General features: G+C 66.0%; 49 protein-coding genes and 2 tRNA genes (2 of these 51 only partly in view). 23 read left to right on the top strand and 28 right to left on the bottom strand.

Translation table 11 applies throughout. The features are described from left to right. The 3 genes in view from QU44_RS17330 to QU44_RS17325 are tightly spaced (at most 3 nt apart) and all read left to right on the top strand, a layout consistent with a single transcriptional unit that may run on beyond the window. Positions 1-682, top strand: partial view of an FkbM family methyltransferase gene (locus QU44_RS17330; protein ID WP_052134242.1) — the 3' portion only. Its footprint begins 113 nt before the window's first position; 682 of the gene's 795 nt are visible here — the last part of the coding sequence; the start codon falls outside the window, past its left edge; it ends in the stop codon at positions 680-682. Then, positions 679-1,785, top strand: a complete 1,107-nt coding sequence (locus QU44_RS01860) for a glycosyltransferase (RefSeq protein WP_052134241.1) — start codon at positions 679-681, stop codon at positions 1,783-1,785. Before QU44_RS17330 ends, QU44_RS01860 begins: the two co-directional genes overlap by 4 nt. Positions 1,786-1,788: 3 nt before the next feature. Continuing rightward, a complete protein-coding gene (locus tag QU44_RS17325; RefSeq protein ID WP_052134240.1) occupies positions 1,789-2,925 on the top strand; it encodes a glycosyltransferase family 4 protein in 1,137 nt (378 codons plus the stop codon). Here the strand turns inward: QU44_RS17325 and QU44_RS17320 are convergent. Then, on the bottom strand, positions 2,862-4,022 hold the full coding sequence (locus QU44_RS17320; protein ID WP_197054221.1) for a glycosyltransferase: 1,161 nt from the start codon (positions 4,020-4,022) through the stop codon (positions 2,862-2,864). The genes QU44_RS17325 and QU44_RS17320 overlap by 64 nt on opposite strands. On the opposite strand from QU44_RS17320, the gene QU44_RS17315 reads away from it, so the two are divergent. After that, positions 4,021-4,983 carry a glycosyltransferase family 2 protein gene (locus tag QU44_RS17315; protein WP_197054220.1) on the top strand — a complete coding sequence of 321 codons (963 nt, stop codon included), beginning with the start codon at positions 4,021-4,023 and terminating at the stop codon, positions 4,981-4,983. The genes QU44_RS17320 and QU44_RS17315 overlap by 2 nt on opposite strands. Here the strand turns inward: QU44_RS17315 and QU44_RS01840 are convergent. The 8 genes from QU44_RS01840 to folK form a co-directional block, all read right to left on the bottom strand. Beyond that, entirely contained in the window at positions 4,980-6,890 is a 1,911-nt protein-coding gene (locus tag QU44_RS01840) for an acyltransferase family protein (protein WP_033919717.1), read from the bottom strand. The two genes, QU44_RS17315 and QU44_RS01840, sit on opposite strands and share 4 nt — an antisense overlap. Next, entirely contained in the window at positions 6,887-8,680 is a 1,794-nt protein-coding gene (locus QU44_RS01835; RefSeq protein ID WP_052134237.1) for an ABC transporter ATP-binding protein, read from the bottom strand. The genes QU44_RS01840 and QU44_RS01835 overlap by 4 nt, the downstream gene beginning before the upstream one ends. After that, entirely contained in the window at positions 8,677-9,924 is a 1,248-nt protein-coding gene (locus tag QU44_RS18450; RefSeq protein ID WP_033919716.1) for a tetratricopeptide repeat protein, read from the bottom strand. The genes QU44_RS01835 and QU44_RS18450 overlap by 4 nt, the downstream gene beginning before the upstream one ends. Beyond that, positions 9,921-12,143, bottom strand: a complete 2,223-nt coding sequence (locus QU44_RS01825; RefSeq protein ID WP_052134236.1) for a GumC family protein — start codon at positions 12,141-12,143, stop codon at positions 9,921-9,923. The genes QU44_RS18450 and QU44_RS01825 overlap by 4 nt, the downstream gene beginning before the upstream one ends. Positions 12,144-12,215: 72 nt before the next feature. Then, positions 12,216-13,586 (bottom strand): O-antigen ligase family protein, encoded by a 1,371-nt coding sequence (locus QU44_RS01820; protein WP_033919715.1) that lies wholly within the window; start codon positions 13,584-13,586, stop codon positions 12,216-12,218. Positions 13,587-14,194: 608 nt separating this feature from the next. Next, positions 14,195-14,872 (bottom strand): polysaccharide biosynthesis/export family protein, encoded by a 678-nt coding sequence (locus tag QU44_RS01810; RefSeq protein WP_197054219.1) that lies wholly within the window; start codon positions 14,870-14,872, stop codon positions 14,195-14,197. A gap of 152 nt (positions 14,873-15,024) precedes the next feature. Further along, positions 15,025-15,100: transfer RNA gene (locus QU44_RS01805), tRNA-Lys, on the bottom strand. Between the two features lie 16 nt (positions 15,101-15,116). Further along, positions 15,117-15,626 (bottom strand): 2-amino-4-hydroxy-6-hydroxymethyldihydropteridine diphosphokinase, encoded by a 510-nt coding sequence (gene folK, locus QU44_RS01800; protein WP_443018062.1) that lies wholly within the window; start codon positions 15,624-15,626, stop codon positions 15,117-15,119. Between the two features lie 23 nt (positions 15,627-15,649). Here folK and QU44_RS01795 point away from each other — a divergent pair, with 23 nt between their 5' ends. From QU44_RS01795 to QU44_RS01775, 5 genes are all read left to right on the top strand, one after another. Then, positions 15,650-16,327: a uracil-DNA glycosylase gene (locus tag QU44_RS01795; RefSeq protein ID WP_033919712.1), complete on the top strand. Its 678-nt coding sequence runs from the start codon at positions 15,650-15,652 to the stop codon at positions 16,325-16,327. A gap of 208 nt (positions 16,328-16,535) precedes the next feature. Beyond that, a complete protein-coding gene (locus QU44_RS01790; RefSeq protein WP_443018063.1) occupies positions 16,536-17,801 on the top strand; it encodes an MFS transporter in 1,266 nt (421 codons plus the stop codon). A 31-nt stretch (positions 17,802-17,832) separates the two neighbouring features. Further along, on the top strand, positions 17,833-18,306 hold the full coding sequence (locus QU44_RS01785; protein WP_052134233.1) for a MarR family winged helix-turn-helix transcriptional regulator: 474 nt from the start codon (positions 17,833-17,835) through the stop codon (positions 18,304-18,306). Positions 18,307-18,500: 194 nt separating this feature from the next. Beyond that, on the top strand, positions 18,501-19,940 hold the full coding sequence (locus QU44_RS01780; RefSeq protein WP_052134232.1) for an aldehyde dehydrogenase: 1,440 nt from the start codon (positions 18,501-18,503) through the stop codon (positions 19,938-19,940). A gap of 68 nt (positions 19,941-20,008) precedes the next feature. Next, entirely contained in the window at positions 20,009-20,845 is an 837-nt protein-coding gene (locus QU44_RS01775; RefSeq protein ID WP_033919711.1) for a p-hydroxycinnamoyl CoA hydratase/lyase, read from the top strand. 12 nt (positions 20,846-20,857) lie between these two features. Here the strand turns inward: QU44_RS01775 and QU44_RS01770 are convergent, their stop codons facing one another. The 3 genes from QU44_RS01770 to QU44_RS01760 form a co-directional block, all read right to left on the bottom strand. Further along, positions 20,858-22,699, bottom strand: coding sequence for a putative bifunctional diguanylate cyclase/phosphodiesterase (locus QU44_RS01770; protein ID WP_052134231.1), 1,842 nt, complete (start codon positions 22,697-22,699; stop codon positions 20,858-20,860). Positions 22,700-22,995: 296 nt separating this feature from the next. Continuing rightward, a tRNA-Pro gene (locus QU44_RS01765) sits at positions 22,996-23,072 on the bottom strand. Between the two features lie 88 nt (positions 23,073-23,160). After that, positions 23,161-24,555: a methyl-accepting chemotaxis protein gene (locus QU44_RS01760; RefSeq protein WP_033919710.1), complete on the bottom strand. Its 1,395-nt coding sequence runs from the start codon at positions 24,553-24,555 to the stop codon at positions 23,161-23,163. A gap of 440 nt (positions 24,556-24,995) precedes the next feature. Between QU44_RS01760 and yajC the strand changes: the two genes are divergently transcribed. The 4 genes from yajC to QU44_RS01740 all read left to right on the top strand — a co-directional run bounded on the left by yajC (position 24,996) and on the right by QU44_RS01740 (position 28,328). Continuing rightward, positions 24,996-25,325 (top strand): preprotein translocase subunit YajC, encoded by a 330-nt coding sequence (gene yajC / locus QU44_RS01755; protein ID WP_033919709.1) that lies wholly within the window; start codon positions 24,996-24,998, stop codon positions 25,323-25,325. Then, a complete protein-coding gene (gene secD / locus QU44_RS01750) occupies positions 25,325-26,917 on the top strand; it encodes a protein translocase subunit SecD (protein ID WP_033919708.1) in 1,593 nt (530 codons plus the stop codon). The genes yajC and secD overlap by 1 nt, the downstream gene beginning before the upstream one ends. 70 nt (positions 26,918-26,987) lie before the next feature. Further along, on the top strand, positions 26,988-27,950 hold the full coding sequence (secF, locus tag QU44_RS01745) for a protein translocase subunit SecF (RefSeq protein WP_033919707.1): 963 nt from the start codon (positions 26,988-26,990) through the stop codon (positions 27,948-27,950). Positions 27,951-27,953: 3 nt separating this feature from the next. Further along, on the top strand, positions 27,954-28,328 hold the full coding sequence (locus QU44_RS01740; RefSeq protein WP_033919706.1) for an Mth938-like domain-containing protein: 375 nt from the start codon (positions 27,954-27,956) through the stop codon (positions 28,326-28,328). 12 nt (positions 28,329-28,340) lie between these two features. On the opposite strand, the gene QU44_RS01735 is transcribed toward QU44_RS01740, so the two are convergent. After that, positions 28,341-29,240 carry a DMT family transporter gene (locus QU44_RS01735; RefSeq protein WP_033919705.1) on the bottom strand — a complete coding sequence of 300 codons (900 nt, stop codon included), beginning with the start codon at positions 29,238-29,240 and terminating at the stop codon, positions 28,341-28,343. 127 nt (positions 29,241-29,367) lie between these two features. On the opposite strand from QU44_RS01735, the gene proS reads away from it, so the two are divergent. Continuing rightward, on the top strand, positions 29,368-30,900 hold the full coding sequence (proS, locus tag QU44_RS01730) for a proline--tRNA ligase (protein ID WP_033919704.1): 1,533 nt from the start codon (positions 29,368-29,370) through the stop codon (positions 30,898-30,900). A gap of 42 nt (positions 30,901-30,942) precedes the next feature. Here the strand turns inward: proS and QU44_RS01725 are convergent, their stop codons facing one another. Then, positions 30,943-32,010 carry an NAD(P)-dependent alcohol dehydrogenase gene (locus QU44_RS01725; protein ID WP_033919703.1) on the bottom strand — a complete coding sequence of 356 codons (1,068 nt, stop codon included), beginning with the start codon at positions 32,008-32,010 and terminating at the stop codon, positions 30,943-30,945. A 195-nt stretch (positions 32,011-32,205) separates the two neighbouring features. On the opposite strand from QU44_RS01725, the gene QU44_RS01720 reads away from it, so the two are divergent. Together QU44_RS01720 and QU44_RS01715 are read left to right on the top strand one after the other, a co-directional pair. Continuing rightward, positions 32,206-34,554 (top strand): ribonuclease R family protein, encoded by a 2,349-nt coding sequence (locus QU44_RS01720; protein ID WP_033919776.1) that lies wholly within the window; start codon positions 32,206-32,208, stop codon positions 34,552-34,554. After that, positions 34,551-34,904: a hypothetical protein gene (locus QU44_RS01715; RefSeq protein WP_052134230.1), complete on the top strand. Its 354-nt coding sequence runs from the start codon at positions 34,551-34,553 to the stop codon at positions 34,902-34,904. Before QU44_RS01720 ends, QU44_RS01715 begins: the two co-directional genes overlap by 4 nt. 133 nt (positions 34,905-35,037) lie before the next feature. Here QU44_RS01715 and QU44_RS01710 read toward each other — a convergent pair whose 3' ends face one another. Together QU44_RS01710 and QU44_RS01705 are read right to left on the bottom strand one after the other, a co-directional pair. After that, a complete protein-coding gene (locus tag QU44_RS01710) occupies positions 35,038-36,195 on the bottom strand; it encodes a saccharopine dehydrogenase family protein (protein WP_033919702.1) in 1,158 nt (385 codons plus the stop codon). 225 nt (positions 36,196-36,420) lie between these two features. Further along, the gene (locus QU44_RS01705; RefSeq protein WP_052134229.1) at positions 36,421-38,217 is read right to left on the bottom strand and encodes an ABC transporter transmembrane domain-containing protein; all 1,797 of its coding nucleotides are present in this window, start codon (positions 38,215-38,217) and stop codon (positions 36,421-36,423) included. A 240-nt stretch (positions 38,218-38,457) separates the two neighbouring features. Between QU44_RS01705 and QU44_RS01700 the strand changes: the two genes are divergently transcribed. Next, the gene (locus QU44_RS01700) at positions 38,458-39,690 is read left to right on the top strand and encodes a polyhydroxyalkanoate depolymerase (protein ID WP_033919700.1); all 1,233 of its coding nucleotides are present in this window, start codon (positions 38,458-38,460) and stop codon (positions 39,688-39,690) included. 161 nt (positions 39,691-39,851) lie between these two features. Here QU44_RS01700 and QU44_RS01695 read toward each other — a convergent pair whose 3' ends face one another. The 5 genes from QU44_RS01695 to QU44_RS01675 all read right to left on the bottom strand — a co-directional run bounded on the left by QU44_RS01695 (position 39,852) and on the right by QU44_RS01675 (position 44,481). Next, positions 39,852-40,334, bottom strand: coding sequence for a pyridoxamine 5'-phosphate oxidase family protein (locus QU44_RS01695; RefSeq protein ID WP_033919699.1), 483 nt, complete (start codon positions 40,332-40,334; stop codon positions 39,852-39,854). Between the two features lie 58 nt (positions 40,335-40,392). Next, positions 40,393-41,712 (bottom strand): MFS transporter, encoded by a 1,320-nt coding sequence (locus QU44_RS01690; protein ID WP_033919774.1) that lies wholly within the window; start codon positions 41,710-41,712, stop codon positions 40,393-40,395. Between the two features lie 138 nt (positions 41,713-41,850). After that, complete coding sequence (locus QU44_RS01685; protein WP_033919698.1) at positions 41,851-42,642, bottom strand: hypothetical protein; 792 nt, start codon at positions 42,640-42,642, stop codon at positions 41,851-41,853. A 158-nt stretch (positions 42,643-42,800) separates the two neighbouring features. Then, a complete protein-coding gene (locus QU44_RS01680; protein ID WP_033919697.1) occupies positions 42,801-43,976 on the bottom strand; it encodes an acetyl-CoA C-acyltransferase in 1,176 nt (391 codons plus the stop codon). A gap of 52 nt (positions 43,977-44,028) precedes the next feature. Then, entirely contained in the window at positions 44,029-44,481 is a 453-nt protein-coding gene (locus QU44_RS01675; protein ID WP_033919696.1) for a MaoC family dehydratase, read from the bottom strand. Positions 44,482-44,588: 107 nt separating this feature from the next. Between QU44_RS01675 and putA the strand changes: the two genes are divergently transcribed. Further along, positions 44,589-47,636: a bifunctional proline dehydrogenase/L-glutamate gamma-semialdehyde dehydrogenase PutA gene (putA, locus tag QU44_RS01670; RefSeq protein WP_081987803.1), complete on the top strand. Its 3,048-nt coding sequence runs from the start codon at positions 44,589-44,591 to the stop codon at positions 47,634-47,636. Positions 47,637-47,648: 12 nt separating this feature from the next. Here putA and QU44_RS01665 read toward each other — a convergent pair whose 3' ends face one another. Continuing rightward, the gene (locus QU44_RS01665; RefSeq protein ID WP_033919695.1) at positions 47,649-48,839 is read right to left on the bottom strand and encodes a mechanosensitive ion channel family protein; all 1,191 of its coding nucleotides are present in this window, start codon (positions 48,837-48,839) and stop codon (positions 47,649-47,651) included. A gap of 10 nt (positions 48,840-48,849) precedes the next feature. Beyond that, on the bottom strand, positions 48,850-49,872 hold the full coding sequence (locus QU44_RS01660; protein WP_033919694.1) for a DNA topoisomerase IB: 1,023 nt from the start codon (positions 49,870-49,872) through the stop codon (positions 48,850-48,852). 133 nt (positions 49,873-50,005) lie between these two features. Here QU44_RS01660 and QU44_RS01655 point away from each other — a divergent pair, with 133 nt between their 5' ends. Then, positions 50,006-50,566: a type 1 glutamine amidotransferase domain-containing protein gene (locus QU44_RS01655; protein ID WP_033919772.1), complete on the top strand. Its 561-nt coding sequence runs from the start codon at positions 50,006-50,008 to the stop codon at positions 50,564-50,566. A gap of 1 nt (position 50,567) precedes the next feature. Here the strand turns inward: QU44_RS01655 and QU44_RS01650 are convergent, their stop codons facing one another. After that, a complete protein-coding gene (locus tag QU44_RS01650) occupies positions 50,568-51,716 on the bottom strand; it encodes an acyltransferase family protein (RefSeq protein ID WP_331377409.1) in 1,149 nt (382 codons plus the stop codon). Next, on the bottom strand, positions 51,706-51,861 hold the full coding sequence (locus QU44_RS18445) for a hypothetical protein (protein ID WP_197054218.1): 156 nt from the start codon (positions 51,859-51,861) through the stop codon (positions 51,706-51,708). Before QU44_RS18445 ends, QU44_RS01650 begins: the two co-directional genes overlap by 11 nt. 89 nt (positions 51,862-51,950) lie before the next feature. On the opposite strand from QU44_RS18445, the gene QU44_RS01645 reads away from it, so the two are divergent. Continuing rightward, on the top strand, positions 51,951-53,192 hold the full coding sequence (locus tag QU44_RS01645; protein WP_033919693.1) for a TIGR04063 family PEP-CTERM/XrtA system glycosyltransferase: 1,242 nt from the start codon (positions 51,951-51,953) through the stop codon (positions 53,190-53,192). Then, positions 53,189-53,956, top strand: coding sequence for a hypothetical protein (locus QU44_RS01640; protein ID WP_052134228.1), 768 nt, complete (start codon positions 53,189-53,191; stop codon positions 53,954-53,956). Before QU44_RS01645 ends, QU44_RS01640 begins: the two co-directional genes overlap by 4 nt. 3 nt (positions 53,957-53,959) lie before the next feature. Here the strand turns inward: QU44_RS01640 and QU44_RS01635 are convergent, their stop codons facing one another. Together QU44_RS01635 and QU44_RS01630 are read right to left on the bottom strand one after the other, a co-directional pair. Then, on the bottom strand, positions 53,960-54,268 hold the full coding sequence (locus QU44_RS01635) for a hypothetical protein (protein WP_033919691.1): 309 nt from the start codon (positions 54,266-54,268) through the stop codon (positions 53,960-53,962). After that, positions 54,268-54,447 (bottom strand): hypothetical protein, encoded by a 180-nt coding sequence (locus QU44_RS01630; protein ID WP_033919690.1) that lies wholly within the window; start codon positions 54,445-54,447, stop codon positions 54,268-54,270. Before QU44_RS01630 ends, QU44_RS01635 begins: the two co-directional genes overlap by 1 nt. A gap of 91 nt (positions 54,448-54,538) precedes the next feature. Here QU44_RS01630 and QU44_RS01625 point away from each other — a divergent pair, with 91 nt between their 5' ends. Beyond that, complete coding sequence (locus tag QU44_RS01625) at positions 54,539-55,156, top strand: S24 family peptidase (protein ID WP_033919689.1); 618 nt, start codon at positions 54,539-54,541, stop codon at positions 55,154-55,156. 126 nt (positions 55,157-55,282) lie between these two features. On the opposite strand, the gene QU44_RS01620 is transcribed toward QU44_RS01625, so the two are convergent. Continuing rightward, positions 55,283-55,465, bottom strand: a complete 183-nt coding sequence (locus tag QU44_RS01620) for a hypothetical protein (protein ID WP_033919688.1) — start codon at positions 55,463-55,465, stop codon at positions 55,283-55,285. 137 nt (positions 55,466-55,602) lie between these two features. On the opposite strand from QU44_RS01620, the gene QU44_RS01615 reads away from it, so the two are divergent. Continuing rightward, positions 55,603-57,127 carry the 5' portion of an autotransporter assembly complex protein TamA gene (locus QU44_RS01615; RefSeq protein WP_033919687.1) on the top strand. It continues 455 nt past the right edge of the window, so 1,525 of the gene's 1,980 nt are visible here — the first part of the coding sequence; it begins with the start codon at positions 55,603-55,605; its stop codon lies beyond the right edge, outside the window.

Raw genomic sequence — 57,127 nt, 5'->3', positions numbered from 1 at the left:
GCGGTTGCTCCGCGCGCTGGTGCCCGCCGGCGCGCGCGCGATCGACGTTGGCGGCAATTACGGCGCTTATGCCTATGCGCTGCACCGGCTTGGCGCGCGGGTGGAGGTGTTCGAGCCCAACCCGATGTGCCTGGCGGCGTTGCGCGCCTGGGCCGCCGGGCGCGATACGGTGCGGGTGCATGATTGCGCGCTGTCGGCGGTCGACGGGGTTGCGGACCTCGCCATCCCGGTCGATGGCGATGGCGTCGAACATGATGCGGCTGCGTCGATCGAGCCGATAACCGAGGGGGCCAGCCGGGCGGTCAGCGTCGCGCTGCGGCGGCTAGATTCGTTCGGCATCACCGATGCGGCGCTGTTGAAGATCGATGTCGAAGGGCATGAAGCGGCGGTGCTGGAAGGCGCGCTGGCGACGATTGCCGCATCGGCCCCCGCGATGCTGATCGAGATCGAACAGCGCCACCGCGCGCAACCGATTGCCGAAACCTTCGAACGAATCGATTCGCTTGGCTATGAGGGTTACTTCCTGAAGGACCGCGTGTTGACGCCGATCGCCGATTTCCGGCCGGCGGTGCATCAATCGCTGGCCGCCCTCGGCAATCCCGATGCCGACTATTGCAACAATTTCCTGTTCCTGGCGCGCGCGCGCGTGGCCGGCGGAGACTATCGGTCGTTGCTGGGATGAGGCGGTTGCATCTGGCGGTGATCACCCCGCGCTACGCCATTTCGGGGGTGCCGCTGGCACAATGGCGCTTTGCCGCCGCGCTGGCGGCGCGCGGTCACCGCGTCGATCTGATCATCGGGCGCTGCGATCCCGACCTGCGCGTACCCGAAGCCCCCGGCGTTACGGTTCGTGTGCTGGACAGCCGGCAGGCGCGCGGCATGTTCTGGCCGATCCTGCGCTATCTGCGGCACGCGCTGCCCGATGCGGTGTTTTCGGCGGAGGATCACCTCAACACCTTCGTGCTGCTGGCCGCGATCGCATGCAGGTCGCGCGCGCGAATCAGCGGGTCTTCGCGGGTTACGCCGTTCGATACCTATTCCAATCGCGTGCCGACGAAAAAATGGGTGTTGAAGCAACTGGCGCGCGCGGTGGCGTGGCGAGCCGATGCGCTGACCTGTGTGTCGCAGGATATGGTGGCGCAATATGCCCACGTTTTCGGCGCACGCCGGCATGTCTGCGTGTACAATATCGTCGATCAACCGGCAGCGCGGGCGCGCGCGCTCGATCCCGTCGATGATCCGTGGTTCGTGGATCGCAGCATACCCGTCATCGTTGCGGCGGGAACACTGGCCCCGTGGAAAGGCTTCGCCGATCTGATCGCTGCCGCCGCGATCCTGCGTGATCGGGGGCGCATGGTGCGGCTGGTGATCCTGGGTGAAGGCCAGTCACGCGCCGCGCTGGAGGCGCAGGTGGCGGCGGCGGGGCTGGGGGATCGGGTGCGCCTGCCGGGAAGGGTGGAGAATCCGCTGAAATATTTTGCCCGCGCCAGAGTCTTTGCCCTGTCATCGCATGTCGAAGGGCTGCCCAACGTGCTGGTCGAGGCGATGCTGTGCGGCTGCACCCCGGTGTCGACCGATTGCCCGACCGGGCCGCGCGAAGTGCTGGACGATGGCCGCTATGGCTATCTGGTGCCGGTCGGTGATCCCGAAGCGTTGGCCGATGGCATCGCCACCGCGCTCGACCACCCGATCGCGCCTGAACTGCTGGCACAGGCGGTGCGCCCGTTCGAGGAATCGACGGTGATCGAGCGGCATTTCACGCTGCTGGGATTGGATGCGGGCTGAACGATGCGCGTCGGGCTGAACGCAACCTGTTTCGACGATCGGCCATCGGGGGCGAATCAGCGCTTCCGGCACCTGTATGGCGCGCTGATCCGCCGCAACCCGGCCATTTCGTTCGTGCTGTACGAGCCGGCGGACCAGCGGATCGGGACGTGGTTCGCCGACTCGCCCAATGTCATCGTTCGCCCGACGCCGCTGCCCAGCAGCGGGCGCTGGGCGCGGTTTCGCGCGGGGCTGGGTTATTGGCGATCGGCGCTGGCCGCCGATCGGCTCGACCTGTTCGAGACGTTCACGCTGCCACTGATCGGCGCGCCGTGCCGCACCATCCTGACGATCCATGATTTGCGACCGCTGCAAGCCGATCGGCCGTTGATCGAGCGGCTGATCGCGCGCCCGGTGCTCGCCGATGCCTTTGCCCGCGCCGATCATATCATCACCGTGTCGCAGGCGATGCGCGCCGAGCTGATGGCGTTTCGCGCCGATACGCCGGTATCGGTGGTCTATAACGGGGTGACCAAGCCGGTGGCGACGCCAGCCTCCGCCACGCTGCCGCCCGGCCTGCCGCCGCAGTTCATGCTGGCGGTCGGGCATCTCGAAGCGCGCAAGAATCTGGAGCTGGCGATCGACGCGGTGGCGGTGCTGCGCGATGCGGGAGCGCCAAGGCCGCTGGTGATCGCGGGGAACGACGCGGGCAGCCTTACGGCATTGCGCGCGCGGATCGCCCGGCTGGGGCTGGAGCCGCTGGTGCGGATCATCCAGCACGCCGATGATGCGACCATCGCCGCGCTATACGCTGCCTGTCATCTGGTGGTGGTGCCGTCGCGCTATGAAGGCTTTGGCATCGCGGTGATCGAAGCGATGGCGGCGGGTCGCCCGGTGGTCACCAGCGATACGCCGGTGTTTCGGGAGGTGAGCGAAGGGCAGGGGGCGTATATGCCGTTGGCGGGCAAAGCGGCGGCGGCGGCGGTGATCGAACGCGCCTGGTCGGACCCGATCGAACGGCAGCGGCTGATGGCCTATGGCGCAAAACGGGTCGGCGATTTCGCGTTCGATCATCTCGCCGATCAGATCGCGGCGCTCTACGCCGAGATAATGGCGGCAAGCCCGGCCCGCGCCACCGCCGGCGCGTGGAACCGATCATAGAGCAGCCGGATCGCAGGATCGAAACCGGGCGGGGGATCGCCGCAGGCTTCGCTGATCGCCGCCGCGAAGCTTGCCGGGTCGTCGCATTGTCGATTGGCGACGACCACCGATGGGGCATAGCCCGAAAACGCCTCTGCCGTGGCGATGATTCGTTTGCCGAACATCAGCGCTTCGGCAACCTTGGTCTTCATCCCCGAACCATCGCGGATCGGCGCGACGACAGCGAGGGCATGCGCGTACCACGGTGCCAGATCCTCGACCGCGCCCACCAGGGTGATGCCGGGGGCAGGCGGGCATTGTTCCATGCCGTGGCCGACGATCATCGTCTCGATCGCGAGCCTTGGCGCAACGCGATCGGCATACCATCGCACCGCATCGCGATTGGCGTAAAAGCCGCCGCCGACGAACAGCAGATAGGGGGTGGGCGCGGGCGATCGTGGCGGCGGCAGGGCATCGCGCCGATACCCGTCCTCGATCGCTAGCGGCAGGACGGCATCGGCGCCGCGTCCATAAAGCCGCTGCAACAACGCGCTGTCGCGATCGCTGAGGGTGATGATCATGTCACTCGCCCGCACCGCCGCGCGTTCGGCGTTCAGGTTGGCGGCGAGCACCGCCAGCGATCGCGGCGTCGGGCTGGCGCGCAAGGCCCCCAGGAAGAATCGAGCTTCGACATTGTGGCAAAAGGTGATGACGCGAACCGCCGGGTGGCGGCGCTTGATCGCGCGGGCCGCGCTGCCAAGGTTCGATCCATCGAGGAATATCCGCTCGATCCGGTGGCCGGCGATCCTGTCCGACAGCGCCGAAAGGCTCGCGGCGTCGATGCCGTCGATCTGGCCCCGCAGGATCGCGGCGACAGGATTGGGTCCGCGCGACGGGAGCACGAGCCGATGAAATCCATCGCCCAACAGATCGTGGAGCAGCGACTGGTGCAGCCGCGACAGCTTGGCCCGGCCGCCGGTGGCAAGCGCCGGGTCGGTTGGTGTCACGTATAAAAGCGGGCCGGCTGCGTCGGTCACGCCAATGCTATCGGCGACAATGCGCCGCGCGGCAACGGCGGCGCTGGTCTTGGCACCAGGGTTGCGACAAGATGCGCGCATGGCCGCCCCGCTTCCCAGCTTTTCGGTTGTCATCCCGCTATACAACAAGCGGGATTTCATCGAGCGCACGATCGCGTCGGTGTTGGGGCAAACATGGTCGCCGCTCGAACTGATCGTGGTCGACGACGGATCGACCGATGGCAGCGGCGAGCGTGTCGCGGCTAATCCCGATCCGCGGATCCGGCTGATCCGCCAGGCGAATGCCGGCGAAGGTGCCGCGCGCAACTCTGGGGCGGCTGCTGCCAATGGTGAGTGGATCGCGCTGATCGATGCCGATGATGTGTGGCGGCGCGAGCATCTGGCGACGCTGGCCGAGGTGATCGGGGCTTGTCCGCAAGCCGATCTGGTCGGCGCGGCATCGCTGGCGTCGGACCTGGCCGCGCTCGACCGTGTGGCGGCCAGCCCCAGTCGTGCCGGTCATGCCGAACTGCTCGATTTCTTTCGGCAGCATGACGGCAGCGTGTTCAACGCCTCTAGCGTCGCGATCCGGCGATCGGCCTTTGCGGCGACGACCGGCTTCGGGCGCTGGCCGGTGGGGGCGGATACCGAGTTCTGGGTACGGTTCGCGCTCGACCATGCGATTGCGGTCAGCTCGCGGCAGACGTCGATCTATCTGCGCGGCAATGGCGGGGCGATGGAGCGCGCCGCCAGTGATGCTGCAGGTACCCGCGACGTGCCGCAATCGCACGCGCCGGTGTTCGCGGTGCTCGAACAAGCGCTGGCGGCCCCGCAGTATCGCAAGCTGCACGACGCGATACGCGGCTATGCCGATCGCACCCGGCTGAACTATGCGCGCGGTCAACTATATGCAGGCCGCAGCCGCGAAGCGCGCTCGATCCTGAAGGGGGCATATCGATCGATTGGCTTGCCGGGGCTTGTCTATCATCTCCTGTCCTATCTTCCGGGCAGGGTGTTGCGCGGGGGGGCGCGCGGCTATTCGGCGGTGAAGCGCCGCCTTTAGCGCGCGGCCGCCCAGGCGCGCTGGCCAAGCGCGAAGCGGCGGCCGACCAGCTCTCCGCCGGCATAGGCCAGATGGTTGCGGTCGCGGTACAGCGGCACGCCGTTCCACGCGGTGGCGCAAATGCCGTTGGCGCACATCGCCCGATCCAGCCGGAGCACCGGCGTGGCGGCGCTGCGGGCAAAACGATCGAGCAGGTTGGCGGTCGCAGCCGATTGTTCATGCGCGGTCGCCGGGGTGATGGCGCAATCGGCGCGCGCGACGGCATAGGGCAGCCCGGCCAGCTTGCGTTCCCAGCACTGGCCAACATCGAAGCGCGCCTGCGGCGGTCCCGACACGATCACCACGCGCCGGCCACGCGCGCGGATCGCCGCGCTGGTGCGCAGTTGCGCGCGCACCACCAGATCGGGGGCGCTGGTGGTGATGCGGTTGCCCTCCTCGGCCAGCATTACCTGGATGCCAGGATGGGTGTAGCGAAGATAGCGTCCGGCCAATATCACCACGCCGACGCTGGGGGTGCGATCGAGATAGGCAAGAACGCTGTCGTTGAAGGCGATGCATTCGCTGGCGGTCCGCTGGCTTGCCGGGCCTTCGACCAATGCGATTCCCAGCAGCGGCGGGCATCCCCCAAGGCTTGCCTGCGCGATCGGGCGGGTGGTGGATGCGGTGATCCCCGGCACCAGATGCTGCGAAAAGGAATCGCCCCATAGCAGGATTTCGGGTCGATCCGATTGGGTGCAGCGCCCATCGAACGGGTCGGCGCTGCCATCGCAATCGGGCAAGGGCAGACCGACCACGCCGCGCATGTCGAAGGTCTGGCCGCGATTGCCGACGACCAGCGCGCCCATCGCTCCCAGCAGTGCCAGCGCGATCGCGCCCGCCGCCGCCAGCATCCAGACCGTTTTCGCGGCGATCGGCAGCGTCTGCCCGGGCTGTTCGATGTAGCGATAGGACGCAAAACCGAGCAGCGCGGTAGCCAGCAGCAGGGCCGCGATCAGCCAGCCGGGCAGCGGCGTCCCCAACCACAGGACATTGGCAAAGGCAAAGAGCGGCCAATGCACCAGATACAGCGAATAGGACCGGTCGCCGATCGCGGCCAGCGGGCGCAGCGCTGGCGTTGGCCAGGGCCGGGCAATGATGATGCCTAGCGCAGCCAGGCCCGCGAGCAATGTGACCACGGGAATGAAGCTCGGGGTTTCCGGGGCGAACGGTATCGCCAGCAGCAGCAACAGCGCCGCCGGTCGCCACCGCGTGGCCCGATCGCGAATGGCGGTGCCAGCGAAACACGCCAGCGCGCCCAGCCCCAACTCCCATGCGCGCAGCGGCAGCAGATAAAAGGCGGCGGCCGGCACGCGCGGATAGGCCACCAGATAGCCGATCAGGCTGGCAAGCGTCGCCACCAACAGCACGGCAAACCAGCGGCGCGGCGGCAGCAGCACCAGCAAGGCGGGCAGGAAGAGATAAAATTGCTCCTCGATCCCCAGCGACCACAGGTGCAACAGCGGCTCGAACACCGCTGAATCATGGAAATAATTAATCTGCCGCCACAGCACGATGTTGGTCGAAAAGGCGAGCGCCCCCGCCAGTTGCTGCGCGAAACGATCATAGCCGCTGCGCGTCAGCAGCAGCATCGCCGCGACGATCGTCACCGCCAGCATCGCATACGCCGCCGGCAGCAGGCGGCGCGCGCGGCGAAGGTAGAAATCGGCGAACCGAAAGCTTCCGGCCAGGCGCTGGCGCAGGAGGATGCCGGTGATCAGATAGCCCGACAGGACGAAGAACATGTCGACGCCCAGATACCCCGACGGCAGAATCCCAAGGCCCGAATGGAACAGGATGACGATGATCACCGCCAGGCCGCGCAGCGCCTGAAGGTCGGTTCGCCGCGCGGTGTCGGTGGCGATGCTCACTCGGCTGCGGCGGCGGCGGTCACGATCTGGGCATATGGCCCTTGCGCCACGATCCGTCCGCCTTCGATCCGTACCACCGTGTCACAGCCCCGCAGCGTCGATACGCGGTGCGCGATCGACACGATGGTCAGGTCGCGTGACAAGCGATCGATCGCCGCCATCACCGCCTGTTCGGTTTCGTCGTCGAGCGCGCTGGTGGCTTCATCGAGGATCAGGATCGTGGCGCGCTTGTACAGGGCGCGGGCGATGCCGATCCGCTGGCGCTGACCACCCGACAGGCGAATGCCGCGCTCGCCCACGCTCGATTGATAGCCATCGGGCAGGCTGGCGATGAAATCATGGAGATCGGCCCCCTGCGCGGCGGCGCGCACCCGCGCCATGTCGATCATATCGGCGTCGCGCCCGAAGGCGATATTGGCGGCGATGCTGCTGTCGGCCAGATAGATCGCCTGGGGCACATGCGCGATCTGGGCCTGCCATGATGGCTTTGCTCCGGCATCGAGCACGCGCCCGTCGATCCGCAGACAGCCCAGGGTGGGATCGAGCAAGCCCATGATCAGGTCGGCCAGCGTACTCTTGCCGCCCCCCGATTTGCCGAGCAGCCCGATGCGTGCGCCGCGCGCGATCGTCAGCGACAGCCGATCGAGTGCGGGGCGGTCGCCCGAGGGATAGCGATAGCTGACCTGATCGATCTCGATCGCGCTGGCCAGCGGCGGCACCGGGACCGTCGCTTGCGGCACCGGCGCCGGAATGTCGAGCAGGCGGGCGACGTCCAGCAACGCGCGGCGATTGCCGTGAATTTGCGACCAGCTGAAATACACCTGCTGGACCAGCGGCAACAACCGCTGCGCCCCCAGTGCCAGTGCACCGAGCATCGGCAGGGCAGCAATGATGCCGCCCGGCTGGGTACTCACATACAGCGTCAGCACCGCGATCAGCACCACCCCGCCAGCTTCGACCACATAGCGCGGCGCGGCACCGATGAACTGGTTGGCGGCCTGTGCCTGGCGGAAAGCGTGGTCGATCTTGGCGAATTTGGCGACGAAAATGCCCTGGGTCTGATCGAGCAGGACGTCGCGGATGCCGCCCATCCCCTCTTGCAGCGTCTGCACCCGCAGCTGCATCGCATCGCCGATGATGTCGGCATTACGGTATAGCCGCTTGCGCGTGGTGATGCTGACGATGGCGTACAGCACGACGAAGCACAGGCAGGCGACCAGCGACGTCGCGGGATCGATCGCGATCAGCGCCGCCAGGATGAACAGCGCGACCACCGCCGCCGTCGTTCCCAGCATCGCCGGCATCAGCACGTTGCCCAGCACATATTGCACCTTCTCGATTCCCGAGATCGTCTGGCTGGTGTTGCGCATGACGTGATAGCTGTACGGCTGATGCAGCGTCCGGCTGTAAATCCGCGTCGCCAGATCGTGCGCGACCGCGAATACGAAATGCTGGCTGGTCCATATCAACGCCAGCCGCACCGCGCCCGAGGTGATGGCGATGGCCACCAGCGCAAGGGCGGCCAGCGCGATCGTGCTGATGCCGAGCGTATCGGCAACGGCATCGATCACCGCGACCGCGCCGCCATAGCGCCCCTGTGACCCGCCGGTGACGATCGCCAGAAAGGGCAGCACCGCGCCGATCGTCGCCAGCTCGGCGACCGCCCCGGCGATCATCAGTGCGATCGTAAGGGCGAACTGCCGCCGGCGCTTTGCCGCCAGGTGGCGATAGATTTTGCGCGCCGACCGCCACGGCCCCGGATCGTCGGCGGGTGCGTCGGGGGCGGTCATGTCGGCGCGGGACTTTGGCGCAGATCGACGCCGGTTACCGCGACGCGGATCTCGCCGAACCGCTCGCCCGGCTCGCCGGCAAATTGTACCCGAACTGCAGTGCAGCGCGGCGGCACGGTGAAGGTTGCGGCATAGCGACGGATCGGCGCGCTGGCGGTGGGCAATGCCAGTTCGGCCAGCAGCGATTCGTCCTGCGCGCATCGCACCCGTGCGGTCAGGCTTCCGACCGGGTCACCCCCGGTCATCCGCGCCCGCAGCGACAAGGTGGCCGCGCCGGGGGTCGCCAGGGCATATTGTTCGATCAGCACCGCTGGCGCCGCGCCATGAAACGCCAGCGTCATCGCGCTGCCTTCGGGCAAATCGCGCGCGCGGGCCATGCTTGCTTCGCCCGCTGCGCTGTCGACCCGCGTCCAGTTGAACGGGGATGGCCCCGGTAACCCGGCGAAGTTTGGATCATAGACCCCCAACGCGCGCAGCCGATGTTCGGCGGGAAGGAAGCCGCGCCAGGCGCGATAGGCCGCGTTATATTGGCCCTGCGCGATTGCCGCGCGCAACACCGCGCGTTGTTCGGCGGCAGCGCGGGCGGGATCGGTGGGGGGCGGCAAGCGGGTGAGCAGGGCGAGCAGTGCCAACGGATCGGTCCCGGCCCCGGCGCGCACGGCAAAAAACGCACCCCGCCAATCGGGATCGGTGGCCAGCGCCGCGCGCACCGCTTCCGCGCCCTTCGGCTCCTCGAGCAGCGCTGCCACCAGCGCCAGGATCGGTTCGCGCGTACCCGGGCGAAGCCGCATCGCCGGGCCGATTTCGCCAAGCGCAGCGGGGTAATCGCCGACCCGGATATAGTGATCTAGCAGCCAGTAACGGGCAATGTCGGCGCGTGGCTCGCGATTCCGAGCCATCGTCATCAGCGCCTGCGCGCGCGCCGTGTCGCCATCGGCGCTGGCGGCCAGGCCAGCCAGCGTGATCGGCACCGCACCGCCGGGAATGCCTCGCATCGACCGGGCGACCAGCGCCCGCGCCGCCGGATCGACATCGCCGCCCGCGCCGATGATCCGCGCCTGGGCAAGATTGGCCAGCGCGCCGCCGGCAGCGGGCGCGAATGCCACCGCTCGATCAGGCCGCTTCGTCTGCCACAAGCCGATCGCCGCTTGGCGCACCGATAGCCATGCCAGGGCAATGCCGCCCGCCAGCAGCAACAGCCGAATCCACAAGGCGGCAGCGGCGACGGGCGTGGCTGCGGTCATGAAGCGATGTCCAGCATCGGCGTCTTCCGAGGCTGGCTGCCATAGGGCTCGCCATAGCCATACCCATAGCCATAGCCGCTGGTCTTGGGGTTATATTTGGTCAGGACGACCCCCACCAGCCGTGCATCGGCGTTGGTCAGCCGCTGCATGGCGTTCAGCACGATCGCCCGGCGGATCGATCCGGCCTCTATCACCAGCAAGGTCGCGTCGCAGATCGAGCTGAGGACCGGCGCGTCGGCCAGCCCCAGCACCGGCGGGGCGTCGATGATCACCAGATCATATATCGAGGCTGCTTCGCCGATGATCTGGTGGATGCGCCGCGTCGCCAGCAATTCGGCGGGGTTGGGCGGCACCAGGCCGCTGGGCAGCAGCGAGAGATTGGGCGTATTGGTGGCCACCACATGTTCGGGCAGTGCTTCGTTCGAGCTGAGCAGCCGCGTCAGTCCGATCGTCGTCACGGTTTTCGCAAAGAACGAAGGTTTGCGCAGGTCGGCGTCGATCAGCAGCACGTTCAGGCCGGTGCGCGCGAAATTCTGCGCCAGCGCCAGCGACGTGCTCGATTTGCCCTCGCTGGCACGCGAGCTTGTTATCAGCAGTGATTTGGGATGATAGCTGCCGCTGGTGAACTGCAACGCGGTGAGCACCGAATAATAGGCCTCTGCCACTTCGGATCGCGGATTGGTGAGTTCGTCGATGATCGACACCCCCTTTTCCATGCGGGGGACCAGCCCCAATAGCGGCAGATGCAGCTTGTTGCCGACATCTTCGGCGGACTTGATCGTGTCGTCGACGAAGTCGAGTGCGAAGGCGATGGCCATGCCGATGGCGAGACCGGCGGCGATGCCGATCAACAGGTTGCGTATCGGGCTGGGCTTGAACGGGCTTCGCGGTGGCAGCGCGGCATCGACCACCACCGCCTGGCTTTCGCCAAGCCCGCCGACCACACCAATCTCCTTATAGCGTTGCAACAGCGCGTCATACAATGTGCGGTTGGTGTCGACCTCGCGCTGAAGGATGGTGTAGCCGATGCCGCGCGTCCGCAGGTCGAGGACGCTGGATCGCAGCGATTCGACCTGTGCCTGCAATTCGGCTTCGCGCCCTTGCGCGGCCAGATAGGCCGAGCGCAGCGACGACGATACCTGACTGCCTTCGCGCTGTAGCGCCGCGCCGATCTCGGTAATCCGGGTCCGCAGCGCGACCATCTCAGGATAGTCGGGCTGGAAGGTCTCCAGCCGTTCGCGATACTCCGCCTCCAGCTTGGCGCGCTCGGCGCGAAGCCCCGATACCGTCGGGTTCTGCATGATGTCGCCCGCCGCATTGGTGGCGATTGCCTGGCGATAGCGCTGTTCGGCGGCGATGCGTTCGCCGATCGCGCTGGAGAGCGCTGCGTTCAGGGTGACCAGCGACTGGGTGGTCAGCGAATCGCCCGAACTGCTGGTAGGACCATCGGGATCGCGCCCCGCCCCTTGCGCGCCGCCACCGCCAAGCTGGACGATGCCCTTGTTGCGGGCATAATCCACCAGCTGGCGCTCGCTCGATTCGAGCCGCTCGCGCGTGACGTTCAGCCGGGTCTGAAGAAAATTGCGGGCAAAGGCGGTCGTGCCATAGCGGCGTTCGGTGGTCGAATCGATGAAGCCATTGGCGAAGGCATTGACGATCCGCGTTGCCCGCTCGGGATCGAGATCGGTGTAGCTGAGCGCCACCAGGTTGCTGCCGCGCAGGGGCTGCACCTCCAGATTGGCGGCAAGCTTGTAGGTGGCGGCCAGTCGTTTCGCTTCGGGCGAGCCGCCGCCCTGGACGAAATCGGGGTCGCTGCCCAGGTTGAGCATCGTCGCCACCCGTTCGGCGAGCGATCGGCTTTTCAGCAGGCCGAACTGGGTTTGGAGGAACTGATCCTCGCCGCGCATCTTGGGCTGGATGCCGCGATTATTGCCCATCACCTCGATCGGGGTGGTGTTGATTTCGAGCGTCGCGGTCGATCGATAGACTCGCGTCGACAGCAAGGTGGCCGTTACCGCCAGTCCGATGCCGACCACTATCGATGCCAGGATCAGCCATTTCCATTTCACCATCACCCGCAGCATGTCGCCAATATCGAATTGCGACGATCCCGCCCGATTGATAGCCGAAGGTGCCGGTGCCTGGCGCAGCGGGTCGATTTCGCTGCTGCGTGTGCGGCGCAGATCGCGTCCGCCGATTGCGCCGTTTACCTCGTTCATGCCCCACTCCCCGATGCCCCACTACCGGTTATCGCGTTGAAAACGATCAGGCCGGGCATGGCGATTACGACGTTACTCGGCATTCGCGCCGGTTAACAGCCGCGAACTGCGGCGCTGCTGGCCCGATCGGCTGTCGGCCTGCGATCCGCTTGGGCTAGTTGCCAGCGCAGCGGCAAGCGCTGCGACCACTGCGATTGCGGCGGTGCGAAGCGGATAATCGACCATGCTGTGGACGAGGATGACTCCCAACGCCACCATTGCCGCGCGGGCAATGTCACCGCCGCCCGGTGCCCAGGCGCGCCAGGCGGCACGGCCCCACCAGGCCAAAGCCGCCGCGATGACAGCCAGGCCGGGCAGGCCATATTCGAGCAGCCATTCGGCGAAGTCGCTATGGGCGTGGTTGACATATTCGGGCGTGACCGCGGCGGGGTATTCATAGCGTGGATAGACGGTCGTAAAGCTGCCCGCGCCTGAACCAAGCGGCAGATAGGCAGTGGCCGCCCGCAGCGTAGTGGGGATGGTCGAATCGCGCTGCTGGCTGCTGGACGGTTCGGGCGATGAAAGCCCCAGGCTCAGCGCGGCGACCGTCACCGCCACGATTGCCCCGATGCCAAGCCAGGTCGCGCGACCGAACCGTTTGTTTCGCCCGGCAAGTATTATCGCGACCGAGAGCGCGATGACCGGTCCTGCCATCACCGCCACCGCGACCGAACCGATGATCGTCAGCCCGCCGAGGATGAGCGGGGCGGCGATGGCCAGGCCCGCAAGGTACAATGGTTGCCATCGCCGGTCAGCGACGGGCGCGGCCAAGGCCCGCCGCGCGAGCACCGCCCAGCAAGGCACCGAGCACAGCAGCAAAGTGCCCAGATGGTTGCGATTGGCAAAGAACCCCACCGCGCTGCCGCGGTTGGTGATGGCATATGGGTATAGCGGCGAATCAATGCCCTGGATTCGCTGAAGCCCGCCGACGACCGACGACAGTGCAGCCATGGCGACCAGCAGGCGGAGCAACCAGATGCGGTCGCTATCGTCCGCGTCGATGACCGCGACGAACATCGCGAATGGGGGCACCAGGCTGACCAGCGCGCCGATGGCTGAGTCGGGGGTCAACGACAGTGGCAGCCAGCCGGGCTCGACGCCGGCCAGGACAAATCCGTCGAGGATGGCCGATCGCTGCGGCAAGGCCTGCCAGATCGATGGTGGCAGCGGAACAATGTGCAGCAGCATCATTGCTGCGGTCAGCGCAAACAGCAGCAACGGCCAGCGGTTGCGCGCGAAAGTCCCTCGCGGCGGCGGTTTGCGCGTGGCCAGCACCGACAGCGCCAGTGCGATGGCGGCGATTTGTACGGCGGCATTGGCGACCAGCCCGGCCGCGCTTGCGCCGCCGAACAGAAGTGCTGCGCAGAAGAAGGTCGCGATCAGGCGAAGTCGGTTTTGCGTCATTGCGAGGAAAACCGAAGTGTGATGACGGTGAATCACCACGATACCCAGGCAGGTGTGGCGGTGGCGCTTCAGACTAGAGACAGAAGGTGGTGCTCAGCATTTTTAAATCGCCGCCGAGCACTTCAGCGTCAATGCTGGTGTCAGGGGCTGACCGGTGGGCGGTCCACAGAATCGTCATCACCTCTACTCGCCGCCGCTGCGGCACCGAGGCTGACGGCTGTAATGGCTCCCAGCAATATGAACATATTGCCGATCGGCAGGCCGGGGGCAGGGACACCGCCTGCTACGGTCTCGTTTCCGACCGGGGGTTCCTCCCGCTGCGCTGAGCCGCTTGTCTGTTGGTTGGAGATGCCAAGCGCGGTTCGGTTGCTGGCAAGGCGAGCAGCCGAGGGTGCGTTTGCGGCTGCGCCAACGGTTTGTGCCGAGACGACAGTCGTTTGCGCGACCAGCGCCAATGCGGCAACCCAAGCTGTTGTTCGACCTATCATTATCATCTCCCCAAGCCGCTGCGCGCACAAGTTGAGTTAAGTACATAGCATCATTTCGTATCGACAGCCATCGGTAAAAGCAGCGCCGATGGCTGCTACCGGTGCTTCCCCTACTAAGCGTCAGAACGGCCTGAATAACGTGACGAATGGCAGCGTCTGGAGGACAGTGTTCAGCGTCTTGCTGGTCGAAGAGCCATCGACGACGACGATGTCGTCGGCATAGATGATCGGATCGGGTGATTCGCCGCGGCGAATGCTCTTCAGGTCGAAGGCGGCGGCCATGCGCTGGCCATCGATATGCCGAAACACGACCACACGGCGGGCATTGGCCTCGGGCGCGGTGCCGCGCGCCATCGCGATCGTCTTCAACAGGGAGGTTGGTGCCCCGATCGGATACAGGCCGGGTTGCAGTACCGATCCTTCGACGGTCACGATCCGCTGTGCCGCGCTTTTGAGGGTGACCGCGATCTTGGGGGCCGTCAGATATTTTGCGCCCAGCACGCGCTCCAGATCATCCTCGAACTCGCCGGTGGTGCGCCCCGCGGCTGATACGGGGCCGACCAGCGGCAGATTAATCCGTCCGACAGCGTCGATCGTCTGGTCGCCCGACAAGGTGTCGACCTTGAACACGTAGATGGACACCACGTCGCCAACGCCGAGCCGATATTCGAGATTGCCGATCGGCAGGTCGGGGGCGTCGGGAGCGACGAATCCCGCTGGGTCATAAGCAATGTTGCCGCCACGGCGACCGCCGCATCCCGCCAGGATAACGCATGCCGCCACGAGCAGTATACCCAACCTTCGCCGACCGTTCTCGCGTTTGGATGTCGCCATTTGCACAGGTCTATCGTGCACGCGATACCGCCGCAATAGCGCGGGTAGCGCGCCGGTTGGGGTGGCTTGCGGGTGGTGTGATTGCTTGACTGGCAAACGCCATCGGCACCAAGCTTTGGTGGGCCCGTCGGGATTCGAACCCGAGACCTACAGATTAAAAGTCCGTTGCTCTACCAACTGAGCTACGGGCCCGACCAAGGAGGGGCAACTAGGGACGAGCGCGCTTGCGGTCAACCGGGCGCGGGCGGTGATTTTGGACCAGGGTCTGCGCGATCGTCCGGCCGGTGACCGGATCACGCCAGCGCGGCGCGATTTGCCGGGCAGGGGCCAGCACGAAGGCTCGCTGCCGAAACGCGACATGCGGCACCGTCAGCGATCGTTGCCGCCACACGCCGCCCGACCACAGAATAATGTCCAGATCGAGCACGCGCGCGCCCCAGCGGCGGCCCGGGCGCCGACCGAAGGCGGCCTCGATCGCCTTCAGCGCGGCTAGCATCGCCGGCGGGGTAAGCCCGCTTTCGACCAGCACCGCACCATTGGCGAAACGGCGGCGCGACGGCCCCATCGGCGGGGTTGCGATGATTCGCGCCGAAGCAACCACGCCGGGCAACGCCTTGATCGCCGCCGCCAGCGTCGCGCGGGGGTTGCCGTGGTGGCTCGCCCGGTTTGACCCCAGGGCGATCAGATAATTCGCGGTCGGGTAATTTGCTTCTGACACCGCCATGCGCCTATCGCGCGCAGATGTTCGCGCCAAGCCCACTTCCCGAATCCGAACCGCCGCATGATTGCCCGCGCTGTCCCCGCCTGGTCGCCTTTCGCGAGGCGCTGCGGGTGGAATATCCCGATTGGTGGAATGCCCCGGTCAACGCCTTTGGCGATCCCCAGGCATGGCTTGGCATTATCGGCCTGGCTCCGGGCAAGCACGGGGCAAACCGCACCGGGCGCCCCTTTACCGGCGACCATGCCGGCATGTTGCTGTTCGATACGCTGGCCAAGTTCGGTATGGCATCGGGCGTCTATGAAGCGCGGCCCGACGACAGCCTGAAGCTGGAGGGGGTGTGCATCATCAACGCAGTCAAATGCCTGCCGCCCGAAAACAAGCCGACGCCCGAGGAAATCCGCACCTGTCGCCCGTTCCTGGAGGGGCAGATCGCCGATCTGGGGACGCCGCGCGTGTTTATCGCGCTTGGCCAGATCGCACACCAATCGGCGGTCAAGGTGCTGGGGGGCAAGTTGCCCAAGGCCAAGTTCGGGCATTTGGCCGAACATCGCATGCCCGGTGGCCAGATCCTGATCGATAGCTATCATTGTTCGCGCTACAACCAGAATACCGGGCGGCTGACGCCGACGATGTTTGAAGCGGTGTTTGCACGCGCGCTGGTGGTTCGGGACGAGCTGGCGCGGGGCGGGCTGGGCTAGCCGATAGGGGGCGATACGCCGGGCGTTTCCGGCTTGACGATCCCGCCGCGCCTATGTCAGCCAGTAAGTTATGTCGGATAGCATATAGGCGATCGACGTTGCGGGAGGGTGACGGATGCAAGCTGGGGAGGATGCGGCGATCGCGCCTGGGGCACCGGACCGCCGAGTAGCGGCCACCGATCCGCGGCTGATCGTCGACACCGCTGCGATGTCGCGGTTCCAATGGGGAATCGTCGCGACGATGGTCGGGCTGAATGCGCTCGACGGGTTCGACGTGCTGTCGATCAGCTTTGCGTCGCCCGGCATCGCCGCGGCCTTGGGGGTCGATCGCGCCGCGCTGGGCATCGTGCTGTCGATGGAGCTGATCGGCATGGCGATCGGATCGCTGGTGCTGGGCGGGGTCGCCGACCGGATCGGGCGGCGCGCGACGATCCTGGGCTGCCTGATGGTGATGGCGACGGGCATGTTGGGGGCGTCGACCGCGCAAGGGGTGACGGGGCTGTCGCTGTGGCGGGTGCTGACCGGGCTGGGGATTGGCGGGATGCTGGCCGCGACCAACGCCGCCGTCGCCGAAGCCGCCAACGCCCGCCGCCGCGCGTTGTGCGTCGTGCTGATGGCAAGCGGCTATCCGGTGGGCAGCGTGATCGGCGGGTCGATCTCTGCCGTCCTGCTGGCGCGCTATGACTGGCAGGCGGTGTTCCTGTTCGGCGGCGTCGCCACCTTGTGCTTCATTCCGTTGGTATTGCGGTTCGCGCCTGAATCGATCGCGTTCCTGATGCATCGTCGACCGCCCGATGCGCTCGCCCGGATCAACCGGTCGCTCGAGCGGATGGGGCATCCCACGATCGACGTCTTGCCGGCTCCCGAGCCCCGGCCTGTCAAAGTGCCGCTGGTCGAGCTTTTCTCACCCGTGTTCGCCCATGTCACCGGGCTGCTGACGCTGGCCTATCTCATGCACATCATGACCTTTTATTTCATCGTGAAATGGATTCCCAAGATCGTGGTCGACATGGGTTTTGCCGCGCCGCTGGCCGCCGGGGTGCTGGTTTGGGCGAGCGTTGGCGGGGCGACCGGGGCGTTGTTGTTGGGACTGCTCACCGCGCGGGTTCGGTTGCTGGGGCTGACCATCGCGGCGATGCTGTTGTCGACGGTGCTGGTCATAGTCTTTGGTCAGGAACGGACCGATCTTGCCGCGTTGTCGGCCATCGCAGCGCTGGCCGGCTTTGCCACCAACGCGGCGGTCGTCGGCCTCTACGCATTGATTGCACAGAGTTTTCCAACCGCCATGCGTGCGACCGCAACGGGGTTCGTCATCGGTATCGGGCGCGGCGGATCGGCATTGGCTCCCGCGCTTGCCGGGTTGCTGTTCGCCGCCGGCTATGGTCTGTCGAGTGTAGCGATGCTGATGGCGGGAGGTTCGGCGATAGCGGCCGCAGCCCTGTTCGCGTTGGGACGCCGGACGACCGCCGCTTGAGGCACCGGCCGGTCGGTTCTATGGACCTGCCATGCCGGGAGAAAAAGACGTGCAGGCTGAACTGGATACCGACATTATCGCGCTGGGGGCGCTTGATGGCCTGGTAGGGTATCACATGCGACGGGCGTCGGCGGCCATCGGCAACGATTTCGCCCGCGCGATTGCCGGCACCGGCATGCGCCAGGTGTTGTTCGGCATCCTTTCGGTCATCGCTGCCAACCCCGGGATCAACCAGGGCACGGTCGGCCGCGCGCTGGGCATCCAGCGCGCCAATATGGTCAGCCTGGTCAATGAACTGGTCGATGCTGGCCTAGTGCAGCGCCAGACCGCTGTCGATGATCGCCGGGCATTGGCGCTGACGTTGACGCCCGAAGGCGAGGAAAAGACCCGGACCAGCCTGGAGCTTATTCGCGCGCATGAGGACCGGTTGTTGTCGGGGCTGTCGGCTGGCGAGCGGGAGCAGTTGATCGACTTGCTGGCACGGATCGAGGCGGCGGGGGACTGATCCTCCTTGTCCTCGCCTCGCGAGCTTGAGCGCGATGACGTTACGCTGATCGATTGACCCCTACTTCGTCATTCCCGTGAAGGCGGGAATGACGCAGGAAATGCTTCAGCGCTCTTCGGGAGCCAGCCGCCAAAAGAGCAATTGCATCGCCCGCCACAATATGTTATGTCACATAACAATATGGAGGAGGATGTATGGCCATGCTCGCAGAAACTGCACCCGGTCGCACTTTTGATCGGCTGAATCCGGTGACCGGCGAGGTCGCGACGACCGCGCCTGCCGCCACCGTCGCCGATGCCCAGGCGGTGGCCGACGCCGCCGCTGCGGCATTCCCTATCTGGTCGGTGATTGGCCCCAATGCGCGGCGCGCGCTGTTGACCAAGGCGGCCGACGCGCTGGCGGCGAAGGCCGATGCGTTCGTTGCCGCGATGATGGGCGAAATCGGCGCGACCGAAGGCTGGGCGCGCTTCAATCTGGCGCTGGCGGTGGGCATGGTGCGCGAAGCCGCGGCGCTGACCACGCAGATCGGCGGCGAGGTGATCCCGTCGGACAAGCCCGGCTGCATCGCGATGGCGCTGCGCGAACCGGTGGGGGTGATGCTGGGGATTGCGCCGTGGAACGCGCCGATCATCCTGGGCGTCCGCGCGATCGCGGTGCCGCTGGCATGCGGCAATACCGTGGTGCTCAAGGCCAGCGAGCAATGCCCGCGCACGCACAGCCTGATCGCCGAGGCCTTTGCCGATGCCGGTCTGCCCGAAGGCGCGGTGGGTATCGTCACTAACGCACCGGAGGATGCGGGCGCAGTCGTTGGCGCGCTGATCGATCATCCCGCGATCCGGCGGATCAACTTCACCGGATCGACGCATGTCGGCCGGATCATCGCCAAACGCGCCGCCGAGCATCTGAAGCCGGTGCTGCTGGAGTTGGGCGGCAAGGCACCGCTGATCGTGCTGGAGGACGCAGACCTCGACGAAGCGGTGAAGGCGGCGGCGTTCGGCGCGTTCATGAATTCGGGCCAGATCTGCATGTCGACCGAGCGGATCATCGTGGTCGATGCGGTGGCGCAGGCCTTTGTCGGCAAATTCGCCGCCAAGGTGGCGGGCATGGCGGTGGGCGATCCGCGCGAGGGCAAGGCACCGCTTGGCGCGGTGGTCGATCGCAAGACCGTCGATCATGTGCGCGCGCTGATTGCCGATGCCCTGGCGGCGGGCGCGGTGCAGGTGAATGGCGGCGAAAGCGCGGGTGAGGGCGGGGGCGTGCTGATGCCCGCGCACGTCATCGACCGGGTGACCCCCGAGATGAAGCTGTTCCGCGACGAAAGCTTTGGCCCGGTGGTGGGGATCACCCGCGCGCATGACGAGGCGCACGCGATCATGCTGGCCAACGATACCGATTATGGCCTGTCGGCGGCGGTGTTCACGCGCGACACCGCGCGCGGCCTGCGCGTTGCGCGCCAGATCAAATCGGGCATTTGCCACATCAACGGCGCGACGGTGCATGACGAGGCGCAAATGCCCTTCGGCGGGGTCAAATCCTCGGGCTATGGCCGCTTCGGCGGCAAGGCCGGGATCGACGCCTTCACCGAGCTTCGCTGGGTCACGATCGAGACCGAAGCGGGGCATTACCCGATCTGATCGCTTCCCCCAGTTTCCAATCCTCCCAGCGCCCGTGCTTCGGCCGGCGAGCAGAAAGCGACCTTGGCATGACTCAATTCAGCAGCAACGACACGGTATCCTATGCCATCGAAGGCGGCATCGCCTGGGTGAAGTTCAATCGTCCCGACAAGCGCAACTGCATGTCGCCGACGCTGAACCGCGACATGCTGGAGGTGCTTGACCTGCTCGAATTCCGCGACGATGTGGGGGTGCTGGTGCTGGCGGGTGAAGGAACCGCCTGGTCGGCGGGCATGGACCTGAAGGAGTATTTCCGCGAGACCGAGGCCAAGGGGCTGGGCGCGACGCGCGCGGCACAGCGCGAGAGCTATGGCTGGTGGCGGCGGCTGCGCTGGTACCAAAAGCCGACGATCGCGATGGTGAACGGCTGGTGCTTTGGCGGCGGCTATGGCCCGCTATTCGCCTGCGACCTGGCGTTCGCCGCCGACGAGGCGCAGTTCGGCCTGTCGGAGATCAACTGGGGCATCCTGCCCGGCGGCGGCGCGACCAAGGTGGCGGTGGAACTGCTGCCGTTCCGCAAGGCGATGTATCACGCGATGATGGGGGAGAATGTCGACGGCAAGACTGCCGCCGAATGGGGCTTGGTGAACGAATCGCTGCCGCTGGCCGAGCTGAAGGCGCGGGTCGCCGAGGTGGCGAACATATTGTTGAAGAAGAATCCGGTTGCGCTGAAGGCGACCAAGGACGCGGTGCGCCGGGTATCGGTGATGAGCTATGACGACGCCGAGGATTATCTGATTCGCGCGCAGGAAGCCGCCAACAGCTATGACAATGATGGCCGCAAGGAGGGCATCCGGCAGTTCATCGACGAAAAGAGCTATAAGCCCGGCCTTGGTGCTTATGACAAGGACAAGGCGGGTAGCTGAAGCGGATCGGGGTCAGGCCGCGCCGCGCAAAGCCGGCCTGGTCGGCGTCAAAGGCGGGTCGGTGGGCATAGGTTGGGCGTGGTCGAGCAGGAGCCTGGTCGACGCATCGCGATCGACCGCGCGCGAGAAGAGATAGCCCTGGCCCAGCTCGCAGCCGATCGCCGCCAGCTGATAGGCCTGACGTTCGGTTTCGACCCCTTCGGCGACCACGCGGATGCCGAGCTTTCCGGCGATACCGATCAGCCCCTCGACAATGGCGGTGCCGACGTCGCCCGGTGCCAATCGATCGATGAAGCTCTTGTCGATCTTCAGGATGTCGACCGGCACCGTCAGCAGGTGCGTGAGCGAGGCATAGCCGGTGCCGAAATCGTCGAGCGCGACGCGGATGCCCCTGGCGCGCAAATCCTTGATCGCGGTCTGCACCCGGTGGTCGCCATCGCCCATATAGACGGCTTCGGTGACTTCGAGGATCGCGTGCGCCAGCGGGACGCCGTGCCGGTCGAAGGTGTCGACCAGTATTTTTTCGAGCGCACCGTGGCGCATATCGGCCGACGAGATGTTGATGCTGACATGCTGGAATGGGATGCCAAGGTCGAGCCAGGCACGAACGTCGCCAGCGACGATCTCGATCATCCGGGCGGTCAGCGCGGTGGCGACATAGGCGTCCTTGGTCGCTTCGTGAAAGGCGGCGGCGGACACGATCCGGTCGCCGATCCGCATCCGGCATAGTGCTTCCATCCCGACAATCTCGCGGGTGTCGAGGCGGAATACGGGCTGGTAAAAGGCGTCGATCCTGCCTTCGCGAAGGGCGGCATCGACCTCGCGGATGTCACCCAGGCGGCGGGTCATCGCGGTGCCGAGCCCCGGCCAATAGCGGACAAAGCCGCCGCGCCCGGTTTCCTTGGCATGGTACATCGCGAAATCGGCATGCTGGCGGACACGCTCAGGCGCACAGTCCCCCGCCGACAACACCGCACCCCCGATAGTGGCACGCGGCACGACGATCTGCGGGCCGCAGGTTGCAGGATGTCCGATTGCGCCGAGGATCTGCTCGGCGGTGCGATCGAGGTCGCGCAGCGTTTCCTTGGTCTCCAGAATGATCGCGAACTCATCGCCGCCGATCCGGAACACTGGTTCAGGTGCCACGGCGGCGGCGATGCGGTCACCCGCCGCGCGCAGCAGGCAATCGCCGACCGCGTGGCCGAAGGTGTCGTTGACGTCCTTCAGATTGTCGAGGTCGATCATCAGCATCGCCCAATTGCCGGGGATTGCGCAATCGAGTGTCGACAGTGTCGCCTCAAACGCCGCCCGGTTGGCGAGGCCGGTCAGTTCGTCGGTAAATGCCCGCCGCCGATGTTCTGCCACGCGCCGTTCGCGATCGAGCGCGATCAGGCATAAATGGGTACAATTGCCAACGATTTCGCGTTCGATTTGCGTGGGTTCGCGGTGTTCGCGGTAATAAAAGGCGAAGGTTCCGACCGGATCACCGGCAGCATCGAGGATTGGGCTGGACCAGCAGGCGCGCAGCCCGAGCGGTTCGGCGAGATGCTTGAATTTGGCCCAACGCGGGTCGTTGGGGATGTCGGTGACGGTGACTTCGCGCCGAAGATAGGCCGCGCTGCCGCACGAGCCGATATCGGGGCCGATCGCCAAGCCTTCGACAATCGCGGCGAAATCGGCGGGCAGGCTGGGTGCTGCCAGCGGATGCATTATGCCATCGGCATCAACCACGATGATCGAACAGATGGTTCCCGGTGCCTGTTGTTCAGCCTCGATGCACAGTCGCGCGGCGGTATCGGCGAGTGGTTCGCCTTTGGCAATCATCTCCAATATGATGTTCTGCATCTTGAGCATGGATGGTTCGATCGCAGTTGCACCGAGTCTTGAGGTCTAATTATAGCAGCATCGAGCGCTGTCGCCGGCAAGGCGGGACAAAGGTGACGTTATCGACCTGTTGGCCGAATACGTAGCTATCCTCAGCCACCGATAAAAACGCCAACCCCATGATTATGTTCCCCGCACCATTATTGGTGACCAGTCGCACAAAGTGACTTGCCGGTTGCTGAATAGCAGTGGGTCGCCTGGCTCGGGAGCGGCGGTTCGCTTTGGGGTTGCGGGAGGTTTGGAGAAACACTCTACCGCGGTAATTTTGGTCGGGGCGACAGGATTCGAACCTGCGACCCCCACACCCCCAGTGTGATGCGCTACCAGGCTGCGCTACGCCCCGACCGAAGGCGGGCGTCTAGGCCGATCGCCGATCCGACGCAAGGGGGGAGTGACGCCGACCTTCTCGTGCGACACGCCCAGCCCGCGCTTCAAGCGCGGAGCTCGCGCAGGAACCCCTCGGTCTGGCCGGTCAGTGCGTCGGCACCCGAGATGAGCCGTGCGGCAAGCTGCTCCATTGCTTGCGCGGCACCGCGTGCGCCTTCGGCGGTGTGGGCGATGTCGCGCGCGTCGGTTTGCGTGGCGGCGGCGGCGTGGACTGCTTCGCTGACGTGGCGGGTGATCACCTCGGTCGCGCCGTGCTGCGCGTCGATCGCCAGCATGATCTGCGCCGACCGCTCGGCCATCGCGGTGATCGCGCTATCGATCTGGGCATAGGTACAGGCCACCGCCGTCACCGATCCGCCGATGTCGACGATGTGCCGGGTCACGGTGTCGGCGGCGCGGGCGGTCTGGTCCGACAGCGATTTCACTTCATTGGCGACGACGGCGAAGCCGCGCCCGGCCTCGCCCGCGCGCGCCGCCTCGATCGTCGCGTTGAGCGCCAGCAATTTTACCTGGCGCGAGATCGTCGCGATGATGTGTGCGACCTGGTCGATCGATTGCGCCGATCGTTTCAGCTCGCCGGTGCGGGCATTGCCCTCCTCGACCAGCTCGACCGCATCGGCGGCGAGCGCGCGGGCCTCGCGCGTGCTGGCGGCGACCTGCATCAGGCCGTTGGTGAGATGGCGCCCTTCGACTTCGATCCCGCCGAGATTGGCGGCGCTCTGAGTCGCGGCGGCGGCGACGGCGGCGGCGCTTTCGCCGGTTGCTGCCGAGCGCACGCCGCTGGCGACGGCATTGGTGCGGATCGCCAGCGCCAGTGCGCTCAGGTCGCGCGCGAGGCCGGCGACGTCGCTTTCAAAGCGCTGCCCCGCCGCCTCGATCCGCTGCGCGCGCGCCAGCCGCCGGCGGGTGCGGTCCCGCTCGTCGATCGCCGCCAGGTCGACCAGCCGCCGGTTGGCCAGCGTCGCATGCAACCGCCCGTTGCGGGTGAGCACCATGCCGTCGCTGCCCTGCGCCGCGCGATAGGTGGCGATCAGATCGGGGATCGCCAGCGACGATTCAGCGATCGGCACCGGCTTGAGATAATGCCACAAGCTGCTGCCATAGGCCGGATTGCTGAGCAGTGCATGGCCATAGGGATTGAGCAACAGCCGGCGAATATCCTTTTCAAACAACGCGCCGATCGGGCGATATTCGTCATCGACCACCGGCAGCAATCGCGCATCGGGATTGCGTTGCAGCATGTCGATCGCGTCATCGAGCCGGTCGTTGCAATGCACGCTGGGCGGCGAGCATTCGTCGGGGCGCAACCAGCGATCGGCGGTTTGATCGGTCTCGGGATCGGTCTCGGCACCATGTCCGGCATCAGCACCCAGGGCGGCACCCAGAGCGGCACCGAGACCGGCAACACGAAAGAGATCGGGCGAAGGCGCTGTTTTCATGGGCAGTTCGCTAGAGCGGCTTGCTTAAGGCAGGGTTAGGATTTGATGACGGTTCGATGACTTGCGACGAAATGTTGCGCTTTCGTCACGATCGGGCCGAAATAAGCAATTCCGGCAGCTCCAGCGGCGTCGGCTGTGGCGTGTTTTGCGGGCGAGTCGCGCCGTGCCGATCGCGCGGAAAGCTACAAAAGCTACACTACGTACCCCCTGAGTTGCGCTTCTCCCCGGCTTTGAAAGGCGATGCCGGTCGAATAGGGCGCAGGCGAGTGCATAAGACGAGCGTAGCGAGAGCGATGCTTGTAGGACAGCGATGTGTGAAGCGCGATGTGCGGTTCGCCAAGACGGGGCAGGCGGTTGCGCGCGCCCTGCGTGCATGATAGCGCGCCCCGCTTGTACGGGGGGCGTTTGGCCCCTCCTTTCAGACAGGCTGAACCGCGCCCATGTTCGTCACTCCCGCATTCGCCCAGACCGCAGGTGATCCCGGCATCGCCGGCCAGATCGTCGGCATCGCGCCGCTGCTGCTGATCTTCGTCGCCTTCTATTTCCTGATGATCCGCCCGCAGCAAAAGCGGGTTAAGGCGCTGCAGGCGATGGTCGAGGGTGCCAAGCGCGGCGATACCGTCGTCACCGCCGGCGGCCTGGTGGGCAAGGTGACCAAGGTCGAGGACCGTCATCTGGAAGTCGAGATCGCGCAGAACGTCCGCGTTCGCGTGGTCAAGGCGACGATCGCAGAAGTGACGCCGCTCGGCGGCAAGCCTGCGAACGACTGATGCTCGATTTTCCCCGCTGGAAAGTCTGGGCGGTCTGGCTGACGATCGCGGTCTGCGCGCTGCTGGCGGTGCCGACGTTCCTGCCCGCCAACGTCAAGGCCGGGCTGCCGGCATGGGTGACCGCGCCGCAGATCAATCTGGGGCTCGACCTGGCGGGTGGCAGCTACATCCTGCTCGAAGCCGATACCGACGATGTCGCGACGCAGCGGGTGGAGACGATGCGCGACACGGTGCAAACCGATATGCGCCGCGCCCCCCGCGTCCAGATCGGCGACATTTCGGTGCGCGACGGTCGGTTGAGCTTCATGGTGCGCGACGTGTCGCAGGTCGATGCGGCGCGCGAGCGGCTGTTGCCGCTGACCGCAGGCGTCGGCGTGACCGGCCAGCGCGACTGGAATATCGAAGTCCGTGATTCGACGCGGTTCGTGATGACGCCGACCCAGGCGGGGATCGAACAGGCGATCGAACAGGCAATGGGCGATGCGACCGAAGTGGTTCGCCGCCGTATCGACGAACTTGGCACGCGCGAGCCGACGATCATCCGGTCGGGCAGCAACCGGATCGTCGTGCAGGTGCCGGGGCTTTCCGATCCGCAGCAGCTAAAGGCATTGCTTGGCCGCACCGCGCGGCTCGAGTTCAAGCTGGTCGATGTGAATGCCGACCCGCAGGCGCTGGCCAAGGGGCAGGCACCGATCGGCAGCGAAGTCCTGCCCTATCCCACCGCCGGCGCGCCGATCGCGGTGAAGCGATCGACGATCATTTCGGGCGACCAGATCGCCGATGCGCGGCAGGAATATGATCCGCAGACCGGCGCGCCCACCGTGGCGATCCGCTTCAACGCACAGGGCGGCCGTCGCTTCGCGCAGGTGACGCAGGAAAATGTCGGCAAGCCGTTTGCGATCATCATCGACGATACGGTGATTTCGGCCCCGAACATCAATGAGCGTATCCTGGGCGGATCGGCGTCGATCTCGGGCGGGTTTACCGTCGAGAGCGCGAACGAACTGGCGATCGCGCTGCGATCGGGCAAGCTGCCGGTGGCGCTTCGCGTCGTCGAGGAGCGGACGGTTTCGGCTGAACTCGGCCAGGATTCGATCGACAAGGGCGTGCTCGCCGGGATCGTGTCGGCGATCGCGCTGATGATCTTCATGATCGTCACCTATGTCCGCTTCGGCATCTATACCTCGATCTCGCTGCTGGTGAATGCGGTGCTGATCATGGGGATCATGGCGCTGTTCAACGCGACGCTGACATTGCCGGGCATTGCCGGCTTCGTGCTGACGATCGGTGCCGCCGTCGATGCCAACGTGCTGATCAACGAACGCATCCGCGAGGAATTGCGGCGACCGCGCGCGCCGATCCAGGCGGTGGAATTCGGATATAAGGAAGCATCGACCGCGATCTTCGACGCCAATCTGACCAACGTCATTTCGGCGGCGATCATGTTCGCGTTCGGATCGGGGCCGATCCGTGGCTTCGCCGTGGTGCTGGCGATCGGCATCGTGACGTCGGTGTTCACCGGCGTGACCTTCACCCGCTTGCTTGCCGCCGATTATCTGAAGCGCAGCCGCCCCAAGACGCTGAACCTGTGATAATGCTGCCCCTTCCCGGTTTCAGTGCGAACGGGGAGGGGACGGTTTTTCCATTACCCAAGGCTTGCCCATGCGCCCGCTGAAACTCGTTCCCGATCACACCAACATCGCGTTTCTGAAGCATCGCGTGGTTGCGATGATATTGTCGCTGCTGTTGCTGGGCGGCAGCATCGTGCTGTGCTTCGTCAACGGCTTCAACCTGGGCATCGATTTCATCGGTGGGCAGATGGTGCGCGTGACGTTCCAGCAGCCGGTCGAACTCGATACGCTGCGGTCGCAGATGCAGGGATTCGGCGTCGAGGATGCGACGATCCAGACCTTTGGTTCGGATCGCGAAGTGTCGATCCGCACGCCATTGCCCGAGGATAGCGAAGCCGCCGACGCCGCTGCGACCCGGCTGCGCGACGGCATCCAGCAGGCGTATCCGACGGCGCAGATCGGCGCGGTCGAGAGCGTATCGGGCAAGGTTTCGGGCGAATTGTTCGAAACCGGGGCGCTGGCGCTCGGCCTCGCGATGCTGGCGATCTCGCTGTACATCTGGTTTCGCTTTGAATGGCAGTTCGGCGTGGGCGCGCTGTTCGCGCTGTTCCACGACGTCGTGCTGACATTGGGGTTCTTCGCGCTGACGCAGCTTGAGTTCGACCTCAACATCGTCGCCGCGCTGCTGACGATCATCGGCTATTCGCTGAACGACACGATCGTCGTCTATGACCGTATCCGCGAGAATATGCGCAAGCATCGGCGGATGGCGATGGCCGACCTGCTCGACCTGTCGATCAACGAGACGCTGGCGCGCACCGTGGTCACCAGCCTGTCGCTGGGCATTACGCTTGGCGTGCTGCTGATCCTTGGTCCCGATGTGATCTTCGGCTTTACCGCCGCGATGCTGCTGGGGATCGTGATCGGCACCTTCTCGTCGGTCTATGTCTCGGCGGCGATCCTGTTGTGGCTCAAGCTCAAGCCCGACAGCTTCCTGCCCAAGGATGTCGGGCCGCAGGGTGCCGAGCGGGTACGCTCGAAAGAGCTGCCCTGAACCATGCGGATGGATCGCGACCGCTCGGGCGAGGGTCCGATTATCACCGGCATCATCGGGCGCGGCTTTCGCGTCGACGAAGGCGTGTATGAAGGGCTGATCGTCACCCCCGAGCGTGCCGATGGCTGGACGCCGCCGGGACTCGAGGCGCTGGCAATCGATGATCTGGCGGGCGTGCTGGCGCTCGACCCGCTGCCCGAGTTTCTGATCCTGGGCACCGGCAGCCGGATGCTGCGTCCGCCGCTGGCCTTGGTGAAGGCGCTCGACGCGCGGGGCATCGGGATCGAGCCGATGGACAGCCGCGCGGCGGCGCGCGCCTGGGGCGTGCTGCGCGCCGAACTTCGCTGGGTGGCGGCGGCGCTGTATCCGCTCGACTGAGCGCGGCGGGGGTTAGCCGACCGTTGCCGCTTCGGTCCGCGCGGCCCTGGCCAGCCGCTGCTCGCGCCAGACGATGTACAGGCCGCTGGCGATGACGATCGGCGCGCCGATCCAGGTCCAGGGGGTGGGCAGGGTGCCGAACAACAGCCAGCCAAGGATCGTCGCCCAGATCAGGCTGGAATAATCCATCGGCAGCACGACGGCGACCGGCGCGGCGCGCAGCGCGCCGGTGAGTGCCAATTGGCCGATGCCGCCCGCCAGGCCAGTCGCCGCCATCAGCCCCCAGGTGCCCCAATCATGCCCGGTGAAGAAAAAGGGCAATGCGATCCCCATCGGCACCAGCGACGATAGCGCGAACCAGAAGACGGTGGTCGTCGCCCGCTCGGTCGCGCCCAATTGGCGGATCAGGATGGCGACGCTGGCGGTGAGCACCGCGCCCGACAGCGCGACGGCTGCGCCCGCCAGCGGCACATGGCTGCTGCCCGGCTGAAGGACGACCAGCACGCCCAGAAAGCCCACCGTCACCGCCGCCCAGCGATGCCGCCCGACCGGTTCGGACAGGAACAGCGCCGACAGGATCGTCGCGAAGATCGGCACCGAAAAGCCGAACGTCGTGGCCTCGGCCAGCGGCAATATCGTGACCGTCAGGAAATTCAGGCACATGCCCGACAGCCCGACGATCATCCGCCAGAAATGCGCGCGCGGCTTGTCGGTGCGAAGCGAGCCGAGGCCCGGACCGGCCATGACCACCGCCACCACCACCGGCAGCATCGCCGCCTGCCGCCAGAACACGATCTCGACCAGGTGCGCGCCGCGCTGTTCGGCGATCTTGGCCAGCGCGAACATCACCGACAGCGACAATGCTGCCAGCAAGCGAAGGAGAATGCCGGTAAAAACGCGGTTGGTGGGCATCAGGGTCGGGTAGGGGGTGGCGCGGGGCGAGGCAAGCCGCTGATGACGCCTTTGCGCGTCATGCCGGGCTGGCTGCGGACGTTCCCCAGCATTTGCTTTGCCCGGCATTCCCGCTATCGCGCGGGGCATGATCAAGCATGCTCTTCCCGTCACGCGCGCGCAGGATTTCGCGCGTTGGTATCAGACCGTCATCGCCGAGGCCGACATGGCCGAGGAATCGGGGGTGCGCGGCTGCATGGTCATCCGGCCGTGGGGATATGGCATTTGGGAGCGGATTCAGCGCCTGCTCGACGATCGCATCAAGGCGACCGGCCACGAGAATTGCTATTTCCCGCTGTTCATTCCGCTGTCCTATTTCGAGAAGGAGGCCGAGCATGTCGAGGGCTTCGCCAAGGAAATGGCGGTGGTCACGCATCACCGGCTGAAATCGGTCGACGGCAAGTTGGTGGTCGATCCCGACGCCAAGCTTGAGGAGCCGTTGATCGTGCGCCCGACGTCGGAAACGGTGATCGGCGCTGCGTTCAGCCGCTGGATTCAGTCGTGGCGCGACTTGCCGGTGCTGATCAATCAATGGGCCAATGTCGTGCGCTGGGAAATGCGGACGCGGATGTTCCTGCGGACCAGCGAATTCCTGTGGCAGGAAGGCCATACCGCGCACGCGACCGAGGCCGAGGCGCGCGAAGAGACGCTCAAGATGCTCGAAGTCTATCGCGCGTTCGCCGAGGATTGCCTGGCGCTGCCGGTGGTGGCGGGCGAGAAGCCCGAAAATGAGCGCTTCCCCGGCGCGGTCGCGACCTACAGCATCGAGGCGATGATGCAGGACGGCAAGGCGTTGCAGGCGGGAACGTCGCACTTCCTGGGCACCACTTTCTCGAACGCGCAGAATATCCGTTTCCAGAATGCCGAGGGCGGACATGAGCTGGCGCAGACGACGAGCTGGGGCGTGTCGACTCGGATGGTCGGCGGGGTCATCATGGTCCACGGCGACGATGACGGGCTGCGCGTGCCGCCGATGATTGCGCCGTGGCAGATCGTGATCGTGCCGATGCTGCGCGACGCGCCTGAGGATGCCGAGGTGCTGGCCTATGCCAAGGCGCTGCAGGCCGACCTCGCCAAGCTTTCGGCGCTGGGCGAGCCGGTGCGTGCGCTGGTCGATGCCAAGTCCGCCAAGGCGCAGGTGAAGCGCTGGGGATGGGTGAAGAAGGGCGCGCCGATCATCGTCGAGGTCGGCGCGCGCGATGTTGCGGGCGGTAATGCGGCGGTGATCCGCCGCGACCGGCTGTATCAGGAGAGCGGCAAGCTTGCGTCGGCCATCATGCCGCGCGACGAGCTCGTGGCCGAAGCGGCGGCGATGCTCGAGGATATTCAGACGTCGCTCCATGCCGAGGCGCGCGCGCGGCTCGAGGCTGGCATCCGCCGCGGGGTGACCGAGTTTGCGCAGATCGAGGCGCATTTCGCCGAGGGCGAGCGCTATCCCGGCTGGGTCGAGGTCGAATGGGCCAAGCCGACCGGCGCGGAATTGGACGCGGTGGTCGAGCGGCTGAAGAAGCTGAAGCTGACGGTGCGCAACGTGCCGGGCGATGCGGCGGCGGCGCACGGGGTGTGTATCTTCACCGGCAAGCCCGCGGTCGAGCGGATCTTGGTCGCGCGGGCGTATTGAGGGTTATGCCCCCTCCCCCGGAAGGGAGGGGGCAGGGTCGCTTTACGCCGCTTGCTTGAGCGTATCGATGTCGATGACGAAGCGGTATTTCACGTCGCTTTTCACCATCCGCTCATAGGCTTGGTTGACGTCGCCGATCGCGATCGTTTCGATGTCCGAGACGATGCCGTGCTGCTGGCAGAAATCGAGCATTTCCTGCGTCTCGGCGATGCCGCCGATCAGCGAGCCGGCAAGGGCACGGCGGCGGAAGACGAGGTTGCCGACTTCGAGCGCCGAATGCGGATGCTCGGGCACGCCGACCAGCGTCATCGTGCCGTCGCGCTTGAGCAGCGCCAGGAACATGTTGAGGTCGTGGCTGGCCGCGACGGTGTTGAGGATGAAATCGAAGCTGCCGGCATGTTCCGCCATCGCGGCTTCGTCCTTCGACACGATCAGATCGGTCGCGCCTAGGCGCTTGGCGTCGTCGCGCTTGTTCGGGCTGGTCGAGAAGACATAGACGTCGGCACCCATCGCGGCGGCGATCTTGACGCCCATATGGCCAAGGCCGCCAAGGCCGACGATGCCGACCTTCTGGCCCGGCCCGACGCCCCAATGTTTGAGCGGCGAATAGGTGGTGATCCCTGCGCACAGCAATGGTGCGACTGCGGCGAGATCGGCGGCGTCATGCGTGATCTTGAGCACGAAGCCTTGCTTGACGACGATATGGTCCGAATAGCCACCAAAGGTGTAACCGCCCATCACCGGATCGGGGCCGTTATAGGTGCCGACGAAGCCGGTGGTTTCGCAATATTGCTCCTCGCCATCCTTGCACGACGCGCACTCGCCACAGCTGTCGACCATGCAGCCGACGCCGACGATGTCGCCGACCTCGAACTTACTGACGTCGCTGCCGATCGCGGTGACGCGCCCGACGATCTCATGGCCGGGGACGCACGGATATTGCGTGCCGGCCCATTCGCCGCGCGCGGTGTGCAGGTCCGAATGGCAGACGCCGCAATGCATGATGTCGATCGCGACGTCATCGGCCTGCGGATCGCGACGTTCGAAGCTGAAGGGGGCGAGCGGCGCGTCGGCGCTCTGCGCGGCATAGCCTTGCGTAGTGGTTGGCATGCGGATTCCTTGGTTTGCTAGAATGGCAGCGCTGCATTTGGGGTGCTGCGTCGCGGCATCAACCATCGGGGGGCGGCTTTGTGCCACCGGCTTCGGCCCATGATGCCATCTTGCCGGGGTTTTCGGCTGCAAGGGGTTTTTGGCTGGGCGGGGTTTTTTGATGCGCTTGGCGCGGCAACGCCCTATCTCTGGCGCATGCGAACACGCCCCGGGCTTCCCAGCCGCCAGCAGATCCTCGATTTCATCGCCAATTCGGACACCGCGGTCGGCAAACGCGAGATCGCCAAGGCGTTCGGCCTGTCGGCGCAGGACAAGATCGCGCTGAAAGCCCTGCTCAAGGACATGGCCGATGAGGGGATCATCGACAGCGCGCCGGGCCGATCGTTCCACAAAATGGGCGGCGTGCCCAAGGTGACGGTGCTGCGGATCGTCGATGCCGATGGCGATACTGTGTGGGCGGTGCCCGAACGTTGGGAGGCCGAGGGTATTCCGGCACCACGGCTTCGCGTGCGCGAGCGCGGCGGCAAGCAGGCGGCGCTGGGGCCGGGCGACCGCATCCTGGCGCGCACCGAGGAAGCCGGCAATGGCTGGATCGCGCACCCGATGAAGACGCTGGCGCGCGGCGAGGAAATGGTGCTGGGCGTGCTGCGCGAAGAGGGCGGGCGGCTGTTCCTGCAAGGGGTGGAGAAGAAGGAGCGGCGCGACTTCCCCGTGGTCGATCGCGGCGATGCCGAGCCGGGCGATCTGGTACTGGCCGAAAAGACCGGGCGGCCGCCGCGCATCGTGGTGAAGGTGGTCGAGCGGCTGGGCGATCCGTTCGCGCCGCGCAGCTTTTCGATGATCGCGATCCACCGGCATGGGATTCCGAACGTGTTTTCGGAGGAATTGCTGACCGAGGCCGAGCGGATGGCGAAGATTCCGTTGGGGGATGACCGCGAAGACCTGCGGCACCTGCCGATCGTGGCGATCGACCCTGCCGATGCGCGCGACCATGACGATGCCGTCTGGGCCGCGCCCGACGACGATCCCTCGAACGAGGGCGGCTGGCGCGCGATCGTCGCGATTGCCGATGTGTCCTTTTATGTCCGCCCCGGATCGAAGCTCGACCGCGAGGCGCGCAAGCGGGGCAATTCGGTGTATTTCCCCGATCGGGTGGTGCCGATGCTGCCCGAAGTGCTGTCGGCGGATGTGTGTTCGCTGAAGGAAGGCGTCGATCGCGCGGCGCTGGCGTGCCATTTGCGGGTGGGCAAGGATGGCGAGCTGAAGGACTGGCGGTTTAGCCGTGCGGTGGTGCGGATCGCGGCGAATATTGCGTATGAGGATGCACAGGCGGCGGTGGATGCTGCGACTGCCCCCCTCCCGCTTGCGGGAGGGGCCGGGGGTGGGAAGGATGTCTCACCGAGCGCTTCGTTAGAAGAAAGTCCCACCCCCGACCCCTCCCGCGAGCGGGAGGGGGGAAAGGAGGTTGCCCCCGAACTCGTCCGCTCGACGCTCCTCCCGCTGTGGGATTGCTGGCGGGCGCTGTTTGCCGCGCGCGAGAAGCGGCAGCCGCTTGACCTCGACTTGCCCGAGCGGCGGATCGTGCTCGATGAAAAGGGGCGGATCCTGTCGGTCGCGCCGCGCGAGCGGCTCGATTCGATGCGGCTGATCGAGGATTATATGATCGCGGCCAATGTCGCGGCGGCCAAGGCGATCGAGAAGAAAAAGGCGCCGGTGATGTACCGGATCCACGAGCCGCCCGCGCGCGAGAAGCTGGTCGCGCTTAAGGATTATCTCAAGACGTTCGAACTGTCGTTCGCGCTGGGCCAGGTGATCCAGCCGCGCACCTTCAACCAGGTGATCGCCAATCTGGGCGAGGCCGATTTCCGCGAAGAGGTGATGCAGCAGGTGCTGCGGACGCAGACCCAGGCCTATTACGGCCCGCAAAATGCCGGGCATTTCGGGCTGGCGCTGGGCAGCTATGCGCATTTCACTTCGCCGATCCGGCGCTATGCCGATCTGCTGGTCCATCGCTCGCTGGTCGATGCGTATAAATTGGGCGAGGGCGGGCTGTCGGCCGAGGACGCCGGCGCGATGGAGCGGGTGGGCGAGATGATTTCGGGGCTCGAACGCCGCGCGATGGAGGCCGAGCGCGAGACCGTCGATCGCTATGTCGCGGCATATCTCTCCGAGCATGTCGGCGAGGTGATGGAAGCGCGGATCACCGGCGTGAAGAATTTCGGATTCTTCGCGACGGTGGATGGCGTCGGCGGCGACGGGCTGGTGCCCGCGCGCGATCTGGGGCGCGAATATTTCCGCTATGACGAAGCGAGTCAGCGGCTGGTGGGCGAGGAAACCGGCGAGTTTTACGCGCTGGGGATGCGGCTGCCGCTAAGGCTGGCCGAGGCCAATCCGGTGTCGGGAGCGCTTCGCTTCGAGCTGGTCGACGGCAAGGAATCGGCGAGCGGCGCGCAGGAAACCGACGGCAAACGGGCGGCCCCGCGCGTGATCCGCCATCGCGGGCGGCCAGCGAACATCCGCCACCAGGGGAAGAAGCGGCGATGAACAGGGCCAATGGCAGCGGCGGGGGAAACGGCGGCGGCACCGATGTCGGCGCGGCGATCGTCAGCGCGACTTCGGTGTCACGGCGGCGGGTCGAGTCGCATTTCCTGGCGCTGCACGCGATCAGTGCCGACGACGCGATCGAATATGCCCCGCCCGGTCCCGCCGAACGCCGCGAGTTCGAAGCGTTGCAGACGCGCGGGGTGATCCGCACGGCGGCCCCTGGCAATTACTGGTTCGATCTGTCGCGGATGGACGCGCAGGACGCGGCGCGGCGGCGCAAATGGGTGCCGATCGTGTTGTCGGTGGCGGTGGGTGCGGCGATCTTCGCGCTGATTTTCTATCGGGGGTGACGTCAGGCTGATCCATCGACCTTATCTTCGTCATTCCCGCGAAGGCGGGAATCCATAACCACTAAGCTGGCATATGGATTCCCGCCTTCGCGGGAATGACGAAGGAGATGCGTCAACATCGAGCCGTCATGCTTTAGTTCGCCACGAACGTCAGTCCGGCCTTCGCCTCCAGCCTTGCGCGCAGCGGTGCCGCCATCAGCGCGGTCGGGGTGGTGATCCCGCCTGCGCCCGGCTGCTCGATCAGGCACAATGCCGTCTCGGCGATCATCTTGCTGGTCGATCCATAGCCCGGATCGCGGTCGCCGGTGACCACGGCTTCGACTCGCTCGCCGCCCAGCATCTCGCCGATGAAGAGAATGTCGTAATAGCCCGCCTCGCGCTCTTCCTTGGTCGGGCCTTCGCCGGGGGCGGGGCCTTTGTCGCCGCCGATCGGGTTCATCCTGGCGATCGCCTCGGCGGCTGCCTTGCCAATGTCGCCCAGGCCCGGCGCGATCATCATCTCGTCATAGACGAAGTCGGTGCCATAGGCGTGGCCCAGCAGCGCGTTGGTGCGGTGAACATTCTTGGTGTTGATCGCCGCCATCACGAACGGCGCGACCCAGGCGCCGACGGCGGCGTCATATTCGGGCAGCATCCCCTTTGGCTGGGCTGGGCCGTCGAAGCCCGGCGTGAGCGCGAAGGGGTCGATCATCAGCTTGAGGATGCGCATGTCGCGCGCGGCGGCGGCCATCGTTGCCTTGGCGCTGGCGAAGGTGCCGCCGCTGAACGTCCCTTGCATCTTGCGGATTCGGCATTTGACGCGCGGGGCGGCGTGGCCGAACTTCGCCTTTGCCGCCTGTTGCAGCGTCCAGACGCCTAGGTCGAACGGGATCGAATCAAAGCCGCACGAAAACAGGATGCGCGCGCCCGAAGCCTTGGCGGCGGCGTCATATTTGTCGATCATCTGGCGCATCCAGGCAGGCTCGCCGCACAGGTCGACATAGCCGGTGCCGGTGGCGGCGCAGGCGGCGAGCAATGCTTCGCCATGCGTCTGATACGGGCCGACGGTGGTGATGATCACCTGCGCGCGTTCGCACATCGCCTTGAGCGCCGAGGGGTCGTCGGCATTGGCGGTGATCAGCGGCACGTCGGCGGCGGCACCGATTTCGGCGCGGACCTGTTCGAGCTTGGTGAGCGAACGCCCCGCCATCGCCCAGGCGCGGTCGGGATAGTGGGTGGCGAGATATTCGGCGACCAGCCTGCCGGTATAGCCGGTGGCACCATAAACGATGATGTCGAATTCGCGGGTCATGGTTGTTCTCCCTCCTAAACTTCCCTCTCCCGCTGGCGGGAGAGGGTTGCGCAGACTTGGTCTCGCTTCTTTAGCGAGGCCTAGTCGTAGCTGGGTGAGGGTGGTGCGGTCGCTCGCGACCGCGCGGCGCGAAAGCGCCGCACCACCCTCATCCAACCTACGCTAGGCCGCTTCGCGACCAAGCTTCGGTATCCTTCTCCCGCCAGCGGGAGAAGGTCGTCGATTTTAAGCCGCTTCGCTGAATTGCAGGCTGGCGAGCCTTGCGTACAGGCCGCCGCGCGCGATCAACTCGGCGTGGCTGCCCATTTCGACGATGCGGCCTTCATCCATTACCACGATTCGCTGCGCCGCACGTACCGTTGCCAGGCGATGCGCGATCACCAACGTCGTGCGGTCGCGCATCAGCCGTTCGAGCGCGTCCTGCACCAGCCGCTCGCTTTCGGCATCGAGCGCCGAGGTCGCCTCGTCGAGCAGCAGGATCGGCGCATCGCGAAGCAGCGCGCGGGCGATCGCGAGCCGCTGGCGCTGGCCGCCCGACAGGCGCGCACCGCCTTCGCCGAGGAAGGTGTCCAGCCCCTGCGGCAGCGCGCGCAGGAAATCGGCGGCGTTGGCGTCGGCGGCGGCGCGCCACAATTCCTCGTCGCTCGCCTCCCATTTGCCATAGCGCAGATTGTCGCGCGCCGAGGCGGCGAAGATAACCGTTTCCTGCGGCACCATCGCGATCCGCCCGCGCACATCGGCGGGGTCGGCGGCGATGACCGGCACGCCATCGACCAGCACTTTGCCCTGATCGGGATCGTAGAAACGCTGCACCAGTTGGAACAACGTCGATTTGCCCGCACCCGATGGCCCGACCACCGCGACGGTCTCGCCGCTTTCGACCGACAAGGTAAAATCGGCGAGCGCGGCGATTTCGGGACGGGTGGGGTAGCGGAAAGTGACGTGATCGAACGCCACCCGCCCGACCGACGGGTTCGGCAGCGCCACCGGGTTGGCGGGGGCGGCGATGTCGGGCTGTTCGGAAAGCAATTCGGCAAGCCGCGCCGCCGCGCCCGAAGCGCGCAGCAGATCGCCATAAACTTCGATCAGCGCGCCGAACGATCCGGTGACCAGCCCCGCGGTGATGACGAAGGCAGTGATCGATCCGCCGGTGGTGCGGCCCGAGGCGACATCGCTCACCGCTTCCCAGATGATCAGCGTCACCGCGCCGAACAGCAGTCCGATGACGAGCGCGGTCATCAGCGCGCGGGTGGCGAAGCGCGCCTTGGCGGTGTCGAAGCTGCGATCGACGGCGGTCTTGAAGCGATCGGCCTCGCGCGATTCCTGGCCGAATGCCTGGACGATCTTCATCGCGCCCAATGTTTCGGACGCGATCGTGCCGATGTCGGCGACTCGGTCCTGGCTCGACCGCGACAAGCGCCGCACCCGCGCGCCAAGCGCCATGATCGGCAGGATGACGATCGGGATGCCGACGACGAGGTACAAGGCGATCTTGGGGCTGAGCGCGAACAGATAGGCAAGCCCGCCAAAGCCGACGAGGACGTTGCGAAGCGCCACCGACACCGTCGATCCGACGATCTGTTCGACGATCGCGGTATCGGCGGTGAGGCGCGAGGCGATTTCGGAAGGACGGTTTTCCTCGAACCATTTGGGCGCGAGCCGCAGCAGATTGCGATGCACTGCGTTTCGCATGTCGGCGACGGTGCGCTCGGCGAGCCACGACACGAAATAGAAGCGACCGGCGGTGGCGAGCGCGAGCACGCCGACGACCATCAGCAGCCGGTGGAAATAGGGGGCGATCGACGCCGGATCGGTGCCGCCGGCAAAGCCGTTATCGACGACGAGCTGAAAGGTGCGCGGCACATACAGCGTCGCCGTCGCCGCGACGATCAGCGCGACGACCGCGCCCGCCAATTGCAGCGGATAGGCACGGGTGAACCGCCAGACGACCAGCAAGCTGCTGAGTTTTTTCGCCGGAGGAGGGGCGGGCGGAGAAGCGAGCGTCGCGGCGGGAGTGGCCATGGCGATTGCCTAGCGCGAAGTTGGCGCGGGGGGAACCGTTGCGTTGGCCGGGCGCGAAGGAAGCTGCGACGAACCGCTATGGCGCGCGCCGTTCTGGGACGGGCTGTTATGGGACGGACCGTTCTGGGACAATATGGAAATCACACTTTGGTCTTAGATTGCGCCGGCAATAGGCTGCTCTATAACGCTCTATAATGAAATATTGTCGACCATATTATTGGACCGGCCAGGAGATACCCGATGCTCTATAACGCCTATGAGATGCAGCGATCGATGCTGGCGAGCGCTAGTGCGATGGCCAATTTCGGGGCGGGGCTGCTCAACAATCCGGCAAACCCGTTCGCCTATTTCGGCGGTGGGCCGGTGCTGGCGTCGGCGCTGGAGGTATTCGCGCACGCCGCCGCGCCGCGCGGCAAGCCCGAATTCGGGCTGACCCATACCGAGATCGACGGCAAGCAGGTTGCAGTGCGGGAGGAAATCGTCGCGCGCCGCCCGTTCGGCCAGCTCGTGCATTTCGTTCGCGAGGGCATCGCTGGCGGCCCCAAATTGCTGATCGTCGCGCCGATGTCGGGCCATTATGCCACGCTGCTGCGCGGCACGGTCGAGCGGATGCTGCCCAGCGCCGATGTCTACATCACCGATTGGCGCGACGCCAAGCAGGTGCCGGTGTCCGACGGCCGTTTCGACCTGGATGATTATATCGATTATGTGATCGACTGGCTGGCGCACATCGGCAGCCAGGGCGATGCGCGCGCGCATGTGCTGGCGGTGTGCCAGCCATCGGTGCCGGTCTATGCCGCCGTCGCGGTGATGAGCGCCGATCAGCATCCCAACCGGCCAATGACGCTGTCGCTGATGGGCGGGCCGATCGATACCCGCGAGGCACCGACCGCGGTGAATACGCTGGCGACCGAGCGGCCGCATATGTGGTTTGAAAAAAACGTCATCGCGACGGTGCCGATGCAATATCCAGGCAATGGCCGGCGGGTCTATCCCGGTTTCCTGCAACTTGCCGGGTTCATGACGATGAACCTTGGCAACCACATGGTTTCGCATTGGGAGATGTTCAAACATCTGGTGAAGGGCGACGATGACAGCGCCGATGCGACGATGGCGTTTTATGACGAATATCGATCGGTGTGCGACATGACCGCCGAATTCTATCTCCAGACGATTTCGGTAGTGTTCCAGGACCATTCACTGCCGATGGGCACGATGACGCATCGCGGCAAGCTGGTCGATCCGGCGGCGATCACCGATGTCGCGCTGCTGGCGATCGAGGGCGAGCGCGATGATATTTCGGGGCTGGGCCAGACCAAGGCGGCGCTGACGCTGGCGACCAAGCTGCCCGCGAAGCACAAGCGGTATCACATGGCCGAGGAAGTTGGCCATTACGGCATTTTCAACGGATCGAAGTGGCGGACTCGGATCGCGCCGGTACTGGAAGCGTGGATCGCGACGCATAAGGCGTAGGGGCGCTTAGGCCTCTCCCGCTTGCGGGAGAGGCGGCGAGACTTGGGGGCGCACTTGCGGCCCCTAGTCGCAGCGGTGAGGGGTGCCTTCTGCTCAAGAAGAGCAAGAAGGCCCTCACCCAACCCTCTCCCGCTTGCGGGAGAGGGCTTAGAAGAAGAAGTTTACAGCGCTACTTCGGCGTGGGCACCGGCTTCGCTTGGCTTGATCGTCTGGCCGGTCAGCATCTTCAGCTTGCCCGACAGCGACTGGTCGCCTTCCCAGATTTCGGCATCCTTCAGGTCGAAGCGAAGCATCATGATGTTGGGGTCGTCCTTGCCGCCTTCGAACCAGGCCTCGGTCTGCTTCGACCAATATTTGTCGAAGATTTCGGGGCGGGTTTCCTGGGTCAGCGTGCCGTGGATGCAGGCGAACACGTCATGGCCCTTGGCCACGAATTGCGCCATCGCCTCGCCGCCGCCGGCGATTCGGTTGCCCTTGTTGCAATAGAACCAGAATTCGCTGTTGGCGTCGGGGTCGAGCTGGGCGGTCATCGGTTCGCTATGCTGGTGGCTGCCGACCAAGCCGATCATCACGAACGGGCTTTTGGCCATTTCCTTCCACATGCGGTCGCGGATCGCGGTGTCTTCGTGTTGCTTGGCCTGCATATCGGGTCTCCATCCTTTGGGTTCCCCTGTATAACGAGCGTGGCCCCAAGGGTTTCCGTCAGGTCGTCCGCAACCGCACCACGCTGCACAGTCCAGCGAGCAACGCGAAGGCGGCGGCGATGACGAACGGGGCGGGGCCGATGCCGATCCCCGCCGCCAGCGCAATGCCGACGATCGACGCGCCGAGCGTCTGCCCCAGCAATCGCGCGGTCGACAGCAGCCCGCCCGCCGCCGCCGCGCGGTCCCGCGGTGCCTGGCCGATAATCAGCCGCGAATTGGGGGCAAGGAACAGCCCGAACCCCGCCGCCGCGATCGACAACCGCCATGCGATCGCGGGCCACCCCGCGTCGGTGGGCAGGAATCCGATCAGCAACAGGCCGGTGACCGCCAGCGTCATGCCGGCAATGCCCAGCAATGACGGCTTCACCCGATCCGACAGCCACCCCGCCAGTGGCGCGACGACGAGCAGGGTGAGCGGGAAGGGGAGGATCAACAGCCCGACTTCGGCCGGGCTGAATCCCATGCCGCGTTCGAAGCGAAAGGGCAGTGCGACCACCATCGCGCTGGTGGCGACAAAGGCGGCGATCGCGCCGAGCACCGACAGGCCGATGACTCGGATCGCCAGCAAGTCGATCGGCACGGTGGGACGAGTGCGCGCGCGTTCGCGGCGATAGAGCAACACCGCGCTGACCAGCCCGACGATCGCCGCGCCGATGCCGAGCGGCGAGAGCGTGCCGTGGACCGCCAGCTCAAGCCCACCGATCAGCAGCCCGACGGTGATCGCGCTCCACGCGCCGCCCGCCAGGTCGAACCGCTCGGCGCGCGGCACCGGCGCGGGCAGGGCGCGACCGAGCAGCATCGAGAGCAAGGCGAAGGGCACGGCGGCGCAGAACACCCATCGCCAGTCGAAATGGGCAACGATGAACCCGCCCAAGGTGGGCGCGAGCGCATTCGACGAGGCGACGATGACGCTGTTGATGCCTAGCCCGCTGCCCAGGCTGCGTGCGGGATAAATGTCACGCAGCATCGCCGCCGACACGCTGAGCGCCATGCCCGCGCCGATCGCCTGGCCGCCGCGCACCATCAGCAATTGCGCGAAGCTGTCTACCAGCAACGACGCCGCCGATGCGAGCAGGAAGACGAACTGGCCGAGCTGATACAGCCGCCGATGCCCCACCCGGTCGCCCAGCCCGGCAAAGGGCAGCAGCCCCATCACCAGCACCAATTGGTAGAGCGTCACGACTGCGACGACATTGCCTTCGCCGATGCCGAGTTCGCGCGCGATCGTCGGCAGTGCGACGGTGGCGATCGATCCGTCGATGACGAACAAGGCGGTGCCGAACGAAATTGCCGCGATCGCGACGATCCGGCGCGGCATCGGCAGGCCGGCACCGGTGGCGGGTGCGGCGATGGCGTCGGGCTGGAGAATGATGGGCTACTTTCGAAGATGTCTTGCCCATTTAGGCATCCGTCGCGCCGAGAAAAGCGCTAAGTCGAACTTGAAACTTGAATCAGCTTAGCCGACGGGTTTTGCATCCTTGGCAATGAAGAACCCGACCGGGATCCGGACGGGCACATCCAGTGGCTCATCATTGCGCAGGACGTGGCGAACGATAAAGGTGCGCGACAGGCGTATCGCTGCTTTGCCGACGCCGGGAACGGTTTCGTCGATCACCCAGCATTTTTTGGGACGGCCATTTCGCTGCAGGTAACAGCCGATATACGCCTTGCCTTCGACCCTTTTGCCGCTCTTGTCGCGCGGCCATTCGCGGACGAATTCGAAGGTCAGCGGCTTGCGGACCCATTGGGCGCGGGCGTAGCGCACCGATCGGCCAGCGCCACCGCCGCCAAGGCCGCTGCCCCCGCCACCGGCTGCGATGCCATCGCCATCACCGCCACCTTCGCCATCGGTGACCGCAGCGGCGGTGCCGGCGATGGTTGAGGGGGCGAGCGGCAGGCTGATCGGCGACGGCAGCGCGACGATCGGCGGGATCATCGCGGCGGGCGCAGGTTCGGCAAGTCGAGGCGTGGGGGCCGTAGGTGCCGCAGCCGATCGCAGCGGTGGCCCCGCTGGCGCGGCGCGATCGATCGGCGGCCCGGCGGGGGCATCGGGCGCGGGGATCGGTGGTGGCGGCTCAACGATCGGCGGGGGCGGAACCACCGGCTCGAACAGTGCCAGCAAGGGTGGTTCGGGTTCGATCGGCAGCAATGCGGAGCGCGTTGCCATCAACGCGAGAATGACAAGCAGATGGAAGGCGATGATCGTCGCCAACACCGCAACGCGATAATCGGTTCGCATCGTCTGCATCGACGGCTCCCGGCGGCAAAGCTGTACCCAAGATGAACGACGAATAGAAATTCATCGCTTCGTCTTTGGGCGCTCAAGCTATTACTGGCGGGAACGAACGTCAATTGGTTCGGCTTTGCGCGAGCAGGGAGTGTGCGGCGCACTCCCTGCCCAGCGGCTTATAATACTTCGAACAACCCCGCTGCGCCCATGCCGCCGCCGACGCACATCGTCACCACGACATATTTCGCGCCGCGACGCTTGCCCTCGATCAGCGCATGGCCGGTCATCCGCGCGCCCGACATGCCATAAGGATGGCCGATCGAGATCGCGCCGCCATTGACGTTGAGCAACTCATACGGGATGCCAAGCTTGTCGGCGCTGTAGAGCACCTGCACCGCGAACGCTTCGTTCAGCTCCCACAGGCCGATATCCTCGACCTTCAGATTGAAGCGTTCGAGCAATTTGGGGACCGCGAACACCGGGCCGATGCCCATTTCGTCGGGCTCGGTGCCCGCCACCGCCATGCCGATATAGCGGCCAAGCGGTTGCAAGCCCCGCTTCGATGCGACGCTTTCCTCCATCAGCACACAGGCCGACGAACCGTCCGAAAGCTGGCTGGCATTGCCTGCGGTGATCGATCCGCCAGGGATCACCGGCTGGAGCGCGGCCAGCCCCTCGGCATTGGTTTCGGGGCGGTTGCCCTCGTCCTTGGTGAGCGTGACTTCCCGCTGGCTGGCTTCCTTGGTCGCCTTGTCAATCACGTTCATCGTCGCGGTGACGGGGACGATCTCGGCATCGAAGCGCCCGGCTTCCTGCGCGGCGGCGGTGCGGCGCTGCGATTCAAGGCCATAGGCGTCCTGGCGCTCGCGGCTGATGCCATAGCGGTTGGCGACGGTTTCGGCGGTTTGCAGCATCGGCATATAGACGTTGGCGTGCATCGCCAGCAGTTCGGGATCGGCGGCGACGCGCATCTGCGGCGTCTGCACCAGGCTGATCGATTCGACGCCGCCGCCGACGGTGACGTCCATATTGTCGACGATGATCTGTTTGGCGGCGGTGGCGATCGCCATCAGCCCCGAGGCGCATTGGCGATCGATCGACATGCCCGAGACGGTGACCGGCAGGCCGGCGCGCAAGGCGACCTGGCGCGCGATGTTGCCGCCCTGATGCCCCTGCTGGAGCGCCGCGCCCCAGACGACGTCGTCGACATGGCCGCCCTCGATCCCGGCGCGCTCGATCGCGGCCTCGAGCGATTTGGCGCCCAGCGTGGGGGCGGGAAGATTGTTGAACGCGCCGCGATAGGCGCGGCCGATCGGGGTACGGGCGGTGGAAACGATGACGGCAGAGCGCATGGTGGTTCCTTCTGTTTCCCCTCTCCCGCATGCGGGAGAGGGCTTTTGGGACTTAGACGAATATCTGGCTGATCCATTCGGCGATCATCGCGGGCTTTTCCTCGCCTTCGATCTCGACGGTGAAAGCATTGGTCTGTTGCCACTGGCCGGGGCGCTTTTCGGCCAGATCGAGCAATTTGAAGCGCCCGCGCACCCGGCTTCCCGAGCGCACGGGGGTGAGGAACCGCACTTTGTTGCCGCCATAATTGACGCCCATTTTGACATCGGCGATTTCGGGTAGCGCGGTCCTGGCCGACAGCATCGGCATCAGCGACAAGGTGAGGAATCCGTGCGCGATCGTGCCGCCGAACGGCGTCATCGCCGCGCGGGCGGGATCGACATGGATGAACTGGTGATCGCCAGTCGCGTCGGCGAATTTGTCGATCATCGCCTGCGTCACCTCGACCCAGTCGGACACCGCTTCGCTGCCGATTTGCCCGGCCCGTTCCTGCATGGTGATCGGCATTCGCTCTCCCACGCTAGGCGGTTTCGCATTTTTGCAGCATAGCGCGCCGCAACCCTTAACGGGCTTGGGGCAGGGGCCGCAAGCTTTGGCTGACCGGAAACACGAAAATGCAGAGCGCCGTACCGTCACCCCAGCTTAGCATGATGGCAAAACTGCACCGCATGGCCGAACCCGATGTTCTAAAGCCATTATTGGAGCGCGCGCGGCTGACCACCGATTCGCGCGCGCGGGTGCTCGATCACTCGGCCGGGCTGATCGCCGATCTGCGCGCGGCGCAAAACCGGGGGTGGGTGAACCAGTTTTTGCAAGAATATCGGCTCAATTCGTCCGAGGGCGTGGCGCTGCTGAGCCTGGCCGAGGCGTTTCTGCGCGTGCCCGATCCCGAAACCGCCGACCTGCTGATCGCCGACAAATTGGGCGATGCCGATTGGCGCACCCATGCCGGCAAGTCGAACTCGGCGTTGGTCAATTCAGCGACCTGGGGGCTGGTGGTGGGTCGCGCGCTGGTGCGTGAGGAAGGCAATGCGCTCCAGCGGCTGATCAGCCGCGCGGGCGAGCCGTTCGTTCGCCAGGCGGTGGGCGCGGCGATGAAGATGATGGGCGAAGTCTTTGTAATGGGCCGCACCATCGACGAGGCGATGAAGCGGATGCGCCGCCCGGAAAATAAGGGCTTCACCGCCAGCTTCGACATGCTGGGCGAGGGGGCGCTGACCAAGGCCGATGCCGAGCGCTATTTCGCCGCCTATTTCGACGCGATCCGCGCGGTGGGGCGCGATCCCAAGGCGGGGCATTCGATTTCGGTCAAGCTGTCGGCCCTCCACGCCCGCTACGAAGTGGCGCAATGGGATAGCTGCGTGTCCGAACTCAGCGACATGCTGGCGCAATTGGCGTCGGAGGCGGCGGCGCAGAATATCGCGCTGACGGTTGATGCTGAGGAGAGCGAGCGGCTGGAGATGAGCCTCGAGATCATCGGCGCGGTCGCGCGGCGGCCCGAGCTTCGCGGCTGGGACGGCTATGGCATGGCAGTGCAATCCTATGGCAAGCGCGCGCGCAGCGTGATCGGCTGGGCCGACGGATTGGGGCGCCCGATGAACGTCCGGCTGGTCAAGGGAGCCTATTGGGACAGCGAGATCAAGCGTACCCAGGTCGAGGGGCTGGCCGATTACCCGCTGTTTACGCGCAAGGCGGCGACCGATGTGTCGTACCTCGCCTGCGCCCGCGACATGCTCGACGCGACCAACATCCGCCCCGCCTTTGCCAGCCATAATGCGCTGACCGTCGCGACGATCCTCGAATGGGCGGGCAATGCCCGAGACTTCGAATTCCAGCGGCTGCACGGCATGGGCGAGGGGCTGTACGAGCGGCTGGTGCGCGAGCATGGCCATCATTGCCGGATCTATGCGCCGGTGGGCGGGCATCGCGATTTGCTGGCGTATCTGGTGCGGCGCTTGCTCGAGAATGGCGCGAATTCGTCGTTCGTGCATCAGCTTGCCGATGCGGGTCTTAGCGATGCCGAATTGATGGCCGATCCGGTGGAGAAGATCGCTGCGGTTGGCGGGACGCGGCACCCGAGCATTCCGATGCCCAAGGATTTGATGGGGGCATGGGGCAATAGCGAGGGGATTGACCTGGCCGAGCGTGAAGTGTTGCGCGAGACGGCGCGAGCGATTTCTTCTGCCCCCCTCCCGCTCGCGGGAGGGGTCGGGGGAGGGCGTGTCTCACAACCAGCGCCTCAGGACATGCCCTCCCCTAGCCCCTCCCACAAGCGGGAGGGGGACGAAGTAAGTGCCGCCATCACCCGCGCCCACGCCGCTTTCCCCGCCTGGTCCGCGACTCCGGTCGAAACCCGCGCCGCGATCCTCGAACGCTATGCCGACCTGCTCGAAGCCAATCGCACCGAATTGATGGCCTATGCGGTGCGCGAGGCGTTCAAGACGATCCCCGACGCACTGGGCGAAATCCGCGAGGCCGCCGATTTCTGCCGTTATTACGCGATGCAGGCGCGCGGCATCCTAGGGCCGCGAATCCTTCCCGGACCGACCGGCGAGCGCAACGAGCTGCGGATGGCGGGGCGCGGGGTGTGGGCGACGATCGCGCCGTGGAACTTCCCGCTGGCGATCTTCACCGGCCAGAATGCCGCCGCGTTGGTCGCGGGCAATAGCGTGGTGGCCAAGCCCGCGCCGCAGACACCGGGCATCGCCGCGCGCGCGGTCGATCTGGCGCATGAAGCCGGGGTGCCGCGCGATGCGCTAGTGCTGGTGACCGGCGGGGCCGAGGCGGGGGCGGCGCTGACCGGCGATACCCGGATTGCGGGCGTTGCCTTCACCGGATCGACCGCGACTGCCAAGGCGATCGCGCGCAGCCTGCTTGCGGATGATGCCAATGACCCGATCGGGCGCCCAATCGTGCCGCTGATCGCCGAAACCGGCGGGATCAACGCGATGATCGTCGATTCGACCGCTTTGCCCGAACAGGTGGTGGCCGATGTCATCGCCTCGGCTTTCCGTTCGGCGGGGCAGCGTTGCTCGGCGCTTCGGCTGCTGATCGTGCAGGAGGAGGTCGCCGACACGATCCTGACGATGCTGCGCGGGGCGATGGCATTGCTGGTGGTCGGCGATCCGGGCGATCCGCGCACCGATGTCGGCCCGGTGATCGACGATGCCGCTTATGCCAAGCTGATGGCCTATCGCGAGAGCGTGCAGGGGCGCTGGATCAAGACTGTGCCGGTGCCCGCGACCGGCCGCTTCGTGCCGCCGACAGCGATCCGCCTTGATGACCTGGATGACTTGAATCAGGAATGGTTCGGGCCGCTGCTGCACGTCGCGACGTGGCGTGCAGGTGAACTGCATGCGACGATCGAACGGGTCAACGCCAAGCGGTTCGGGCTGACGATGGGGCTGCACAGCCGGATCGCGCGATCGGCCGAAATCGCCGAAGCGACCGCGAAGGTCGGCAACCTTTATATCAACCGGTCGATGATCGGCGCAGTGGTGGGATCGCAGCCGTTCGGCGGCGAGGGGCTGTCGGGCACCGGGCCAAAGGCCGGCGGGCCGAATTATCTGCCGCGCTTCTGCGTCGAGCGCGCGGTGTCGGTGGATACCACCAGCGCGGGCGGCAATGCGTCGCTGCTGAGTTTGGAGGAAGGCGGCGGCTGACGCAGCGGGGGCCTATTCCTCGCCGGTGCCTATCTGTCGCACCGGCTGCACCTGGGCGTAGGGCATGATCATCGTGCCGTCGGGGGCGGCGGTGAAGGTGGTCTGAGTCGGATAGGCGATCTCGATCTTTTCGGCGTTGAAACGCTGAAGGATCGCGATGCCGATCGCGGTGCGTCCGTCGTAAAAGGCGGGATAATCGGCCCCGGGCGAATCGAATTCGACCTCGAAATCCAGGCTCGATGCACCAAAGCCGATGAAGCCGGCGCGGACGAAGACGCGATCATTCGCCTCGACGATTTCCTGCAGGATGCCGGGGATTCGCGCGCAGACTTCGGGCGCGGTCTGATAGATCACGCCGATCCCGAATTTGGCGCGGCGATATTCGCGCCGGGTGTTGTTCTGGATTTCCTTGTCGAGCAACTGCTTGTTCGAGATGATCCGCTCTTCGCCCTGGAACGAGCGGATTCGCGTCGATTTCAGGCCGATCGCCTCGATATTGCCGCTGGTCTGGTCGTAATTGATGCTGTCGCCGCGGCGAAACGGCTTGTCGAAGATGATCGACAGCGCGGCGAACAGATCGGCGAAGATGCCCTGCGCCGCCAGACCGATCGCGATGCCGCCGACGCCAAGGCCCGCGACCAGGCCGGTGACGTTGACCCCCAGATTGTCGAGCACGACGATCAGCGCGATCGCGAACAGCGCGAAGGTGACCAGCAGGCGGATAATGCCCATCGCACTGCCCAAAGCTTCGGACGAATGATGGTCCGACGTGGTGCGCGCCTCGACGATGCCGAGGATCACTTCGCGCGCCCACATCGCCGCCTGGAACACCGCCGCGATCGTGAAGAGGAAGTTGACGGTGTGGTTCACCACCGCCGGCGCGTCGGCATAGCCCACCACCAGCTTGGCAGCGATCATCACCATGAAGAAGCTGCCGGTCCGGGCGATCGCCCGACCGAACACGCCGCTCCAGCCGGTCACCAGCGGCTGGCGGTCGCAATAGCGTTTGCCCCAACCCTTCAACGCGGCAAGCGCCAGGACGATGACCGACGCCACGCCCACCGCGATCAGGATTTGCAGCCAATGCCCCTGCAACCATTCGAAACTGTCGACCAGCAGGACGCCGGCCTGTTGCTCGATCAGTTCGGGCGTGATGGCGACAGTGTCGGCGGTGTTGGCAATGGCGGCGGTGCTATTGGTCATGCGGCTTTCTTCAGGCGGCCTTGGCAGGCGATGGCTCGGCTTGGTCGAGCGCGGCCAGGAACGCTATCAATCCCCGCTCGCCGCGTGACAAGTAGCGGGTTGCACGCGGCAGGCGCAGCGCGGCGCGCATGTCGGTCTGTGCCGCCTTGTCCTTGGCGAGTTCGACCAGCGCCGGATGGACATAGCTTTTGCGCGCGATCGCGGGGGTGTTGCCCAATGCTTCGGTGACGGGTTCGAGCATCGCCTTCAGCCCGATCGGTGCCTCAGCGAGCGCGAGCGTCTCGAACGCGATCGCGCTGGCACCCCAGGTGCGAAAATGCCTGGCGGTGAATTCGCCGGCCATCGCTTCGCGAATATAGGCGTTGACGTCGCTCGAGGTGACCGGATGGGTTTCGCCGGCATCGTCGACCCAGCGGAACAGATGCTGGCCCGGCAAATCCTGGCAGCGCTTCACGAAGCGGATCAGCGAGCCATCGGTGATCGTCATCAGCCGCATCTTGCCCGATTTGGCGCGATATTGCAGCCGCAGCGTCTTGCCGGTCAACTTGGCGTGGCGATTGCGTAGCGTCGTTGCGCCGAAACTCTTATTGGCCTTGGCATAGCCTTCGTTGCCGATGCGGACATGGCCGTGGTCGAGCAGGCGGACGACGGCGGCGACTGCGCGGTCGCGCGTCAGCTTGCGCGCGCGCAGATCCTTTTCGACCCGCTTGCGCAATTTGGGCAGCGCCAGGCCAAAGGCGGGGCAGCGGGCATATTTCGCGGCCTCCTGCGTCTCGCGGAACGCCAGGTGATAGCGATATTGTTTGCGGCCCTTTTCGTCCCAGCCGACCGCCTGGATATGGCCATTGGGGTCGGGGCAAAACCAGGCATCGCGATAGGCCGGCGGCAGGCCGACCGCGTTCAGCCGGTCGATCTCGTCGCGATCGGTGACCGGCTTGCCCTGCGCGTCGCGATAGCCCCAGCCGCCGCGCACCTGGCGGCGGGTGATCCCGGCTTCGCTGTCGTCGTGATAGATGATCGTCGCCTGGGACATCGCTTCCTCGATCGGGTGGCAACGGGAATGCGCGGTGCGGCAATTCGTTCCGGCTGCGGTGCGAAGGCCGGAACCTGCGGCGTGGCCGATGGTTGGCGGCAAGACCGATTTCCACTTTCGATGGAGCTATCCCATGGCCGACCTCAACAATATCCGCGTGCTGATGCTCGCGACCGACGGCTTTGAACATTCCGAACTGTTCGATCCGCGCCAGGCACTGCTCGATGCCGGCGTGCAAGTGACGCTGGCGTCGATCAAGACCGATCCGATTCGGGGCGTCAAAGCCGATAGCGACCCGACCGAGACGATCACTCCCGACATGACGCTCGACGAGGTCGACACCGAGGATTTCGACGCGCTGGTGCTGCCGGGCGGCGTGACCAATCCCGATACGATGCGGTTGCAGGAGCGGGCGATCGAAATCATCGAGGAGTTCATGGACGACGACAAGATCGTCGCGGCGATCTGCCACGCGCCCTGGCTGCTGGTCGAAGCCGATGTAGTCGATGGCCGCCGCGTGACGAGCTGGCCATCGGTGCGGACCGACCTTGAAAATGCAGGGGCCAATGTCGTCGACGAGGAAGTGGTGATCGACGGCAATCTGATCACCAGCCGCAATCCGGGCGATATTCCGGCGTTCAACAAGGCGCTGATTGCGGCGCTCGAAAAGGCCGGCGCCGAAGCGGTGCATTGAGCTAAATTTCCCGTCCGTTCGCGGGAGGGGTTAGGGCAGGGCCTCCCCCGACCTCTCTCGCAAGCGGGAGGGGAGAGTTCAACCAGCGTTGCGCGCGGCGCTCTACCCAGTGGTAGAGCGCCGCTGACGCCGCCAGCACCATCGCCAGGTACAGCGCGATCAGCGGCCAGCCGACCGGGCCGGGGGCGGCGACGAACGCCAGCTTGAACGCCTTCCACAACAGGAAATGGCACAGATAGGTCGCATAGCTGACCTCGCCGAGCCAGTGCAGCGGTGACGCCCCCAGCGGGTTGCGCGGGCCGGAGGAGAGCGCCAGCGCGAGCAGCGCGGCGGCGAAGGCTGCGGGCATTGCCAGGGTTTCGGCTGCCCAGCCCGATGCAGCGGCGACGGTAGCGGCAATGGCCAGTCCTGCGGCAGCCAGCACCGCAAGCGGCGATCCGCGCCATCGCAGCCACAGCGCGCAGATGATCGTGCCGACGCTGAACTCGATCAAACAGCGCAGCAGGCCGAAGCGGGGAATATCGGCGTTGAGCGACGCCTCCCCCGCAGCATTGAAAACCGCGTGCAGCGCCGCCAGCAACGCGGTGATCGCCGCGAGCAGCGCCCATGTCGGCAGCCGCCGCCAATCGATCGCGAACGCCAGCAGCGGGAACAGCAGATACGCAGCCGATTCGACCGAGATCGACCAGGCGGGGTCGTTCCAGGCCAGCGCGCGGGTGAAGCCCCAATTCTGCACCAACAGATAATGCAGCGGCAGTTGCGCAAAGGGGAAATCGACCGGATCATGCCGCCCCGTCGCCGCAAGCAACAGCGCCAGCGCGACGCCGCCGGTCAGCACGACCGCATGCAGCGGCCAGATTCGCGCGAATCGGCGGCGAAGAAACCCCGGCACTGCGTGCCAGCCGCCGGCGCGCAGCCGATCGGCATAGCTGAGCCACAGCACGAAGCCCGACAGCAGGAAGAAGAAATCGACCGCGAGATAGCCATGCGCGACGATCGCCAGCGGCCAGCCGCCAAGCCCCGCCACCGATTCGCGGATATGGTAGAAAACGACGAACCACGCCGCGATCCCGCGCATACTGGTGAGTGCGCGTAGTTCGCCGCGCGGGGCGGCGGCGGCGGGGTTTGGGATCGTTGCTTCAGCCGTCACGGCGCTTGCGACCGGGGCGCAGCTTGGCGGCAAAGCCCTTGGGTGAGCCATCCCCTTCACGGTCGAGGTCGGGGCGGCGCAGCAGCAGCCAGGCGGCCAGCAGCATCAACCCGTGGGTCAGGCCAAGCGAGAAATTGTCGATCATTCGCCCGCTCCGTTGGCTTCCCGTTCGCCATGAGCGTTACCGCCATGCGGTTGACGCGGCGTTAAACACTCGCGTGGCACAGCGTCGCCATGCGGATCTTGCATATCTTTGATCACAGCCTGCCGTTGCACAGCGGCTATACGTTTCGCAGTCGCGCGATATTGAAGGCGCAGATGGCGCTTGGCTGGACGGTCGAAGGGGTTACCGGGCCACGCCACGGCGCTAGTGACGGCGCGGCCGAGCTGATCGACGGCCTGACCTTTCATCGCACCGTGCCACCCAAGGCGGCACCGAGCCCGATCGGCGAATGGCGCGAGATCGAAGCCTTTGCCCGCAAGATCGATTCGGTGGTCGACGATTTCCGGCCCGACATCCTGCATGCCCATTCGCCGGTGCTCAACGCGCTGGCGATGCTGAAGGTGGCGCGCGCGCGCACGCTGCCGTGCCTGTATGAAATCCGCGCCTTTTGGGAGGATGCGGCGGTCGGCAACGGCACCGGGCGCGAGGGTTCGGCGCGCTATCGGCTGACGCGCTGGGCCGAAAGCCATGCGGTAAAGCGGGTCGATCGAGTCGCGGTGATCTGTGAAGGGCTGCGCGCCGATCTGATCGGGCGCGGCGTCGATCCCGCGCGGATCATGGTATCGCCCAACGGCGTCGACATGGGGATGTTCGGCACGCCCTTGCCGCGCGACACGGCGCTGGCGGCGGAGCGCGGGCTGAACGGGGCCGATGTCGTCGGCTATGTCGGCAGCTTTTACGATTATGAAGGGCTGGGCGATCTGATCGCGGCGATGCCGGCGCTGGTCGCGGCCCGGCCCAATGCGCGGCTGGTACTGGTCGGCGGCGGCCCGGTCGATGCCGAGTTGCGCGCCGCCGCCGCCGCTTCGCCGGTGGCATCGCATATCGATTTCGTCGGGCGGGTGCCGCATGCCGAAGTAGAGCGCTATTACAGCGTGATCGATGTGCTGGCCTATCCGCGTAAGCGGATGCGGCTCACCGATCTGGTCACGCCGCTCAAACCGCTGGAGGCGATGGCGCAGGGGAAGCTGGTTGCCGCTTCCGACGTCGGCGGCCATCGCGAACTGATCGCCGATGGTGTGACGGGCACGCTGTTCGCGCCCGACGATCCCGCCGCCATCGCGCGCGCGCTGGCCGATCTGTTCGCCAACCGCGCCGGATGGGAGAATCGCCGCGCCACCGCCCGCGCCTTTGTCGAGCGTGAGCGTAACTGGTCGTCAAATGTTTCCCGGTATCAACCGGTGTATAAAGAGCTTATTGCAGCAGCACGAACGGATCCATCATGGTCGCGCTTACCACGAGTCAACGCATGAACCTGCCGCTAGCCCCCATCGCCGCCGGGATCGTCGGCCTCGCCGCTGCCGCCGCCGTCGCGATCGTGCCGACATGGCGGATCGAGGCGCTGATCCTCGACAGCGGGCTGCCGTCGCTGGTGGCGGCTGCCGAGCCGCCGCTGGGCAACACTGCCCGGCTGGCGCTGATGCTGGTCGCGGCGGTGATCGCGGGCGGGGCCACCTGGGCGGCGGCGCTGCGGGTGCTGGTGCCACGTCGGCCGGCGCGGACCCTTCGCCGCGCAGACGCGCATCCCGACGCGCCCGCGCGCGAACCGGTGATGGCGGCGCGCGATCTGGGCACGCCGTTTCTGGACGTGACCGCCAGGAAGGACGAGGCGGCGGAAGCGCCGGTATTGGTGATCGAAACCGATCTGCCGCGCGATCTGGACGTGCCATTGGCGGCGTTCGACCCGGCTGCGATCCCGCCGGTGCCCGCCACCCCCAGCGCGACGGTGACGCCGCTGCATCGCAGGCCCGTGCTGGTCCCCGAGCCGGCGCGGATCGAAACCTTTGAACTGACTCCTGCCAGCCGCCCCGAGCCGTTTCCCTTTCCGCTGCGCGCCGCCCCCGACGCCGAGCCGATGGCCGCGCCCGAGACCGACGCGACGATTCATTCGCTGCTCGATCGGCTCGAACGCGGGATCGTCCGCCGCCGCAATGGCCCTGCCATGAGCGAACGGCCCGATGCCGAGGGGCTTGAGGACGCATTGTCGACGCTGCGGCGATTTGTGGCGCAGGGATAGGCGTTACTCGACCTCCACCGTCAATATCTCGACCGTCGCGGCGATCCGGTGATCGCGAACGCTGCGATCGATCAATTGGACATCGGCGACCAGATGTCCGCGCAGCGACCAGTCGGCCTCGGGCAGTGCGGCCAGCCATGCCCGCGCCGTCGCACCATCGTCGCCGACAAACTCCAGCCTATGCCGCGCGCCGACAAAGGTGGCGCTGGCCCAGCGTTCGCAAGCCGAAGCGACGATCGCGCCCTGAAAGGCCGAAAGCTGCGCCGCCAGCGCGCGTTCGAGCAAGGTTGCGGCATCGGGTCCGCGCGCCATCAATCGTGCTCGCGCTCGGCCAGGAACGCCTCGATCCGTTCGCACATGCGCTGGCCCGGCTGGCGACCGTTTCGCAAATCGCCCACCAGCCTGGGATCCTTCGCAACATGGCGGCCGAACAGCGTCTGCGGCATGGCGCTGCGGTGCAGGAACCGTTCGATACGGGATAGCAGGTTCATCCATTGTTGCTCCTTCCGGCGAATCAATGTTCCTTGTCTGTTCCGCAATTTCCAACTTGTCTAGGAAATTTCCTGCGACTATGGACGATATATGGATTCACAGGAGCAGCGGGCGGCGCTGGCGCGGATCGCCGGGGAGCGCGGGGTAAGCCTGGCGCGGCTGTCGCGCGTGCTGGGGCGCAATGCCGCCTATGTGCAGCAATATGTCGCGCGCGGATCGCCGCGGCTGTTGCCCGAACGCGAACGTGGGCTGATCGCCGATTTCCTGGGGGTTGCCGAGGCGGCGCTAGGCGGGCCTGCCGAATTGATGACGGTGCCGCGTTTCGACGTCGCCGCATCGGCTGGGCCGGGCGGCGTGGTTGAAATCGACCTGCCCGAGCGGCCGGCGCGGATCGACCCGCTGTTGCTCGATCGGCTGGGGGTGCGGGCCCAGGCGGCATCGATGATCCGCGTGGCGGGCGATTCGATGGCCCCGACGCTGATCGACGGCGACGAGATATTGGTCGATGCCGACGCCCGGCTGAGCGCGCGCGGCGGCGTCTATGTGATCCGGCGCGACGGCGTGGTGATGGTCAAACGGCTGCGGCGCGCAGGGAATGGGCTGGACATCATCAGCGACAACCCCGCCTGCCCGAGCTGGCGGAACGTCGATCCGGCGACGATCGCGGTGATCGGCCGGGTGGCATGGGTCAGCCGCTGCCTGGTTTAGTCCTTCGACCGATCTTGTTTTCGTCATTCCTGCGAAGGCGGGAATCCATAACCACTGCAATGGCATATGGATTCCCGCCTTCGCGGGAATGACGAAGGAAATGCGTAGGCGTCAGGCCGTCATGCTTTAACGCTCGCGGTCGCGCCACCAGATGGCAAGGCCGATTGCCAGCCCGGTGCCCAGCCCGATCAGCAGGCCGATCGACGGCTGGCCATATAGGCCGCCCACCACCGCACCGACGATCAGACACAAGGCAAGCGGTGCGCCGCCGGCAATCGGCTTGCGCGCGGGGGGACGGGGATCGGTCATGCAGCCGCCTTGCCATGTCGCGGGGATGGATGCCAGCCATCGCGGTACCGCCGATCGGCACCCAGGGTTGCGACATACTGCACCTTTGCCCGGTCGGGGCGATTGTCGCGGGCGGGCGATACCGGCTAGGGCGGGGCATGTCGTTCGTTCCCCGCCGGCGTTGCTGGCGCGCTGCCTTGGCCGGCCTGCTCGTTTTGTCGCCCGTGGTGTCGCGCGCGCAGACCGTTGGAGCGTCCGGTGACACTGCGCCGGCCAACGCCCAGGCCGACGAATTGCTCGATCCCGATGCGCCGCTGATGCCGATGCCCGAACTCGGCATCGAATGGCCCGACCTGGCGCTGGCCCCCGGCGAGACGGCGAGCGCCGATGCCGCCGCGACCGATGCCGGCACCGGCGAGGCGCGCTATCGCTATCAGGTCGCGGGGATGGACGGGGTCTGGACCGATCTGATGCGCCAGCGTTTCGATGAAGGGTCGATCCTGCGCGCCAATCGCGGCGCCCCCGCCAACGCCGCGCAGATCGAACGCCGCGCGCGCGCCGACTCCACGCTGTTGAGCGACGTCCTGCGCGCCGGGGGATATTATGACGCGCGGATCGATACCCGGGTCGAGCCGGCGGCGGGCGAATTGCTGGTGACACTCGACGTGGTGCCAGGTGCGATGTACCGGCTCGATCGCGTCGATGTCGCCGGGCTCGCCGCCGCCGGGGCCAAACAGGCCGAGCTTCGCGAGAGCTTCGCGGTGAATACCGACGATCCGGTCAATGCCGATGCCATCGCCGCTGCCGAGGCGGCATTGCGCGAACGGGTGGGGCGCGAAGGCTTTCCCTTTGCCACGGTCGAAGCGCCCCACGTCGTGGTCGATCACGCGACCCAGACCGCGACCTTGTCGATGGCGGTTCAGCCGGGCGAATTGCTTCGCTTTGGTCGGGTGACGATGGCGGACGAGCAGGTGTTCGATGCCAGCCACGTTTTCGACATTGCACGCTTCAAGCCTGGCGACGTGTATGATTCGAACTCGGTCGAGGATCTGCGCCGGGCGGTCATCCAGACCGGCATCGTTTCGGCGGTGCGGATCGAGGAAGTGAAGGGCGAGGCGCCCGGCACGGTCGATCTCGACATGTGGATCGTGCCCGGCCCGCCGCGCACGATCGCGGGCGAGCTTGGCTATGGCACCGGCGAAGGCGCGCGCGCCGCGGTGAGCTGGACTCACCGCAACCTGTTCCCGCCCGAGGGCGGGCTGACGGTGCGCGGCGTACTCGGTACGCTCGAGCAACTGGGCAGCGTGGTGTTTCGTCGCAACAACTTCCAGGGGCGCGACCGGGTGCTGACGTTGCAGGCGGTGGTGGCGCATCTCGAGCGCGATGCGTTTCAGGCCGACACGTTCCAGCTATCGGGCAGCCTGGAGCGGCAGACCAACATCTTTTTCCAAAAGGCGTGGACGTGGTCGGTGGGCGGCGAACTGCTTGCCTCGAACGAGCGCGACGTCATTCTGGCGACCGGCGAGCCGCGGGAGCGGGTGTATTTCATCGGCGCATTGCCCACCAGCCTCGCCTATGACGGCAGCGACGATCTGTTGAACCCCACCAGCGGTTTTCGCCTGTCGGGGCGGGTGTCGCCCGAACTGTCGTTCAGCGGCGCGACCTTTGGCTATACGCGCACCC

It is taken from the genome of Sphingomonas sp. 37zxx, assembly GCF_000786205.1.
Lineage (GTDB): Bacteria > Pseudomonadota > Alphaproteobacteria > Sphingomonadales > Sphingomonadaceae > Sphingomonas.
This window is presented reverse-complemented; position numbering and strand designations above follow the sequence as displayed.

What these genes read in the sequence shown, in the direction of transcription:
- QU44_RS01860 (WP_052134241.1), top strand. Translation starts at nt 679, where the DNA reads ATGAGGCGGTTGCATCTGGCGGTGATCACCCCGCGCTACGCCATTTCG.
- QU44_RS17325 (WP_052134240.1), top strand. Translation starts at nt 1,789, where the DNA reads ATGCGCGTCGGGCTGAACGCAACCTGTTTCGACGATCGGCCATCGGGG.
- QU44_RS17315 (WP_197054220.1), top strand. Translation starts at nt 4,021, where the DNA reads ATGGCCGCCCCGCTTCCCAGCTTTTCGGTTGTCATCCCGCTATACAAC.
- QU44_RS17320 (WP_197054221.1), bottom strand. Translation starts at nt 4,022, where the DNA reads ATGCGCGCATCTTGTCGCAACCCTGGTGCCAAGACCAGCGCCGCCGTT.
- QU44_RS01835 (WP_052134237.1), bottom strand. Translation starts at nt 8,680, where the DNA reads ATGACCGCCCCCGACGCACCCGCCGACGATCCGGGGCCGTGGCGGTCG.
- QU44_RS18450 (WP_033919716.1), bottom strand. Translation starts at nt 9,924, where the DNA reads ATGACCGCAGCCACGCCCGTCGCCGCTGCCGCCTTGTGGATTCGGCTG.
- QU44_RS01825 (WP_052134236.1), bottom strand. Translation starts at nt 12,143, where the DNA reads ATGAACGAGGTAAACGGCGCAATCGGCGGACGCGATCTGCGCCGCACA.
- QU44_RS01820 (WP_033919715.1), bottom strand. Translation starts at nt 13,586, where the DNA reads ATGACGCAAAACCGACTTCGCCTGATCGCGACCTTCTTCTGCGCAGCA.
- QU44_RS01795 (WP_033919712.1), top strand. Translation starts at nt 15,650, where the DNA reads ATGTTCGCGCCAAGCCCACTTCCCGAATCCGAACCGCCGCATGATTGC.
- QU44_RS01790 (WP_443018063.1), top strand. Translation starts at nt 16,536, where the DNA reads ATGTCGCGGTTCCAATGGGGAATCGTCGCGACGATGGTCGGGCTGAAT.
- QU44_RS01785 (WP_052134233.1), top strand. Translation starts at nt 17,833, where the DNA reads ATGCCGGGAGAAAAAGACGTGCAGGCTGAACTGGATACCGACATTATC.
- QU44_RS01780 (WP_052134232.1), top strand. Translation starts at nt 18,501, where the DNA reads ATGGCCATGCTCGCAGAAACTGCACCCGGTCGCACTTTTGATCGGCTG.
- QU44_RS01775 (WP_033919711.1), top strand. Translation starts at nt 20,009, where the DNA reads ATGACTCAATTCAGCAGCAACGACACGGTATCCTATGCCATCGAAGGC.
- QU44_RS01770 (WP_052134231.1), bottom strand. Translation starts at nt 22,699, where the DNA reads ATGCTCAAGATGCAGAACATCATATTGGAGATGATTGCCAAAGGCGAA.
- QU44_RS01760 (WP_033919710.1), bottom strand. Translation starts at nt 24,555, where the DNA reads ATGAAAACAGCGCCTTCGCCCGATCTCTTTCGTGTTGCCGGTCTCGGT.
- yajC (WP_033919709.1), top strand. Translation starts at nt 24,996, where the DNA reads ATGTTCGTCACTCCCGCATTCGCCCAGACCGCAGGTGATCCCGGCATC.
- secD (WP_033919708.1), top strand. Translation starts at nt 25,325, where the DNA reads ATGCTCGATTTTCCCCGCTGGAAAGTCTGGGCGGTCTGGCTGACGATC.
- secF (WP_033919707.1), top strand. Translation starts at nt 26,988, where the DNA reads ATGCGCCCGCTGAAACTCGTTCCCGATCACACCAACATCGCGTTTCTG.
- QU44_RS01740 (WP_033919706.1), top strand. Translation starts at nt 27,954, where the DNA reads ATGCGGATGGATCGCGACCGCTCGGGCGAGGGTCCGATTATCACCGGC.
- QU44_RS01735 (WP_033919705.1), bottom strand. Translation starts at nt 29,240, where the DNA reads ATGCCCACCAACCGCGTTTTTACCGGCATTCTCCTTCGCTTGCTGGCA.
- proS (WP_033919704.1), top strand. Translation starts at nt 29,368, where the DNA reads ATGATCAAGCATGCTCTTCCCGTCACGCGCGCGCAGGATTTCGCGCGT.
- QU44_RS01725 (WP_033919703.1), bottom strand. Translation starts at nt 32,010, where the DNA reads ATGCCAACCACTACGCAAGGCTATGCCGCGCAGAGCGCCGACGCGCCG.
- QU44_RS01720 (WP_033919776.1), top strand. Translation starts at nt 32,206, where the DNA reads ATGCGAACACGCCCCGGGCTTCCCAGCCGCCAGCAGATCCTCGATTTC.
- QU44_RS01715 (WP_052134230.1), top strand. Translation starts at nt 34,551, where the DNA reads ATGAACAGGGCCAATGGCAGCGGCGGGGGAAACGGCGGCGGCACCGAT.
- QU44_RS01710 (WP_033919702.1), bottom strand. Translation starts at nt 36,195, where the DNA reads ATGACCCGCGAATTCGACATCATCGTTTATGGTGCCACCGGCTATACC.
- QU44_RS01705 (WP_052134229.1), bottom strand. Translation starts at nt 38,217, where the DNA reads ATGGCCACTCCCGCCGCGACGCTCGCTTCTCCGCCCGCCCCTCCTCCG.
- QU44_RS01700 (WP_033919700.1), top strand. Translation starts at nt 38,458, where the DNA reads ATGCTCTATAACGCCTATGAGATGCAGCGATCGATGCTGGCGAGCGCT.
- QU44_RS01695 (WP_033919699.1), bottom strand. Translation starts at nt 40,334, where the DNA reads ATGCAGGCCAAGCAACACGAAGACACCGCGATCCGCGACCGCATGTGG.
- QU44_RS01690 (WP_033919774.1), bottom strand. Translation starts at nt 41,712, where the DNA reads ATGCCGCGCCGGATCGTCGCGATCGCGGCAATTTCGTTCGGCACCGCC.
- QU44_RS01685 (WP_033919698.1), bottom strand. Translation starts at nt 42,642, where the DNA reads ATGCAGACGATGCGAACCGATTATCGCGTTGCGGTGTTGGCGACGATC.
- QU44_RS01680 (WP_033919697.1), bottom strand. Translation starts at nt 43,976, where the DNA reads ATGCGCTCTGCCGTCATCGTTTCCACCGCCCGTACCCCGATCGGCCGC.
- QU44_RS01675 (WP_033919696.1), bottom strand. Translation starts at nt 44,481, where the DNA reads ATGCCGATCACCATGCAGGAACGGGCCGGGCAAATCGGCAGCGAAGCG.
- putA (WP_081987803.1), top strand. Translation starts at nt 44,589, where the DNA reads ATGCAGAGCGCCGTACCGTCACCCCAGCTTAGCATGATGGCAAAACTG.
- QU44_RS01665 (WP_033919695.1), bottom strand. Translation starts at nt 48,839, where the DNA reads ATGACCAATAGCACCGCCGCCATTGCCAACACCGCCGACACTGTCGCC.
- QU44_RS01660 (WP_033919694.1), bottom strand. Translation starts at nt 49,872, where the DNA reads ATGTCCCAGGCGACGATCATCTATCACGACGACAGCGAAGCCGGGATC.
- QU44_RS01655 (WP_033919772.1), top strand. Translation starts at nt 50,006, where the DNA reads ATGGCCGACCTCAACAATATCCGCGTGCTGATGCTCGCGACCGACGGC.
- QU44_RS18445 (WP_197054218.1), bottom strand. Translation starts at nt 51,861, where the DNA reads ATGATCGACAATTTCTCGCTTGGCCTGACCCACGGGTTGATGCTGCTG.
- QU44_RS01645 (WP_033919693.1), top strand. Translation starts at nt 51,951, where the DNA reads ATGCGGATCTTGCATATCTTTGATCACAGCCTGCCGTTGCACAGCGGC.
- QU44_RS01640 (WP_052134228.1), top strand. Translation starts at nt 53,189, where the DNA reads ATGAACCTGCCGCTAGCCCCCATCGCCGCCGGGATCGTCGGCCTCGCC.
- QU44_RS01635 (WP_033919691.1), bottom strand. Translation starts at nt 54,268, where the DNA reads ATGGCGCGCGGACCCGATGCCGCAACCTTGCTCGAACGCGCGCTGGCG.
- QU44_RS01630 (WP_033919690.1), bottom strand. Translation starts at nt 54,447, where the DNA reads ATGAACCTGCTATCCCGTATCGAACGGTTCCTGCACCGCAGCGCCATG.
- QU44_RS01625 (WP_033919689.1), top strand. Translation starts at nt 54,539, where the DNA reads ATGGATTCACAGGAGCAGCGGGCGGCGCTGGCGCGGATCGCCGGGGAG.
- QU44_RS01620 (WP_033919688.1), bottom strand. Translation starts at nt 55,465, where the DNA reads ATGACCGATCCCCGTCCCCCCGCGCGCAAGCCGATTGCCGGCGGCGCA.